This is a genomic window from Nocardia xishanensis NBRC 101358 (assembly GCF_001613365.1).
In the GTDB taxonomy this organism is placed as follows: Bacteria; Actinomycetota; Actinomycetes; order Mycobacteriales; family Mycobacteriaceae; genus Nocardia; species Nocardia xishanensis.
The window spans coordinates 1-55,147 of record NZ_BDCF01000035.1; the positions used below are offsets into that span (position 1 = coordinate 1).

The following is a 55,147-nucleotide window of genomic DNA, read 5'->3' on the forward strand; positions in this document are numbered from 1 at the left end:
CCGCGGGCGTCGGCTCCTGCGTCTGCGCCCGCGCCGGAACGGGTTCGGCCGGGGCATGCGGGATCGGGACGGGAACCGCCGGGTCGAGGCGGAGCGGAATGCCCGGCGTCGGCGGGGTCATCGGCACCAGCAGGAGGCAGGTGAGCAGAGCGCCGCTGCCGAACGCGCTGCCCCCGGCGCTGCCGAGCGCCGAACCGCTGGAACCGGGGCCGACGAGGCCGCTGCCGGTCGAGCTGCCGCTGGAGCCGAAGCCGACGGGACCCGGACCCACGAGGCCGCTGCCGCCACCGCTGCCGAGTGCCGAGCCGAGAGCGAGCGCGGCGCTACCCGCCGCGGCGCTTCCGGTGCAGGCGGTGCGGACGCTGCCGACGTCGAGACCGAGGGCTTCGGCCGCTGTGCTGGGGGCGAGGGTGAGTTCGGTGTCGGCTGGAGCGACCGGGATGATCTCTGGCTCGTACACCGGGGTGTAGCTACCGGTCGAGGCCGGGAGAATCGGTGCGTAACGCGGCGTGAGATCCAAAGGGATTGCGGCGGAGGCGCTTCCGGTGTCGATCGGTTGTGCGCCCGCGCTTCCGCTGACGAGGCTCGGCGGGAGCAGCGGCGGAGCCGGTTGGGCGGCGGCGAGTGACGAACAGGCCAGCGAGGCTGCCATTAGCGGAAGTGCGGCGAAACCTGCTGTCGCACAGAGGCTTCTCCTGCGTCGTGCGCCCGACCTGTCCCCGCCCCGGCGCGGTCTACCGGTGCGGAACATCGCCGACGCCGATCGCGGTGGCGGATGCGGAATTCGGCGTGTGTTCGCCGATCTGCTCGAACCGTGACTGCGCGTACTCGTAGGCGTCCCTCGGGACGCGGTTCCCGCCGGAGAACGGTCGGTCGAGATTGTGGATGGCGAGCACGGCCGCGCCCACCACCACGCCGAGCAGCACGGTCATCGCGACGCTGCGTTCGGTCACCCGCAGGCCGGAGAGCACGGGGCTGAGCAGCAGCAGGATGGTGCCGAAACATAATGCGAGATAAAGAAATCCGGGTACGCCGCCACCGGCGTCCATGGCCCGATCGTGCCTGGCTTTGGCGACCCGGTCGAGTCCGGTCAGCGTTTCGGCGGCCGCGTCGTTCGACGGCATGGCGGCGACGTCGGCGCGCAGCGTGTCGAAGGTGTCCTGGGTCGACGGGCTGAGCTTGTGGTCGGTGTCCATCACCGACCACTCCCCGGTGACGACCTGCTGGGTGTAGGCGCGCACCGAACTCTGGACGAGCTGCCGATCGGAGGCGGGCAACTCCTGCGCGGCGGCGTAAGTGTCCACCAGCGCTTTCGATTCCGCGATGGTGTGATTGTGTGCGTTCTGGTACTGCTGCCAGCAGATCACCACTACGAAGGCGACGACCGCGATGAAGAACGTTTTGATGAGGTCGAGGACCAGGGTGCCCGACGCCTCGTCGCTCGTCTGCCGCCACGACTGCGGGCGTAGGCGGTCACCCACCACGAAGACAGTCAGCGCCGAGACCACCGCGGCGACCGGAACAAGGAACTCCAAGGCCATATCGGCACCGCCTTCCACCCGACTGAGCCGCCGAGGTGACACCCCCGGCGCGACACGTGATCGCGGACAGCCGCGATCGTCAGGTATTCGAGGCGGCCTCGGCAGTGGATGAGATCCCTTGGCGTGTCGTGTATTCGGTGAGTCGCGCTGATGCAGCGGTCTTCTCGGTCGCCCCCGCATCGAGCGATCGGTAGTGTGGCCGCATGAGATTCGGGGGAGTCGATTGGAGGCGTGGGGCGCCGCGATGGTGGATCGTCTGGGCACTCGGGACCGTGAGCGTTACGGGCCTCTGTTGCCTCGGGTTGATCTTTCAGAACACCGTCGACGGCGACTCGAGCCGCACACTGGACTTGCTACTGGTGCTGTCCGTGGCGGGCTTGTCGTGGCTGGTCTGCGGTTCGGTCGGCTTGATCTCCTGTGACAACGGCAGATTGAGCTTGGTGGCACCGCTGCTGGTGGTCGGCACGGTGGCGCTGGTATGGACGGGTCTGCCCGAGAACATCGGTTGGCGATTGTCGAAGGACAGCCTCGAACGGGCCGCGGGCGATTGCGTAGTGACCGATGTCGATGCTCGCTACGGCGTGTACACCGTTACCAGCGTCGAGCAGTACCGAGGCGGTTGTCTGTTCGAGACGCGAGGTCTGCTGGGCCTCGGTGGCTACGCGCACATGCCCTATGGCGCGCCGGAATCGCAGGGCGAGTACGAGTACAAATTCCGTCACTACGACGGCGTCTGGTTCCGCTACTGGATCTAGCCTGCCGCGCCGATGTACTGCGGCGCGCGGCCGTCGTGCGTGTCTCAGCGGTACTCCGCCGCCAGCTCCGGGTAGTCGGCCCAGCGCGGGAGGGGGCGGAATTCCAGGTAGGCGGTGAGGCGGTCGAGCAGATACTGCCAGCGCGGGCCGACGGCGCTCGCGTCGGTGTGGCAGAGGTGGCGGCGGACGAGTTCGAGGTTGGTGACGACGCCGACCTGGGTCAGGCGCAGTTCGAGGATGCAGCCGTCGATGTGGACGACGAGTTCGTGCGGCGCGACGCAGTGGTCGACGCGGACCGCGACGGGGCCGGGTACCGGGCCGTCCATCGGCTCGATCGTGAAGTTGCCGCTGCCGCCCGACACGGCGCCCAACCAGCGTTCCAGCTGACTGCGGGACGTGCACGCCGACCAGACGTCCAGCACCGGCTGACGGTAGGACCGCAGGTAGTGCAGCTGCACGCGCTCGTCGCCGGGCTTCGCGTCGTGCTCGGGTCGCACCTCGCCCAGGATGGACATCGTGGTCATCGTCCTGCCCTTTCGCCGCTGGTCACCATTGCTTTGTCCAGGGTATTTCCCGTGACCGCCCGTCCAACCGCGAACACGCGGATCACACGCTAATCGGTGAGCAGTTCCGCGGCGGCCTTCTCGATGCCGGTCTCGTCCAGCAGCACCGTCTCCGCGGCGGGTCCGAGCGGAACGAAACTGTCCGCGCTGGTCACCCGCGCCACCCGGCCCGGGAAACCGGCGTCGATCAGCGCCGCGCACACCGATTCGGAAACGCCGCCGCTTTGCCGGGTTTCGTCGGCGATCAGCACCCGCCCGGTGGCGCGGGCATGCGTCAGCAGATCGCCGACCGGCAGCGGGTTCAGCCAGCGCAGGTCAAGTACGCGGGTGCGGACACCGCGCGCCGCGAGCCGCTCCGCCACTCGCAGGCTCATCGGGACGCCATTGGCGAAGCTGACGATCGTGAGGTCATCGCCGTCGCCGTAGAGGCGGGCGCGGCCGATCTCCACGTGCTCCCCGGCGGTACCCGGCGCGAGCCACGCGCCGTCGCCCTCGTGCAGGTCCTTGGTGTGATACAGCGCGATCGGTTCGAGGAAGACGCAGACCCGTCCGTCCACCCGCGCCGCCGAGACGCACGTGCGCAACAGCGCGGCCGCGTCGTCGGCGCGGGCCGGGACCGCGATCACCAGCCCGGGGATATCACGCAGCGCCGCAACGGAATTGTCGTTGTGGAAGTGCCCGCCGAACCCCTTCTGATAGGCCAGGCCCGCGATCCGCACCACCATCGGATTGCGATAGCGGCCGTGTGAGAAGAACTGGAGGGTCGCGGCCTCGCCGCGCACCTGGTCGGCGGCGTTGTGCAGGTAGGCGAGGTATTGAATTTCCGGGATCGGCACGAAACCGGCGAGCCCGGCGCCGAGCGCGGTGCCGAGCACGCTCTGTTCGTCGAGCAGCGTGTCGAAGACGCGGCGCGCGCCGAAGCGCTTCTGCAACCCCTTGGTGACGCCGTACACGCCGCCCTTGCGTCCCACGTCCTCGCCGAACACCAGCACGTCGGGATCGCGTTCGAGCAGCGCGGCCAAGGTGTGGTTGATCGCCTGCGCGACGGTCATCCCGGTCTCGCCCGCGAGCGCGCCGGTCCGCGGCCGCCGATGGTCCGAGCCGGTGAGCCGCACGCCAGGCCGGGACGGCGCGGCGGTGGCGGGCGTCGTATCCCGCAGCACGTCCGCGCGCACGGCATCGGGACGCGCGGGCGCCAGCGGCGCCGTGACGGCCGCGGCGGACGTCAATTTCGGTTCCCGCCAGACCAATTCGGCCATCGCCCAAACGCGGTGCCCGATCTCGTCGTAGAGCCCGACGACCTCGTCGGGACTGGCCAGCCCCCGCTCGACGAGCAGCCGGGCCGTCGCGACGACCGGATCGTGCTCCAAATCGGCCGCGAGATCGGCGGGCCTGCGATACGCGGTTTCCATGTCGGAACCCGCGTGCCCCAGCAGTCGCACCGTGCGCAATCGCAGAAACGCGGGCGTGCGGTGCTCGCGCACCCAGCGCACGGCGCGTTCGGAAACGGTCAGCGCGTCGATCGGATCGCAGCCGTCGGCGGCGAAATAGGCCAGCCCGGGCCGGGTTCCGTAGGCGTGCTCGATCCAGTCCGGCGGCGTCGGCACGCTGATGCCGATGCCGTTGTCTTCGCAGACGAACAGGACCGGAACGGGAATCCCTTGGTGCGCGGTGTGCACGGCGGCGTTGACGGCGCCCGCTGCTGTCGAGTGGTTGGCCGAGGCGTCGCCGAAAGTGCACAGCACCACCGAATCGCGCGGCCACTCCGACGCGATACCGAGCCGGGCGGCGCGTTCGATCGCGAACGCCAGGCCCACCGCTCGCGGCAGGTGCGAGGCGATGGTGGAGGTCTGCGGGATGACGTGCGCCGGTTTGCTGCCGAAGACCTTGTGCCTGCCGCCGGAGATCGGGTCGACCGCCGCGGCGACCACGCCGAGCAGCACGTCGCGGATCGGGTCGAGCCCGGGCACCCGCCGCGCCCGGTGCACGAAGAACGCCCCCGAACGATAGTGCAGCAGTGCGGGATCGGTGGCCCGCGTCGCGACCGAGAGCGCCGCGTTCCCTTCGTGACCGGACGAGCCGATGCTGTAGTACCCGTGCTTGGCCACGCCGAGTTTGCGCGCTGCCAGATCGAGCTGCCTGCTGGTGGCCTGCGCGTCGAAGACCTCGAACAGGGTGGCGCGGGAGATGCCGGGTCCGAGGTCCTCGTCACTGGCCTGCCGCGCCGCCAGCGTGCCGATCTCGGCGCGAAACCGCTCGTCGAGCGCCTGCGCCGGATTCGCGCCGGATTCCGGCGACGACATCCCGCTCATCGCCGTTCCGCGCGACAGGAACCCGGCAGACCGGCACTGGGCCGCCGGTGGCCCGACGAGCCACCGGCGACACTATCGACGACCAGGTGCGGCATGCGACCTCCGTGTCGAGAACGCTCGGCGCTGTGCGCTAGGGAGTGCCCGGCGTTGTGCGTTCGAAGCTGCTCAGCGCAAAGCGCCCGCGGCTTCGCGATCCAGCAACCAGGTGGTCGACGCTGACCCCGCCGCGCCGGCCGCGGGGATGTCGACCGGCTCGGCGCCGCCGATGGCCGCGGCGACGGCCTCCGCCTTGCCCGCTCCGGCGACGATCAGCATCACGTGGCGCGCGCGACGCACCGCGGGCAGCGTCAGCGTGACGCGGACCGGCGGCGGTTTGGGGGAATTCGTCACGGCGACAACGAGTTCGTGCTCCTCGCGCACCGCGTCGGTGTCCGGGAACAGCGAGTTGATGTGCGCGTCGGGGCCCATGCCGAGCAGGTGCACGTCGAACGCGCCGTGCTCGGCGAGGTGGGCGTGCACCGCCGCCGAATACTCGGCCGCGGCCTCGACCGGGTCGGGGTATTCGCCGTCGGAGGTGGCGACCGGGTGCACCCTGGCGTGGTCGACCGGCACGTGGTCGAGCAGCGCCTCCCTGGCCTGCAGCTCGTTGCGCTCGGGATCGCCCGCCGGGACGAAACGTTCGTCGCCCCAGAAGATGTCGAGTCGCGACCAGTCGATGTCGCCGGGCGCCTTGCGCACCTCCTCGAGCATCGAGATGCCGGTGCCGCCGCCGGTCAGCACCACCGACGCGGAGCCGCGCTCGGTCTGGGCGGCCACCACCAGCTGCACGAAGCGGGCGGCCGCCGCCGCGACGAGCACGCCCGCGTCGGCGTGCACCTCGACGGTGTCGGCGGGGAGATCGCTGTCGGTGCGCTCCCGACCGGCGTACTGCTGAGCGGAGGTCTCACTCATAGGTCACCTTTTCGATTCCGGCGAGGGCTTCGTGATAGATCTCGTCGGCGTCGAGCCGACGCAGTTCTTCGGCGAGGCAGTCGCGAGTTTCGCGCCGCGCCAAGGCGATTCGCTGGTCCGGATCGCCGGTCCTGGTGAGCGTCGCGGTGCGCCCGGTCTGCGGGCGTTCGATCGCCATCGTCGCCGACGGCCGGTGCACCGCAACCCGCAGCGGGCCCGAGCGCCTGCGCACCGGGCAGCCGAGCCGGGCGGCCAGCCACCCGGCGAGCATGTCCAGCGCGGGCTCGTCGCGCAGGCCGGACACGGTCACCGACTCGACCGGTTCGAAGGGCGGTTCGTCCAGCGAGGCCGCGAGCAGCGCCCGCCAGTAGGTGATCCGGCTCCATGCCAGATCGGTGTCGCCGGACGCGTAGGAGGCGCGGCGCCTCTTGATCGTCGCCTGCGGGTCCGCCGCGAAGGTGGCGTCGGTGATGCGCCGGGTCGCCAGCCTTCCCACCGAATCCTTGGACGGGAACTCCGGCGCGCCGCGCGGCCACCACGCCACCACCGGGGTGTCGGGCAGCAGGAACGGAATGACCACGCTGCTCTCGTGGCTCACCAGCTCGCCCTGCAGGCGCAACACGATCACCTCGGCCGCGCCCGCGTCGCCGCCGACCCGGATCTGGGCGTCGAGCTTGGTCTCGGCCTCCCGGTCGCCGCGCGCGAGAACGACGACGCGACAAGGATGTTCGCGGCTGGCGTCGTTGGCGGCGTCGATGGCGTCCTCGGCCTCCGAGCTGTCCAGCGTGCACACCACCAGGGTGAGCACCCGGCCCATGGTGATGACACCGTTGCTCTCGCGCAGCTGGACCAGACGCTTGGTGACCGCGCCGGTCGTGGTGTCGGGCATGTCGATGATCATGGGCGCCGCCATTCCCGTCCGGTGCGCTCCAGCATCTCGTCGGCCGAGGCCGGGCCCCACGTGCCCGCGGGATACGGGTCGGGTCTGCCGTCCTCCGCCCAGTGTTCGAGCACGGGATCCAGGATGCGCCAGGACAATTCGACCTCCGCGTTCACCGGGAACAGCGACGGCACCCCGAGCAGCACGTCGAGGATCAGGCGTTCGTAGGCCTCGGGTGAGGACTCGGTGAACGCCTCGCCGTAACTGAAATCCATATTGACGTCGCGCACTTCCATGCCGGACCCCGGAACCTTCGAGCCGAAGCGCATGGTGATGCCCTCGTCCGGCTGCACCCGGATCACCAGCGCGTTCTGACCGAGCTCCTCGGTCATGGTCTGGTCGAAGGGCAGGTGCGGCGCCCGCTTGAAGACCACCGCGATCTCGGTCACCCTGCGGCCCAAGCGTTTTCCGGTGCGCAGGTAGAACGGCACGCCCGCCCAGCGCCTGGTGTCCACCTCGAGGGTGATCGCCGCGTAGGTCTCGGTCTTCGACTGCGGGTCGAAGCCCTCCTCGTCGAGCAGGCCGACGACGTGCTCGCCGCCCTGCCAGCCCTCCGCGTACTGCCCGCGCGCGGTGGTCTGGTCCAGCGGTTCCACCAGCTTGGTGGCGGAGAGCACCTTGATCTTCTCGGCCTGCAATTGCTTGGGCTCGAAGCTGATCGGCTCCTCCATCGCGGTGAGCGCGAGCAGCTGGAGCAGGTGGTTCTGGATGACGTCGCGGGCCGCGCCGATGCCGTCGTAGTAGCCGGCGCGCCCGCCGAGGCCGATGTCCTCGGCCATGGTGATCTGCACGTGGTCGACGTAGTTGGCGTTCCAGATCGGATCGAACAGCTGGTTGGCGAAGCGCAGCGCCAGGACGTTCTGCACCGTCTCCTTGCCGAGATAGTGATCGATGCGGAACACCGTCTCCTCCGGGAACACCCGGTTGACCAGCGCGTTGAGCTCGACAGCGCTGTCCAGGTCGTGCCCGAACGGCTTCTCGATCACCACCCGCCGCCACGGCTTGCGCCCGGCGATGTCGGTGCCGGACGGCTGGGCCAGCTTGTGCTCGGAGAGCTGGTCGAGCACCACGGGGAACATGTTCGGCGGAATCGACAGGTAGAAGGCGTGATTGCCGCCTGTGCCGCGCTCCTTGTCCAGCCTGCCGAGCGTGTCGGCGAGCCTGGCGAACGCGGTGTCGTCGTCGAAGGTGCCCTGCACGAACCGGATTCCCTCGGCCAGGTGGTCCCAGACCTCCTGGCGGAAAGGAGTGCGGGCGTGCGCCTTCACCGCGTCGAGCACGACCTCGGCGAAGTCCTCGTCCGCGTAGTCGCGCCGCGCGAAACCGACCAGCGCGAAACCCGGGGGTAGCAGCCCCCGGTTCGCCAGGTCGTAGATGGCGGGCATCAGTTTCTTGCGAGACAGATCTCCGGTGACGCCGAAGATCACCATGCTGCAGGGTCCCGCGATCCGCGGCACCCGCTTGTCCCGCTCGTCGCGGAGTGGGTTCTTCCAGACTGCCGACGTTTTCGAAGCCGAGCCTGCCATGGAATCAGTTGCTTCCGGCCGACGCTGCGCCCAACTCCTCGGCGGTGGCGGAAAGCAGCTCCGCCCAAGACTTCTCGAACTTGTCGACGCCTTCGCGCTCCAGCACGTCGAACACGTCGTCGAGATCGATGCCGACCGCGGCGAGCTTGTCGAAGACCTCCTTGGCCTCCGCCGCGGTGCCGCGGACGGTGTCGCCGCGGATCTCGCCGTGGTCGGCGACCGCCTCGAGCGTCTTCTCTGGCAGCGTGTTCACGGTGTTCGGGGCGACCAGCTCGGTGACGTAGAGGGTGTCGGAGTAGTCCGGGTTCTTCACGCCGGTCGACGCCCACAGCGGCCGCTGCCGGTTCGCGCCGACCGAGGACAGGTGCGCGTAGGTGGAGGTGTGCTTGCCGCCGTCGAACACGTCCTGGTACTCCGCGTAGGCCAGCCGGGCGTTGGCCACACCGGCCTTGCCGCGCAGCGCGAGCGCTTCCTCGGAGCCGATCGCCTCGAGCCGCTTGTCGATCTCGGTGTCCACCCTGGACACGAAGAACGAGGCGACGGAATGGATCTTTGCCAGGTCGTAGCCCGCGCTCCTCGCCTTGCGCAGGCCGTCCAGGTAGGCGCCCATCACCGAGCGGTAGCGCGCCACCGAGAAGATCAGGGTGACGTTCACGCTGATGCCCTCGGCGATCACCGCGGTGATGGCGGGCAGGCCCGCCTCGGTCGCGGGGATCTTGATGAACAGGTTGGGGCGGTCCACCGTCTTCCACAGGTCGATGGCCTGCGCGACGGTCTTCTCGGCGTCGAAGGCGAAGCGGGGGTCGACCTCGATGGAGACCCGGCCGTCCACGCCGCCCGAGGACTCGTACACCCCGGCCAGCACGTCGCAGGCCGCGCGCACGTCGTCGGTGGTGATGGTGCGGATCGCCGCATCGGCGTCGGCGCCTTGCGCGGCAAGCGCTTTCACCTGCGCGTCGTAGGCGTGGCCCTTGCTGAGCGCGCCCTGGAAGATGGTCGGGTTGGTGGTGACGCCGACGACGCTGCGGGTGGCGACCAGCTCGGCCAGGTTGCCGGACTGGATCCGGTCCCGCGACAGATCGTCGAGCCACACCGAGACGCCCGCCGCGGAGAGCGCGGCGAGGTTTTCGTTCTGTGCCATGAGGTGTTATCCCTTCACGTTGTCCAGCGTGCGCTGCGCGGCGGCAACGACCGCGTCTTCGGTGATGCCGAACTCGCGGAACAGGGTCTTGTAATCGGCCGAGGCGCCGAAGTGCTCGATGGACACGATCTCGCCCGCGTCACCGACGAACCGGTGCCACGGCATCGCGATACCGGCCTCGACGACGACACGCGCGCGGACCGCGGGCGGAAGCACCTCGTCCCGGTACGCCTTGTCCTGCGCGTCGAACCACTCCACACACGGCATCGAGACCACGCGGGTACCGATGCCCTGCGCCTCCAGCGTAGTGCGCGCGGCCACCGCGAGCTGCAGCTCCGAACCCGTGGCGATCAGGATCACCTGCGGGGTGCCGGTGGACGCCTCCGCCAGGATGTAGCCGCCCTTGGCGACGCCCTCGTAGCTGGTGCCCTCCTGAATCGGCAGGTCCTGACGGGTCAGGGCCAGCGCGGAAGGGCCGTCCTGGTGCGGCATCTCGGACACCGAGAAGTGCGAGGCGTTCTCGGCCGATTCACGCTCCAGGATGGTGCGCCAGGCGTAGGTGGTCTCGTTGGCGTCACCAGGACGGACCACGTTCAGGCCCGGGATCGCGCGCAGCGCGGCCAGGTGCTCGATCGGCTGGTGGGTCGGGCCGTCCTCGCCGAGGCCGATGGAGTCGTGCGTCCACACGTAGATCGCGGGAACCCGCATCAGCGCGGCCAAGCGGACCGCGGGTCGCATGTAGTCGCTGAACACCAGGAAGGTGCCGCCGTACGGGCGGGTCGGGCCGTGCAGCGCGATGCCGTTGAGGATCGAGCCCATGGCGTGCTCGCGCACACCGAAGTGCAGGGTGCGGCCGAACGGGTTGGCCTTCCACATGCCGGTCGAGATCGACTCGGGGCCGAAGCTGGGCTGGCCGGGCATCGTGGTGTTGTTGGACTCGGCGAGGTCGGCCGAACCGCCCCACAGCTCGGGCAGCACGTCGGCCAGCGCGGCGAGCACCTTGCCGGACGCCTTGCGGGTGGCCATGCCCTTGGGGTCGGGCTCGTGCACCGGAAGGGAATCGGTCCAGCCCTCGGGCAACCTGCGCTCGGCGAGCCGGTCGAACAGCGCCTTGTTCTCCGGGTTGGCCGCGGCCCACGCGTCGAACTGCTGCTGCCAGGCCGCGTGCGCAGCCTGGCCGCGCTCGACGACCTTGCGGGTGTGCGCGATGACGGCGTCGTCGACCTGGAAGCTCTGCTCGGGATCGAAGCCGAGGATCTTCTTGGTCGCGGCCACCTCGTCGGCGCCGAGCGCGGCGCCGTGCGAGGCGCCGGTGTTCATCTTGTTCGGGGCCGGGTAGCCGATCACGGTGCGCAGCACGATGATCGAAGGCTTGCCGGTCTCGGCCTTGGCGGCCTCGACGGCGGCCTCGATCGCGACGACGTCCTCGCCGCCCTGCACGGTCTGCACGTGCCAGCCGTAGGCCGCGTAGCGCGCGGCGACGTCCTCGGTGAAGGCGATGGTGGTGTCGTCCTCGATCGAGATCCGGTTGTCGTCGTAGAAGACGATCAGGTTGCCCAGCTGCTGGGTGCCCGCGAGCGAGGACGCCTCGGAGGTGACGCCTTCCTCGAGGTCACCGTCGGAGGCCACCACGTAGATGAAATGGTCGAAGGGGCTGGCGCCGGGCGCGGCGGCCGGATCGAACAGGCCGCGCTCGCGGCGCGCCGCCATCGCCATGCCGACCGCGGAGGCCAGGCCCTGGCCGAGCGGGCCGGTGGTGATCTCGACGCCGTCGGTGTGCCGGAACTCCGGGTGGCCGGGGGTGAGCGAACCCCACTTGCGCAGGTTCTTCAGGTCGTCCAGTTCCAGACCGAACCCGGCGAGGTAGAGCTGGATGTACTGGGTGAGGCTGGAGTGGCCGCACGACAGCACGAAACGGTCCCGGCCGACCCAGCTGGGATCGCTCGGGTCGTGGCGCAGCACACGCTGGTAGAGGGTGTAAGCGAGCGGCGCGAGGCTCATGGCGGTACCCGGGTGACCGTTGCCCGCGTTCTGCACCGCGTCGGCGGCTAGCACGCGGACGGTGTCGACGGCCTTGGTGTCCAGATCCGTCCAGTCGTCCGGGTGGTTCGGCTGAGTTAGGGCGCGGATGTCGTCTGTGACTGACACGACCGAGGTTCTCCTGACATTGGTCTCGTCGACGGCGGTGTTACTGACGGTGGTGTGAACGCACGACAGCTACGGCATGCATACCGGGTGTGTACCCAACCACCCTAGATGTGCCCGCTGAGCGGCATGCCGGGAACCCGCCCAATGCGCGCGGTGAGAGCGAGTTCCGGGCGTGGCGCGGGCCTGCGGCAGGCGCTCGGCGGGCCGGCGCTGGGCGGGGCTCGCGGCGGGCCGATGTCGGCGGGGGTCTACCATCCTCTGTAGTAGTAGCCGCGCCGCATCCGGTCGCAGGGGCGCCGAGGCGGACGGACATCCGGCTGCTCGTTCCATTGCCGGATGCGATGCACAGCGTGCGAGGAGAGACAGTGCGGATTGGGCAACAGCCGGGTGGCGATGGCGCACACGGCTCCTCCGCGACGGTGCTTGCCGACCGTTTCACTGGTCCTGGCCTGCCGTCCCGGCTGATGCGGCGCGTGCTCGCCTACATCGCGCTGACCAAGCCGCGCGTCATCGAGCTGCTGCTCGTCGCCACCATTCCGACCATGCTGCTCGCCGATCGCGGCAGCGACGTGAACATGCCGCTGATCCTGGCCACCCTGTTCGGCGGCTGGATGGGCGCCGCGAGCGCCAACACGCTCAACTGCGTGGCCGACGCGGATATCGACAAGGTCATGAAGCGCACCGCGAAGCGCCCGCTGGCGCGTGAGGCGGTGCCGACACGCAACGCGTTCGTGTTCGGCGTGGCGCTCGGCATCGGTTCCTTCGCGTGGTTGTGGTGGCAGGCGAACCTGCTCAGTGGCGTGCTCGTCGTCGCGACGATCCTGTTCTACGTCTTCGTCTACACCCTGGGCCTGAAGCGGCGCACCTCGCAGAACGTGGTGTGGGGCGGCGCGGCGGGCTGCATGCCCGCGCTGGTCGGCTGGTCCGCGGTGACCGGCGGCATCGGCTGGCCCGCGATCGCGCTGTTCGGCGTCATCTTCTTCTGGACGCCGCCGCACACCTGGGCGCTCGCCATGCGCTACAAGGAGGACTACCGCGCGGCCGGCGTACCGATGCTGCCGGTCGTCGCCACCGAGCGCACGGTGACCAAGCAGATCGTCGTCTACACCTGGCTCACCGTGCTCACCACGCTGGCGCTGGTGCCCGCCACCGGCGTGCTCTACGCCGCGGTGGCGCTGGTGGCGGGCGCCTGGTTCCTGCTGATGGCCCACCAGCTGTACGCGGGCGTGCGCCGCGGCGAATCGGTGAAACCGCTGCGGCTGTTCCTCCAGTCGAACAACTACCTGGCCGTGGTGTTCTGCGGTCTGGCGGTGGACTCGGTCCTCGGCTGGGACACCATCGGTAGCTTCTTCGGCTGATCCCACGGATCGACGAAGGCCGACGCACCCGCGGTGCGTCGGCCTTCGTCGCGATCTGGCGGAGATCAGGAGCGGCGGCCGAGGTATCCGTCCGGTCGGACGAGGACGTGCTCGCCCTCGGCGGCGGCGTACGCGGTGAAGGCGTGCCCGTCGACGTCGATCACGTGCGGTTCGGTGGTAGTCGAGCCGGGCCGGAGAACGGCGTAGCTTCGCGCGCCTGGTTCGGTGGGCAGCGGGCCGGTCGCACCGAAGCAGAGCAGCGTCGCTTGAGGTCCGCGGAACAGGTCGAACAGCCGGACCGGCCGGCCGTCGGCGTCCTTCACCGGCGCGTCGGGCGCGCGGTCGCCGACCGCAAGCGCTCCGTGATCGCCGGGCGCGCGGTAGCTGATGTCGAGCTGGCGAGTGTCCTCGCCGCGCGCCATGGCGTCCTCGTCGCCCTCGACCAGCTTGTCCAGCAGTTCGGTGCTGAGGCCGAGGACGCGGGCCGCCACCGCCCGACGCTCGGATTCGTAGCTGTCGAGCTGGGATTCGTCGCCGTTCAGCGCCAACGCCAGCTTCCAGCCGAGGTTGTAGGCGTCCTGGATGCCGGTGTTCATGCCCTGACCGCCGGTGGGCGGGTGCGCGTGCGCGGCGTCGCCCGCGAGGAACACCCGCCCGGCGCGGAAGCGGCGGGCCAGCCGGATGTTCGGCCGCCAGACGGTGACCCAGGTCAGGTCGGTCAGGACGACGTCGGTGCGGCCGCTGTGCCGATCGACGTAGTCCTGCAAGACGTCGAGACCCGCCTCCGCGTCCTCGGTCAGCGGCGCGGCGACCTGAAAGTGCTTGCCGCCGGGCAGCGGTGAGAGGGCGATGCCCTCCATCGGCCGGTCGGCCGCGGCGGCGAACCAGTACCCGTACGTGTGGTCGAGCGCGTCGGCGCGGACGTCGCCGAGCAGCATGCGCAGCGACTCGTCGGTGCTGCCCTCGAACGGGATGCCCAGCGTCTTGCGCACCGTGCTGCGCCCGCCGTCGGCGCCGACCAGGTACGCCGCACGCACGGTCTCTCGCACGCCATCGCGACCGAGGACCGCGGTGACGCCGGAGTCGTCCTGCTCGAACGACACCAGTGCGGTGCCGGTCTCCACGCGGACGCCGAATTCGGCCAATCGGTCGCGCAGGATCGCCTCGGTCCGCGACTGTCCCAGCGTCCACAGATTGGGGTAGGGGACCGCGGGCGTCGGCGCGACCGGCTCGGCCATCCGGCGCTCGCCGACGAACTCGCCGCCCAGATAGGCGCGCATCACCGGCGTCGGCGCACCTGCCGCGAGCACCTTGTCGAGCACGCCGAGATCGTCGAACACCTCGAGCGTGCGCGGCTGGATTCCGTCGCCGCGTGACCCGGCGAAGAATTCGGGGGCTTGGTCGACGAGGCGCACCGGCACGCCACGGCGGGCCAGGTCGATGGCGAGGGTGAGGCCGGTGGGTCCGGCGCCTGCGATGAGTACCTGCACGATGTCTCCGTACTGAATCAAGATTCACTGAATGCAAATTCAGTATCCGGCTTGATACGTTGTGCTGTCAAGGAGGTGGCGCGGGTGGCGACGAACCGCAAGGAGAGGTCGGTCGAGACGGAGCAGGCGCTGAAGGAGGCCGCGCTGCGCGTTTTCGCCGAACGCGGCTACCTGAACACCAAGATCACCGACATCACCGCGGCGGCCGGACGCGCGGCGGGCTCCTTCTACAACCACTTCGCGAGCAAAGAGGACCTGCTCACGGCGCTGCTGGGCGATTTGGCCGACGCGGGTGACGTGCGCGCCGAAGGGGAAGGTCACGAACCGGATTTCAGCGATCCCGACGCGGTCAGATATCACATCGAGGGCTATTGGCATTTCGCGCGCGAGCACGCCGCGGTGCTGCGAGCGGTCGACCAAGCGGCCCTGGTCAACGCCGAATTCGCCAGTCGCATGGGGCAATTCGCGCGCGAGCAGCGCGCCGACATCGCCGACCACGTAGACGGTTTCGCCGCGGCGGGACTACGGCTGCCGAGCACGCCCGACGCCAGCCTCGCGATGATGTTCCTGCTCACTCAGGCGCTGCTCGCCGCCGTCGAGGACGGCACCGTCGACCTGGACGACGAACAGGCCGTTGACGGGCTGACCCGGTTCATCTACCGGGGGCTCACCGGCCGCGACTACTGACGGCCCGACCGCGCAGGTGTGGGCTGAAAGCTTCTCGGACACAACGTGAACCGTCGCGGCGGTCGCGGCACGGCAGCGTCGGTCGCAGGCTCGCTCGACCACGCGGCCGCCGGTGCGAATCAGGAAGTTCCGAGCGGTCGGACGTGCCAGGGAACCCGTGAGCCGGAAGCGGGGTGAACGACACGGCCGACACCCCACCCCGGACCGGCTCAGGGCAGCAGGACGATCGAACCTGTGGTCTTGCGCCCCTCCAGATCGCGGTGCGCGCGTTCGGCTTCCGCGAGGGGATAGCTGGCACCGACGCGGATGCGCAGCGTCCCGTTCGCGAGCGCGGCGAGGATATCGCCTGCGCGCCAAAGCAATTCGGCACGATCACGGGTGTAGTGGACCAGCGAAGGGCGGGTCAGGAACAGTGAACCGCCCGCGTTGAGGCGCTGTGGGTCGAAGGGCGGGACCGGGCCGCTCGCCGCCCCGAACAGGGCCAGCGTGCCGCGGATCCGCAATGAGGCGAGGCTCGCGTCGAAGGTGGATTTGCCGACGCCGTCGTAGACCGCCGCCACGCCGACGCCGTCGGTCAGCTTGCGAACCTGGTCGGCGAGGTCGTCGCCGTAGCGAAGCACCTCGGCCGCGCCCGCCTCCCGAGAGAGCGCCTCCTTCTCGTCGGAGGACACCGTCGTGATGACGCGCGCGCCGCGCGCCGTGGCCAGCTGGGTCAGGATCAGGCCGACACCGCCCGCGCCCGCGTGCACGAGCACCGTCTCGCCGGATTCCGGCCGGTAGATCGATTCGAGCAGGTAGTGCGCGGTCATGCCCTGGAGCAGCGCCGACGCGGCGACCGGCGGGTCGACACCGTCGGGCACCGGGATCGCGACCGCCGCGGGGACCGCGACCTGCTCGGCGTAGCTGCCGGGCGCGGACGCCCACGCGACCCGGTCGCCCACGGCGAACTCGGTGACGCCGGACCCGACCGCGCTGACCACGCCGGTGCCCTCCGAGCCGGGCACGTACGGCACCGGCTGCGGGTACGTTCCGGTGCGGATATAGGTATCGATGTAGTTGACGCCGATCGCCTCGGTGGTCACCAGCAGCTGATCCGGCCCGATGCTCGGCTCCTCGACCTCCGTGTACCGCAGTACCTCGGGACCACCGTGTTCGGAAACCTGAATGGCGCGCATGACATTCAGTTCTACACCCGCCGGGTCTGGACGACGTCCTACCGGTCGGTAAACTCGCCGTCATGAGTGAGCGCAGCGAACGAATCATGGGCACAGCGCCCTCGGGCATGCCGGAGCCGAGCGTCAGCGAGGTGCAGGCATGAGCGTTGAGACCGCCGCCCCGGCACCCGTGAAGCTGTCGAGCTCCCTCGTGGACTCGGTGAAGGGATTTCTCGCCGATCACGGCGGTTCGGCCACGGCCGTCCTGCAGCCGATCGGCCGCATCGGCGTGCGCGTCACCCTGGTCGGCGCCGACGGCGTCCTCGGTGACCGCGTGGTCGCCGACCTGCCCACCGCCAAGCGCCTCGTCGAGGTGATCGACGGCCTGACCGAGGCGGACGAGTGGGACCGCGAACTCACCTCCGTCGTCACTCCGCGCAAGGGTCATTGGGCGCAGATGGCGGGCTGGGTGGCCAAGCAGACCCGCTTCCCCAAGGCGCGCAACGAGAAGTGACGCGCGGGCCCGCCCGGTCTCAGGACCCGGCGCGGGCCACCAGCACCGGGCACGGCGCGTGGTGCAGCAGGTTCTGACTCGTCGAACCGAGCAATAGGCCGGTGAGCCGGTTGCGGCCCTGGCTCCCGGTGACGATCACCTGGGCGTTCGCACCCTGATCGAGTAGCGCGCGCGTCGCCGGGCTCTGCAGCACCAGTTTCTCGACTCGAAGATCCGGGTATTGGCTCGACCATCCGGCGAGCCGCTCGCTCAGCAACTGATGCTCCTGCTGGGCCAGGGTTTCCCACGCGTCGGGCACCGGCGTCCACTGCAGCAGATCGGGATCGTTCCAGGCGTGCAGGGCGATGACGCTCACGTCGAGCAGCGTGGCCAACTCGAAGGCCCGGCCGACCGCGGCGTCACTGCCAGGGCTGCCGTCCACGCCGACCAGGACCGGCCGTTCGTCGGGCAGCGGGTTGTCGACGTCGCCGCGCCAGACCACCACCGGGCAGCGGGATTTGTTCGCGACTCGCAGCGCCGTCGAACCTATCAGCAGGGTGGTGATCCGGTCGTCGGCGGTAGCGGCCACCACCAGCAGGTGCGCGGTCTCGCCCGCCTCGAGGAGCTCGGTGCCCGGCACGCCCTCCAGGATCTGCTCGGTGATCTCGAGATCGGGCTGGTCGGCGCGCACGGCGTCGACCGCGGCCCCCGCGTGCTTCTTCGCCACGAACCGCAGCGTCGGCAGGATGTCCGCGTCGGCGACGATGGCGGCGGAGATCCGGTAGTCGATGGTCGGCACGACGCTGAGGACGACCAGCCGCGCGCCGCGCCGCGCGGCGATCGCGCCCGCCCAGCGCGCCGCGGCCAGCGCGGCGCGGCTGCCGTCGACGCCGACGACGATCGAGTGATGGTTGACGAACCTGGTCATCGCGGTGCCCTCCGGTGTCTCGACGCTGGGTCTTTCCTCGGACGCGGTGTCTTTCCTCAATGGTCGTTGCTCGGCTCCGTCTGTCTCCACTCTGCCCTTCCATCGTGGCAGCCGAATCGCCCATCGAGGCGCGCGGCGCGGGTTTTGCCTGTCGTTTCCCGCCACCTGGTCCGATGCAGTGCCGGCCAACAGCATCGAGGTCGAGGGCTACGCGGCGGCTTCCCGGATGTCGTCGTCCGGTCCGCTGACGGAGATTCGGATGGTCGACATCAAGGCGCTGACCGTCGCCGAGACCGCGTTCTCCGTCTCCGGCGCCAGCGGCGTCACCGACGCGCGCGCCGAGATCGTGAATCGGCTCGTCGCCCAAGGTGATCCGCTCTGGTCGAGCCTGACGCGGCCGTCGGTGGTCTGACCCGCGCCCGCACCCGCGCGGCTCAGGCGGACTGCTGGACCGCCGGATCGGGCGCGACGGCGGGCACCGGTTCGCGGGTACGCAACCCGGCCCACAGGGCGGCGGTCGCCGCGGTGCACGCGGCGGCGCCGCCCACGTGTGTGGCGACCAGCGCGCCAGGCACGTCGGTGAAGTACTGGACGACGCCGACCAGCGCCTGCGCGCACACGACGCCGAGCAGCACGAACAGCCGGGTGCGCACCGCGCGGGAGATGCCGACGGCGTAGAGCCCGAAGCCGAGGCCGATCAGTAGGGCAAGGTAGCCCACCAGCAGCTGCGAATGCAGGTGCACCAACGTGACGATCTCGATCTGCAACCGCGCGACGGGTCGTTCGATGCTCTTGTCGCCCGCGTGCGGTCCGGCGGCGGTGACCAGCGTGCCCGCGACCAGGACGCCGGCCAGCGCGACGCCGCTCAACGCCGTCAGCCAGCGCAGCGGAGCGGGCGCCTGGACGGTCTCGACGCCGTCGTCCGGCTCGCAGATCTTGGCGTAGAGCACCGTGGCCAGCCACACCATCAGCATCGAGGCAAGCAGGTGCACCGCGACGGTCCACCAGAGCAGTCCGGTGCGGACGGTGATGCCGCCGATGACCGCCTGCAGCACGGTGCCGCCCGGCATCAGCCAGGCGTAGAGCAGCACGTCGCTCCTGCGGCGCGCCCGCGTCACCGCGAGCACGATCAGTCCGGCGAACAGGGAGACCACGAAGGTCAACATCCGGTTGCCGAACTCGACGGCCTGGTGCAGCACCGCCACCTCGGACACCCCGATCGGGGTGAAGCTGCCGGGGAAGCACTGCGGCCAGGTCGGGCAGCCGAGACCGGAGGCGGTGACCCGGACGATGGAGCCGGTCACCGCGATGCCCGCCTGGGTGAGCACGACCGCGAGCGCGATCAGTCGCTGCACCCGCAGCGAGGGAAGCGGGAGCTTGTCGACGAGTCGCAGGAATGCGCGATACACGCAACGATGGTAGCGACCGGCGATCGGGCCGCCGCACCCGGTCTACTACATACCGTCGTTTGTACCGATGCTCACTCGAAACGGAACCAGCGCGCCGCCAGGCACCCCGACACCACGCCCCACACCGCGAGCACCGCGAGACCGAACCAGTCGACGCTGCTGCGCAGCGCGTGCTCCAGGGTGACCGCGAGCGCGCCGGAGGGGACCAGCCGCGCGAGCACGTTCACCGCGACGTGCAGGTCGTCGGCGGCGAACACGACGCTCGCGATGCCGAGCATGACGAACCACAGGATGTTGGCCAGCGCCAGCACGATCTCCGCCTTCAGCGTGCCGCCGAGCAGCAGGCCCATCGCGGCGAACGTCGCGGTGCCGAGCGCGATCACCACCGCGCCGAGCAGTAGCCCGGGGGCGTCCGGGCGCCAGCCGAGCGCGAAACCGATGGCGCCCAACAGAATCGCCTGTAGCACAACCACGATCAGCACCGCCGCGCTCTTGCCCGCGATGATGCCCCAGCGCGGCAGTGGGGTGGCGCCGAGGCGTTTCAGCGCGCCGTAGCGCCGGTCGAAACCGACGGCGATGGCCTGCCCGGTGAACGCGGTGGACATCACCGCGACCATCATCACCCCCGGCACGATCTTGTCCACCCGGTCCTCGCCGAGACCGCCGAACGGCAGCAACGTCAACCCGACCAGCAGCGTGATCGGGATGAACATGGTGAGCAGCAGCTGTTCGCCGTTGCGCAGCAACAGGATCAGCTCGAGCCGGGTCTGCGCGGCCAGCATGGCCGCGCGGGTGGTCGGACGCGGATCGGGCGTGAAAGTGCCCGGCGAGAAACGGTTGGCGGTCAGGTCGGGCTGGTTCATCCGCGTAGATCCCGTCCGGTCAGTTCCAGGAAGACGTCCTCGAGGCGGCGCTGGTCGATCCGGATGTCGGTGGCGAGCACGTTCATCCGCGCGCACCACGCGGTCACGGTGGCCAGCACCTGCGGGTCGATCTCGCCCGCCACCAGGTACGAGCCCGGCGACGTCTCGCGCGGCGAGAAACCCTCGGGGAGGGCGGCTTTCAGCAGCGTCAGGTCGAGCTTGGGTGGCGCGGTGAAGCGCAGCTGCCCGGCGGCGCCGTGCGCGGTGACCTCGGCGGGCGTGCCGGAGGCGACGATGCGTCCGTGATCGATGATGACGAGCTGATCGGCCAGCTGTTCGGCCTCGTCCATCATGTGCGTGGTGAGCAGGACGGTGACGCCGTCGCGCCGCAGCGCGTCGATGAGCTCCCAGACGATCAGCCGCGCCTGCGCGTCCAGGCCCGCGGTGGGTTCGTCGAGGAAGACGATCTCCGGCCGTCCGACCAGCGCGCAGGCCAGCGCCAAGCGCTGCTGCTGGCCGCCCGAGAGTCGCCGGTACGGGGTGCGGCGGTTGTCCTGCAACCCGAGCGTCCGCAGCAGCCACTGCGGGTCGAGCGGATCGGCCGAGTACGCCGCGACCAGATCGAGCATTTCGCCCGCTCGCGCGCCGGGGTAGGAGCCGCCGCCTTGCAGCATGACGCCGATGCGCGGCCGCAGCCGGTCGGAATCGGCGATCGGATCGAGTCCGAGCACGCGCACCGCCCCCGCGTCCGGGCGCACGAAGCCCTCGCACATCTCGACGGTCGTCGTCTTCCCCGCGCCATTGGGCCCGAGCAGTGCGAGCACCTGCGCCCGTTCGACATCGAAGGACAGGCCGTCGACCGCGACGGTCTCGCCATAACGCTTGACGACGCCGTCGACGCTAACGGCGGGTCCGGAGGCAGCGGTCACGAAGAGACACCGTAGGACGTAGGTTGCTGTGACGGAGCCGACACCCCCGCCTGAGCGCGCCACGGCAGGGCGTTGCGGGTGATCACGATGAACAGGACGCCGACGATGACGGTGGCCAGTGCGGCGCCGACGATCTGGAACACCTCGAGGTCGGCGCCGCGTGGCATCTGCAACACGCTCACCACCGCGGAGAACGCCACCGCGGGCACGCGGAACACGGGCCTGGTCGCCCACGCCGCCAGCGGCACGATCGCCCACAGCAGGTACCACGGCTGTACCACCGGGAACAGCAGCACGATGGCGCCGAGCGCGACGCCGAGCGCGCCGACCGGATGCAGGCGGCCGGTGCCGGTGGCGACGAGCATGCGCACCGTGACGAACGCGGCCGCCGCGGCGGCGATCGGCCGGGTGATGCTGAGCAGGGCCGTGGTGTGGTCGCCCAGTCCGAGCAGCACGCCGCCGAAGCCGGTGATGATGCCGAGCGCGGTGGGCAACGACATCCAGCTGCGCACCGCGCTGGCGGTGTTGAGCGTGTGGATCCACCCGAAGCCGAGCCCGCTGGCCGAGCTGATCATCAGGGTCGTGCCGAGCGCTATCGCGCCGAGCATCGCGGCAGCGGTCACCACGGCCCGCCAGCCGCCGCCCCAGCGCCGCGCGAGCGCCATCCACACGAAACCCATCGCGATGATCGAAGTGATCTTGATCGTCGAGGACAGCGCGATGACGAACGCACCGGCGATCAACAGGGCATAGGCCCGTCCGTCGAACGGGTGGGTGTCCTCGATCGCCCGCAGCGCGAACTCGAGGCCGGCCAGCATCAACCCGATCATCAGCGCGTCGTTGTGCACACCGCCGACCAGATGGAACAGCACCAGCGGATTCGCCGCGCCGAGCCACAGCGCGCTCACTCCCGCGACGCCGCAGCGGACGGAGAGGCGCGGCAGCGCCCAGACGATAAGGGCCACGCCCGCCAGCGCCAGCACCCGGTGCACCCAGACGCCGAGAATGATGTTGTCCCCGGTCAATTCGGCGATGCCGCGGCCTACCCACAGGAACAGCGGGCCGTACGGCGCCGGTGTGTCACGCCAGATGGTCGGGACATTGTTGGTGAGGACATTGTCGATGCCCAGGCCCGCGACCGGGCCCTCCTGGTACGGGTCGATGCCGCGCGCGGCGATCTCGCTCTGCGCCAGATAGGAGTACACGTCGTTGCTGAACAGCGGCGGCGCGACGCTGAGCGGGATGATCCACAGCAGCAGGGTGCGGTCGAGCTGCGAGCGGGTCAGCCGGTGGACGGGGGAGCCGCCGATGCCGCCGACCGCGAAGCGGCCGAGCAGCAGCCACGCGAGCACCACCACCACGGCGCCGATCATGCACATGGCCAGCGATCCGGTATGCGCCCTGGCGAAGATGCCGAGCACGCGCATGCCGGACGTCGGGTTCTGCTGCACCGGCTGCGCGCCGATGCCGAGGGCGCTGATCGCCATCAGCACCGTGCCGGTCGCGCCCATGAGCCGGATCCGGTCGAGCTGGACCAGTTCCTTGCGGTCGAGTTCGGGCACCTCGGACTCGTCCCGGTGCAACACCGCGATGGTGTGATCGGCCGCGGGCACGTCGAGTCCGAGTGCCCGGCGCCCGAATGCCACTGCCTTGCGCCGCGCGCCCTCCAGTACCGCCACGAGACGCAGCCTAATGGGCCGCTGCCGGACGCAGTCCGCCAACAGCTCGCGCATGGTCGCAGCGAAGGCGGGAGGTATGCCTGGTGGGCGCTGCCGGACAGAGTCCGTCGACAGCCCGCGCACGACCGGGCGTCGGTCTCGTACCGCACCGAGCGGCCGACGGGATCGAGCATCGCGCGACTCGTCGGTACGTATTTACGAAAGGCCTTTGTGCGTATTTCCCGAGCCTCCCGATCGGGTGTGGCCAATGTCGCAGCGAGTCCGGGTCTCGCATCGAAGGGGTGTGCCAGTGGCGCGGGAACGTGATCGCTCCGCGACGGGACTCACTCGGGCGGACGCAGGTCTCAGCGGAAAGCGCCAGGTCGGGGCCGCGGGAGCGTCGTCAGGGCGGAGGGGCGGTGTGCGGTTTGCTGAATCGCGCCCTCATTGCTCGAAGGAACGAGTGCCGCCCACCTCCCCGGCCACGCAGGTCGGGCCCCGTTCTACTCAGGGCACCCTTATTAGATTTCGGGAACGAATTCCGCCACACTGATGTTGTGAAAACCGTGGGTTTGCGGAAGAACGGCGAGAGGACCGGTCGCAAGGCCGGGGCCGCGTCGTCCGCTGCCGTCGTCACGGCCGGCGCCGAAGGCCATCACACCCGCGCCGCGATCGTCCAGCTGCTCCTCGAGGAGGGGCCGATCACCGCGACGGCGATCGGCAACAAGCTGGGGCTCGCTCCGGCGGGCGTGCGCCGCCACTTGGACGCGCTCATCGATTCCGGGCAGGCGAGAGCCAGCCGATCAGCGCCGTGGCAGCAGAAGGGGCGTGGCCGTCCCGCCAAGCAATATCAGCTGACCGCGACCGGCCGCGGCAAGCTCGGGCACGCGTACGACGACCTCGCGGGCGCGGCGATCCGCCAGCTCGGCGAGATCGGCGGCGACCAGGCGATCACCGACTTCGCGCGCAAACGGGCGCGCACTATCGTGGCCGGGATCGAACCCGTCGGGGAGCACACCCCGGAGACCACCGAGGCCAAGGCCGAGGAGATCGCCGAGGCGTTCACCGACGCGGGATTCGCCGCGACCACCCGCAAGGTCGGCACGGGCGTCCAGATCTGCCAGCACCACTGCCCGGTCGCGCACGTCGCCGAGGAATTCCCCCAGCTGTGCGCGGCCGAACTCGAGGCGTTCCGCGATCTGCTGGGCACCCACGTCCAGCGGCTCGCGACGATCGCCAACGGCGATTGCGCGTGCACCACGCACGTGCCGCTGCTCGTACTCCCGATCACCACTTCGAAAGCCGCACCCCAAACCGCCGCACAGCCCGCGACGGTACGAACGAACGACTCCGGAAGGAGTGCCGAATGACGACGACCACCGACCAGGTGCAACCGCTCACCCAGGAAGAGACCATCGCCTCGCTGGGCAAATACGGTTACGGCTGGGCAGATTCGGATGAGGCCGGCGCCAGCGCGCAACGAGGTCTTTCCGAGGCAGTCGTCCGCGACATCTCGGCGAAGAAGAACGAGCAGCCGTGGATGCTGGAGCAGCGGCTGAAGGCGTTGCGCATCTTCGACCGCAAGCCCATGCCGAACTGGGGCTCCAAGCTCGACGGCATCGACTTCGACAACATCAAGTACTTCGTGCGCTCCACCGAGAAGCAGGCCGAGAGCTGGGAAGACCTGCCCGAGGACATCAAGAACACCTACGACAAGCTGGGCATCCCCGAGGCGGAGAAGCAGCGGCTGGTCGCGGGCGTCGCCGCGCAGTACGAGTCCGAGGTCGTCTACCACCAGATCCGCGAGGACCTGGAAGCCCAGGGCGTGATCTTCCTGGACACCGACACCGGCCTGCGCGAGCACCCGGAGATCTTCCAGGAGTACTTCGGCTCGGTGATCCCCGCGGGCGATAACAAGTTCTCCGCGCTGAACACCGCGGTGTGGTCGGGCGGCTCGTTCATCTACGTCCCGCCGGGCGTGCACGTCGACATCCCGCTGCAGGCCTACTTCCGGATCAACACCGAGAACATGGGCCAGTTCGAGCGGACGCTGATCATCGTCGACGAGGGCGCCTACGTGCACTACGTCGAAGGCTGCACCGCGCCGATCTACAAGTCCGACTCGCTGCACTCCGCGGTCGTCGAGATCATCGTGAAGAAGGGCGGCCGCTGCCGCTACACCACCATCCAGAACTGGTCGAACAACGTCTACAACCTGGTCACCAAGCGGGCCAAGGCCGAGGCGGGCGCGACCATGGAGTGGATCGACGGCAACATCGGTTCCAAGGTCACCATGAAGTACCCGGCGGTCTGGATGACCGGCGAGTACGCCAAGGGCGAGGTCCTCTCGGTCGCGTTCGCCGGCGAGGGCCAGCACCAGGACACCGGCGCGAAGATGCTGCACCTGGCGCCGCACACCTCGTCGACCATCGTGTCGAAGTCGGTGGCGCGCGGCGGCGGTCGCGCGTCCTACCGCGGCCTCGTTCAGGTCAACAAGGGCGCGCACGGCTCGAAGTCGACGGTGAAGTGTGACGCGCTGCTTGTCGACACGATCAGCCGCTCGGACACCTACCCGTACGTCGACATCCGCGAGGACGACGTCACCATGGGCCACGAGGCGACCGTCTCCAAGGTCTCCGAGGACCAGTTGTTCTACCTGATGAGCCGCGGCCTCACCGAGGACGAGGCGATGGCGATGGTGGTGCGCGGCTTCGTCGAGCCGATCGCCAAGGAACTCCCGATGGAGTACGCGCTGGAACTCAACCGCTTGATCGAACTGCAGATGGAAGGAGCCGTCGGCTGATGGCCGTCGAGAACGTTGCCGTAGCCGCTGAGGCTCGTACGCCCGCGATCAACAAGGGAGAGGTCTTCACGTCCTTCGACGTGAACGCCTTCGAAGTGCCCCACGCGAAGGACGAGGCCTGGCGGTTCACCCCGCTGCGCCGCCTGCGTGGCCTGCACGACGGCACCGCCACTCCCGATGGCAGGGCGCAGGTCGAGGTCGCGCCGGTCGATGGCGTCACCGTGGAAACCGTCGAGCGCGCCGACGCGCGTCTCGGCGAGGCGGGCATTCCCGCGGATCGCGTCGCGGCGCAGGCGTACTCCGGTTTCGAGAAGGCCACCGTCGTCTCGGTCGGCGCGGAAACCGAAGTGGCCGAGCCGATCACCGTCACCATCACCGGTCCCGGTGAAGGCGAGACCGCCTACGGTCACCTGCAGGTCCGGCTCGGGAACTTCGCCGTCGCCACCGTCGTCATCGACCAGCGCGGCAGCGGAACCTACGCGGAGAACGTGGAATTCGTGCTCGGCGACAGCGCCAAGCTGGTCGTCGTCGCGATCCAGGACTGGGCCGACGACGCCGTGCACGCCACCGCGCACCACGCGAAGCTGGGTCGCGACGCCACCCTGCGGCACACCTCGGTCACCCTCGGCGGCGACCTGGTGCGGCTCACCGGCACCGTGAAGTACGACGGCCCAGGCGGCGACGCCGAACTGCTCGGCCTCTACTTCGCCGACGCGGGTCAGCATTTCGAGCAGCGTCTGCTCGTCGATCACGCTGTCCCGCATTGCAAGTCGAACGTGCTGTACAAAGGCGCGCTGCAGGGTGATCCGCACTCGCCGAAGGGCGATGCCCGCACGGTCTGGGTCGGCGACGTGCTGATTCGCGCGGCCGCCGAGGGCACCGACACCTTCGAGGTGAACCGCAACCTGGTGCTCACCGACGGCGCCCGCGCCGACTCGGTGCCGAACCTCGAGATCGAGACCGGCGAGATCCTCGGTGCCGGGCACGCCTCGGCCACCGGCCGTTTCGACGACGAGCAGCTGTTCTACCTGCGCGCCCGTGGCATCCCGGAGGACGCCGCCCGCCGCCTGGTGGTGCGCGGCTTCTTCCACGAGATCATCCAGAAGATCGCGGTCCCCGAGGTCCGGGAGCGGCTCGAGACGGCCATCGAGGCCGAGCTCGCCGCGATCGGCGCCTGATCACCGAAACTCTTACCCCGCAAAGGAACTCCATGACCACCCTGGAAATCAAGGACCTGCACGTCGAGGTCGCCAACCCCGACGAGACCGGCGAGCCCATCAAGATCCTCAAGGGCGTGAACCTGACCGTGAAGTCGGGCGAGACGCACGCGATCATGGGCCCCAACGGCTCCGGCAAGTCGACCCTGTCCTACGCGATCGCGGGCCATCCGAAGTACACGGTGACCTCCGGCTCGATCACCCTCGACGGCGAGGACGTGCTCGAGATGTCGGTCGACGAGCGCGCGCGTGCGGGCCTGTTCCTGGCCATGCAGTACCCGGTAGAGGTGCCCGGCGTCTCGATGTCGAACTTCCTGCGCACCGCCGCCACCGCGGTCCGCGGCGAGGCCCCCAAGCTGCGCACCTGGGTCAAGGAGGTGAAGGAGTCGATGAACGAGCTCGAGATCGACGCCGCCTTCGCCGAGCGCAGCGTGAACGAGGGCTTCTCCGGCGGTGAGAAGAAGCGCCACGAGATCCTGCAACTGGGCCTGCTCAAGCCGAAGATCGCCATCCTGGACGAGACCGACTCCGGTCTGGACGTCGACGCGCTGCGCATCGTCTCCGAGGGCGTCAACCGCTACAGGGAGCGCGAGGACGGCGGCGTGCTGCTGATCACCCACTACACCCGCATCCTGCGCTACATCCAGCCGCAGTTCGTGCACGTCTTCGTCGGCGGCCGCATCGTCGCCGAGGGCGGGCCCGAACTCGCCGAGGAACTCGACGCCAACGGCTACGTCCGCTTCACTCAGACCGCTACCGCTGGAGCCTGACATGACCGCTACGGTCCGCACCCTCGACGTCGCCCGTATCCGGGCCGACTTCCCGATCCTGAGCCGCACGGTCCGGGACGGGAAACCGTTGGTGTACCTGGACTCCGGCGCGACCTCCCAGCGGCCGCTCGCGGTGCTGGACGCGGAACGGCGGTTCCTGACCGAGAGCAATTCCGCGGTGCATCGCGGCGCGCACCAGCTGGCGGAGGAGGCGACCGACGCCTACGAGGGCGCCAGGGCCGACATCGGCCGGTTCGTCGGTGTCGACGCCGACGAGATCGTCTTCACCAAGAACGCGACCGAGTCGCTGAACCTGGTGACCTACTCGTTCGCCGACGACCGGTTCCCGTACCACGTCGGACCCGGTGACGAGATCGTCGTCACCGAACTGGAGCACCACGCGAATCTCGTTCCCTGGCAGGAACTCGCGCGGCGCACCGGCGCGACACTCAAGTGGTACGGCATCACCGACGACGGCCGGATCGACCTCGATTCGCTCGAATTGTCGCCCGCCACCAAGGTCGTCGCGTTCACGCACCAGTCGAACGTCACCGGCGCGGTCGCCGACGTGACCGAAATGGTGCGCCGCGCAAAGGAAGTCGGCGCGCTGGTGGTCCTCGACGCCTGCCAGTCGGTGCCGCACATGCCGGTGAACTTCCGTGAGCTCGGCGTCGATTTCGCCGCGTTCTCCGGGCACAAGATGCTCGGGCCGTCCGGTGTCGGCGTGCTCTACGGCCGTCGCGCGCTGCTCGAGGAGACCCCGCCGTTCATCACCGGCGGCTCGATGATCGAGACGGTCACCATGGAGGCCAGCACCTACGCCCCGCCGCCGCAGCGGTTCGAGGCGGGCGTCCCGATGACCTCGCAGGTGGTCGGATTGGGCGCCGCGGTGCGGTATCTCGACGAGATCGGCATGGAAGCCGTCGCGGCCCATGAACACATGCTTGTCGGCGCCACCCTGGAGGGTCTCGGCGCGATCGAGGGCGTGCGCATCGTCGGTCCCACCGAGAACGTGAACCGCGGCGGCGCGGTGTCGTTCGTGGTCGACGGCATCCACGCCCACGACGTGGGCCAGATCCTCGACGATCAGGGCGTCGCGATCCGGGTCGGGCACCACTGCGCGTGGCCGCTGATGCGACGGTTGGGCGTTCCCGCCACCGCGCGGGCCTCGTTCGCGGTCTACAACACCCTCGACGAGGTGGACGCGCTGATCGCCGCGGTGCGGAAGGCTCAGAGCTTCTTCGGAGTTGCATAGATCATGCGCATGGAGCAGATGTACCAGGAAGTGATCCTGGACCACTACAAGCACCCGCATCACCGCGGGCTGCGGGAGCCGTACGGTGCCGAGGTGCACCACGTCAACCCGACCTGCGGTGACGAGGTGACCTTGCGCGTCCAGCTGGACGACAATGGCGACGTCGCCGACGTCTCCTACGACGGTCAGGGCTGTTCGATCAGCCAGGCCGCCACGTCGATCCTCACCGACCAGGTGATCGGGCTGCCCGTGCAGCAGGCGCTGAAGGTCGTCGACGCCTACAACGAGATGATCTCCAGCCGCGGCACCGTCGAGGGCGACGAGGACATGATCGGCGACGGCATCGCGCTGGCGGGCGTGTCGAAGTACCCGGCGCGGGTCAAGTGCGCGCTGCTGGGCTGGATGGCGTTCAAGGACGCCGTGGTCCGGATAACCTCCGCGGAAGAGACCAAGCGCGCGATGGGCAGCGCCCTGCCGAAGAATGGGGAACGTCATGAGTGAGACGACACCGGCGACGGAATCGGCCGAGCAGGTCGAGCTCTCGGCCGAGGAGATCAAACACCTCGAGGACATCGAGGAGGCGATGCGCGACGTCGTCGACCCGGAGCTCGGCATCAACGTCGTAGACCTCGGCTTGGTCTACGGCATCAAGGTCGAGAACGAGATCGCCAAACTGGACATGACGCTCACCTCGGCGGCCTGCCCGCTCACCGACGTCATCGAGGACCAGTCCCGCAACGCGCTGGTCCGCAGCGGCCTGGTGGACGATCTCGAGATCAACTGGGTGTGGATGCCGCCGTGGGGTCCGGACAAGATCACCGAGGACGGTCGCGAGCAGCTGCGCGCCCTTGGTTTCACGGTCTAGAAATACCGCGCCTTTCGCTGCGCCGCCGTTCGATATCGGGCCCGGATCTTCGCGATCCGGGCCCGATCCGTATGCCCGCCCGCCATTGTGCGACTTGCGCTTTGGACGAATTGGACGACATCGGCGATGATTGTGCGACTCCGATAACGGAGCCGTTTCAAGAGAAAGATCTTCGATGAAATTTATGGGTAGGGTCGGCTTCGCCGTCGCGTTGACCGGCCTTGCGGTGGGGTCGGTTCTGGGTGCGGGGTCTGCGAACGCGGCGGGTCTGCACGCGGCGATCGCGGTGAGCGGTGGCTCCTGGGTGTACGGGGTGAGCGCGAACGCGGCCAGCTTCGACGACGCCATCGCCCAGGCGGTCGCCAACTGCGGCGCCGCCGACTGCGAGGTGCTCGCCTCGTGGGCGAACGGTTGCGGCGCGCTGGCGGAGAGCAACGAAGGCGTTGCCGCGGCGTCGGGCCCGAACCGGGCCGAGGCCGAGCGTGCCGCCTACCAGCGGCTCGCTGAGATCACCCCGACGGCGCAGCTCGCCAACGTCGGTTCCGCCAACCTGAGCGGTGCGCGGATCGTCGAGGTCGTCTGCACGTCGAACGCACGCTGATTCGACCGTGAGATTCCGGGCCCGGATCCCCGCGCGGGATCCGGGCCCGCTCGCGTATTCCGACCCGTGTGCGTTCGCAGATCGGGGATTTCGATTCGCGAATATCGTGCGCGGAGTCGACGTATTTCTGTACTGCGCGGCCCGTCCGGCCGAAATCCGCGGAATATATGGACAATTCGGGAAGGCTCGGCAAAGATCTCCCCGTCAACGCTTCTGAACGGAGAGATCCTGTTGTCCGTGCTACGCAAATCGGCCCTGGCCGTCGCCGTGTCCTCCACCGCCGCCCTGGGGGTCGTCGCCGCCGGTGCGGCCGACGCGGCGCCCAAGTTGTACGGCACTCTCGCGCTCTCGCCGAGCACCGGCAAAGTGGTGGCCGCGATGGACCACACCAGCCGCGTCCAGGCCGACGCGGCCGCCATCCGCGAATGCGGCGTCTATGACTGCGATCTGGTGCTGAACATCGTCGACGGCTGCGGCGCCATCGCCCGCGGCGCCGACGGACGCTTCGGCTGGGCCGCCGCCGGCTCCCGCGAGGACGCCGAACAGATCGCGATCGCCTCCCTCGGCGAGAGCGCCCCGCCCTTCCCTGACCTCGGCAGCGCGTCACCGCGCGCGGCGCAGGTCGCGGTGTCGGCGTGCACGAAGAACATCGCCTGAGGAAACCTTCGGTTCGCGCAGCGGGTTTGGACATTTCCGATGCCGTGGACGATGATCTGACGTCGATAGGCTTTTGAACGGGGAGGATTCCAATGTCGTTGTCGCGCAGTCTTTTCGTGGGCGCGATCGCCGCGGGCGCGGTAGTGGCCGGTGCTGGGCCCGCGCTTGCCGAGCAGGCCGAGCCGTGGGAGACCCGGCTCGGGGATCTCTACGGCGCCATGGCCATTTCGCGCAGCACCGGCGCGGTGTCCTACGCGGTGAACTACGAAAGCCTCGTGGCGGCCGACGCCGGAGCGATCGATGAGTGCGGCGCGCGCGACTGCCAGGTGGTCGTCCACTTCCGCAATGCCTGCGGCGCGGTGGCGCAGGGCGCCGACGGACGCTACGGCTGGGCCTGGGACGCCACCAAGGGTGGCGCGGAGCGCGCCGCGATCCGGGTGCTCGGCCTCAGCGCCCCGCCGTTCCCCGACCTCGGCAGCGCCTCGCCGCGCCCGGCGAGCACCGTGCTCTCGGCCTGTACCTCGAACGCCGGCTGAGTCCGGCCACGCACCCGGTTCGTCGTGGGAATCTTCGGGATGTCGGTTGCCGACTCGTGATCTTGTTGACAATAGTGGAGGCGTGCAGCTTTCCGACGGTGTGATCTCGCTGCGGCCGATCGAGACGTCCGATGCGGAGGCGCATCTGGCCGGGGCGGACGCCGAGCTGATGCGCAGGCTCGGCGGAGGACGCGGCTCACTGGACGGCGTGATCGCGTACTTCGAGGACTGCGTGGCGAGCTGGGCGGCGCAGGGACCGCTGCGCACGTTCGCGATCACGGCCTGTGGCGACGCGACCCTCGTCGGAACACTGGATATTCGGATCGGCCGGTCCTATCTGGCCGCGGGACAGGCCGACTTGACCTACGGCATCTATCCGGCCTGGCGCGGCCATGGCTATGCGACCAAGGCGGTCATACTCGGGTGCCGTTACCTGGCCCGCACGGGACTGGCCGAGGAAGTGGTGCTGCGGATCGATCCCGCGAACGCCGCTTCGGTCGGCGTGGCCCGCCGGGCCAGGTTCCACTACCTGCGCAGCAGCGACGAACCCGGCGAAGGCCCGCTCGACTGGTACATCCAGGCCCTCTGAGCGGCGGCTATCGGCGCAGCACCTTGTGCGCCAGCCAGTTGCCGAGGAACTGGATGCCCTGCACCCCGGCGATGATGATCAGTGTGGCGACCAGGGTGACCTGCCAGTCGAAGCGCTGGTACCCGTACACGAGGGCGAAATCGCCGAGCCCGCCGCCGCCGACGATGCCCGCCATCGCGGACATGTCGACGATGGCGATCACCACGAAGGTGTAGCCGAGGACCAGCGGGCCGAGCGCCTCGGGGATGAGCAGCGTCAGAATGATCCGCAGCGGTCCCGCGCCCACCGCCCGCGCCGCTTCGATCACGCCGGGATCGACGGTCACCAGATTCTGTTCCACGATGCGGGCGATGCCGAACGAGGCCGCCACGATCATCACGAAGGCGGCCGCCTCGGTGCCGATCGTGGTGCCGACCACCTCCAGCGTCACCGGTCCGAGCGCCGCGAGCAGGATGATGAACGGGATCGGCCGCACGACATTCACCAGCACGTTGAGCAGCACGTTGACCGGCGCGTTGGCGAGCAGACCGCCCTTGCGCGTGGTGTGGAGGGCGGTGCCGAGGAACAGTCCGATCAGCCCGCCCACCACGAAGGTGATCAGGACGAGATAGACGGTGGTGCCGATCGCCTCGGACAGCACCGGACGCAGTTTCTCCCAATCCGTGTGCATCGCTACCGCCGCTCCAGTTCGTCGATCACCTTGGCCACCGCGTCGTCCGGCCCGTGCAGGGCCAGCGTGACGCTGCCGAAGGTCTTGTCCTGCAAGGTGCCCACCCCGCCGTACACCACCTCGAACCGAACGCCGGCGTGCGCGGCGAGCGCGAGGGCGTCGCCGAGCCCTCGGCCGTCGTCGACGTCGACGGTCACCAGGGTGCCGCCGTGGCGTTCCCGCAGCTCGGCCAGTTCGCCGGGGTCGGGCCGGTTGTGCAGCACGGTGCCGACGAACGACTTGGTCGGCGCGGCCTGCGGTGTCGCGAAGACGTCGAAGGTCTCGGCCAGCTCGACGATCCGGCCGTCCGCAAGCACGGCGACCCGGTCGGCCACCGCGCGAACGACGTCCATCTCGTGCGTGATCACCACGATGGTGACGCCGAGTTCCCGGTTGATCTTCCGCAGCAGCCGCAGCACCTCGCCGGTGGTTTCCGGGTCCAGCGCCGAGGTGGCCTCGTCGGCGAGCAGTAGCGCGGGCGAGGTGGCCAGCGCCCGCGCGATGCCGACCCGCTGTTTCTGGCCGCCGGAGAGCTGATCGGGGTAGCTGCGCGCCTTCTCCGAGAGGCCGACGAATTCGAGCAGTTCGGCCACCCGCGCCTTGCGCTCGGCGCGCGGCCTGCCCGCGACCTTCAACGGGTACTCCACATTGCCCGCGACGGTCCGCGACCGGAACAGGTTGAACTGCTGGAACACCATCCCGATATCGCGCCGGATGCGCCGAACCCGCGACTCCGGCACTCCGGTGATCGGCTCGCCGGACACCAGGATGGTGCCGCTGGTCGGCTTCTCCAGCGCGTTGATCAGGCGAACAAGCGTGCTCTTGCCCGCGCCGGAGTAGCCGATCACCCCGAAGATCTCACCGCGCTCGATGCGCAGATCGATGTCATCCAGCGCGACCTGGCGATCGGCGCCCTTGCCGAAAACCTTGGTGACCCCGTGGAATTCGACCGCGCTCACTTGCCGTCGCGGATGGTCTGCTGCACCCGCTGCAGGATCTGCTCCAGCTCCGGCGCGCTACGCGTCACCGCGACGGCGGTGTTCTTGGTCGACTCCGCGTGCGCCGCTTGCACTTCCGGGTCCTTCCAGACGTCGACGATCTGCTTGTAGAGCGGGTTGTCCTTGTTCTCGGCCCTGGTGACGATCACGTTGATGTACGGCTCGGCCGCGGGATTCTTCGGATCGTCCTTGTACAGCGCCGAATTCGGGTCGATGCCGGAGCGCTCCAGGAAGGTGTTGTTGATGATCGAGCCGTCCGTCGAGGCCAGCGACAGCGCCGTCTGCGCCGCGTCGACCGGCGTCACGGTGACTTTCGAGGCGCCCTTGTCGATGTCGGCGGGGGATGGCCGGCGGCTGTCGCCGGAGAGCTTCAGCAGTCCGGCGGCCTGGAGCACGAACAGCGCCCGCGCCTGATTGGTCGGGTCGTTCGGAATGGCGATCTGGCCGCCCTGCGGGATGTCGGCCAGTGACTTGTGCTTCTTCGAGTACAAGCCGAGCGGCACGATGTAGGTGGATCCGATCGGGGTCAGCGTGTCGTTGTTGGACACGTTGTACTGGCCGAGGAACTGCAGGTGCTGGAACAGGTTGACATCGATCTGTCGTTGCGCGAGCGCGAGATTCGGCTGCTGGTAATCGGAGAAGTTGGTGATCCGCAGGGTGATGCCCTGATCCTTCGCCTTGCGCTCGAAGACGTCCCAGACGTGGTCGCGGTCGGTGGTGCCGATGCGCACCACCTTGCCGGACGACGCGTCGTCGGTGCCGCACGCCGTCAGGGTGAGGGCCGCGGTTGCTACCAGGACCGGGATCGCCAGTACCCGATGGAATTTCACTCGTGCTCCCGAATGCTCGTCGCGAGGGGACGGGACCGCGCGTTCGCGCCGTCCCGCCTTTTCTGAACCCGGCAATCCAAGCGGTGCGCCCGGCGCGGCGACAAGGATTTCGATAGTGGTGAGCGGAAACCTCGCGAAGAATTGGACGATCGTCTAGTTTGTCTGCAATTGCGAATGCCGCTGCCGGCGCCCGCGGCGATTGCGGTCTCGTGCGGTGCGGACCACCGTGAGGGGGTGGTCCGCACCGGCGCGGCGGGCGGTGTTTGCCTATCGGGTCGCCGGGTAGGCGGTCGGGGAAGCGCACAGGGGAGTTCCCAGCACGCGGGCGGCTGCCCGCCGACCGAGGAGGCGACATGCGCGCACTCTGCTGGAACGGTGTCGACGATCTGACGGTCGAAACAGTCGACGAGCCCACGCTGATCACTCCGCGCGATGCCATCGTGCGGGTCCGGCTGACCACGACCTGCGGTTCTGACCTGCGCGTCATCGACGGAAGCCTGCCTGGCATGCGCGAAGGCGACGTGCTCGGTCACGAGTTCATGGGTGAGGTGGTGGAGATCGGCAGGGAGGTCGGCGCGCACGCGGTCGGCGAGCGCGTCGTCGTGCCGTCCTTCATCGGCTGTGGCGGGTGCTGGTATTGCGCGAACGACCTGCACTCGCTGTGCGACACGACGAACCCGTGCCCCGAACTGCAACAGCCGGTTCTCGGCTTCCCGACGGCGGGCAGGTACGGGTCCAGCCACCCGCTCAGTGGATATCAGGGCTCGCACGCGCAGTACGTCCGGGTGCCGTTCGCGGACGTGAACTGCTTCGCAGTCCCGGAGGAAGTGAGCGACGAGCAGGCGCTGTTCTTGTCGGACGCGGTGCCGACGGGATTCATGGGCGCCGACTTCTGCGACATCTCCCCCGGCGACACCGTCGCGGTGTGGGGGAGCGGCGGCGTGGGTCTGATGGCCGGTCACAGCGCGCGCCTGCTCGGCGCGGAACGGGTGGTGATCATCGATCGGCTGCCCGAACGGCTAGCCATGGCGCGCAAGGAGTTCGACGCGGAGACGATCGACTGCACCGCCGTGGAGAGCGTGCCGGAGGCGCTGCGCGAAGCGACCGGCGGGCGAGGACCCGACGCATGCATAGACGCCGTCGGGATGGGTGGGCACGGTACAGGTCTGCACCGGATCTACGACCGCGCCAAACAGCTGCTGCACGGGGAGACCGATCGCGCGACGGCGCTGCGCGAGGCGATTCTGGCCGTTCGCAAGGGCGGTGTCGTCGCGGTGCTCGGCGTCTACGACCTGCTGGACAAGTTCCCGATGGGTGCGGTGACCACCAAGAACGTGACCATCCGCACCGCGCAGCAGTACGGCCAGCGGTACGTGCCGCTGTTGTTCGACTACGTCCGCCGCGGGGAGCTCGACCCGGCATATCTGATCACCCACGACATGCCGCTCGAGGACTCGGTCAGCGGCTACGACCTGTTCGAGAACAGGCGTGAAGGGTGCGTCAGGGTCGTCTTCCGCCCGTGAGGGGTCGGCAGGCATCCACTCGAGGTCCGGACGAAGCGTGAAAATTGGACTACTGGCACGAACGGTCCCCCCGAATTCCGCACTTCGAGGCGCTGACCACGTGCAATTTGCCGAAAGATAGCGCATTCTGTGTTATGGGTCGGGGTGCTCGTTGTGATGACGGTACTTCGGATCGGGAACACGCATCATGGCCACGCCATATGGACAACAGGCGCTGTGGAACGGATCGTACTCAGCAGTACATGAGCGTGCGCGACCACAGCCGGACGGTGGTGCCACTCTGGGCCATCGGGACCGGCACGGCGGCTGGCGCGAGATTCCACTCGATCACGGCGCCACCCGGATGACGATCGGGCGGTCGGAGGCCGCCGATATCACCGTGACGGCCGATGCGACCGTTTCACGTCTGCACGCCATCATCGAACGCGTCGGCGGCCGCTGGGTCGTCATCGACAACGGTTTGTCGATGAACGGGACCTTCGTCAACGGCGAACGGATCGGCGGATTCCGGAAACTCGAGTCCGGCGATTCGATTCGCCTCGGAAAATCGGTGTTCGTCTTCACCGACGGTCGACCGTCCGAGGACGAGAAAACGGTGGTCCAGGTCAGGCTGCCGACCCGGAATGCGCTGACCGACGCCCAATATCTGATTCTGGAAGCGCTGTGCCGCCCGTACGACTCGCAGACCACGTTCACCTACCCCGCGTCGAACTGGCAGATTGCCCATGATCTGTGCCTGAGCGTCGCGACGGTCAAAACCCACATGCGAGCGTTGTTCAAGATTTTCGACGTCGAAGCCCTGCCGCCGAATCAGAAACGAGTGTTCCTGGTCGAACGTGCCATGGAGAGCGGCGTGATCGACTACCACGATCGGGTAGGGCCCCGGCCGGTAGTTCGGTGATGTCCGGTTCGCGGCCTCGGCGCCGCGGCCGCGAAGGCGGCGACTCCTTTCCGTCTGTGCGGTGGCGCGCTAGATCGGGTGGAAGCCCGCGCCGACGCCGCCGCGTGCGTCGATGTCATCGATGATGGCGGCCATGTTCCCGCCCAATTGCGGTCCGAGGCACGGCACGTACAGGTAGCCGTTGACCATGCCGACCAACGTCGTCCCGACCACGACCGGCGCGCCGGAGTCGCCGGGGAGGACGCAGATCTGGGTCCATGCCCAGTTGTTGGTCTGGAACACATCGCCGTAGGCCAGTCCACAGGTCTGGCCCGTGGTGTAGCCCTGCTTGCAGGCGATATCCGGGAACTGCGCCGGACCGCCCAAATCGGTGATCGTCGTGTTGCCCACCCGGTTCACGGGGACGACGCGCTCCGCATCGAACTCGATGACGGCGTAATCCATGTCCGCGTTCGTGTAGGCGAAGGTGCCCACGACGCCGGCGTCGCGGTTGGCGTCGGCGGTGATCGAGTCACCCGCCGCACTACAGTGACCCGCGGTGAGGCCGACCAGCCGGCCAGCGGCATCGTGCCCGATCGTGGTGAGCGTGCAGATGCCCTGGTCGGCGACGATGATGCCAGAGCCGCCGCCGAGCACCGCCGGGTCCGCGGCATGCGCGATGCCTACTTGCGCCCCGGCCGGCATTACGCCTGCCGCGAGTGCGATGGCGGCCACTGCGAGTTTCCTGAACATGTCCATCCCATCGCTGGGGCCGCGATGCTCCCGTGCGGCGCGAATGACGTCGGCACATTTTCTTTTCGCACAAGACCTATCGGCGCGACGGCCTCAGGCCTTGTCGTTGTGTTTTCTCTGGCATCGAATCCGGTCGAAGTGCTTGTCCTTGTTCAAGCACTATTACTACAAGTCACCACACCTGGTGGTGAGTGACGCGCGGCGTACTCGGCATTGTCGCGACGTTGCGAGTTATACCAAGCAGATGCCCGTACCGAGGGGGAAGATCGGGAAGACGAAGCATACCCACCACAAGAACGGGTTCCACCACAACAAGGCCGGTTGGACTTGATCGGGTGCGGGAACCGGGTCCGAGACGGGCGCGATCTGAACGGGCGCGGGGGGTTCGACTGCCGGGGCTGAGGTAGCAACGCCTGAGCCGAGGGCGATCATAGGTGCCACCGCTACCGCTGCGACGGCTGCGCGGAATTTGGTTGATTTCATGATCTTTCCTTCAACTGAGCGCTTTCGGGACACCCGGAAAGGCATCCCGGAATGACACCTTCAACTCTTCTCGCAGCGTGCGCGAAAGATCTTCCTCCCGCGGGTTGGAAATGCTCAGACCTCGGGTTGGATCGCCGAGTGGCATGCCCGCCGCGCGACACGCGGCCACAACCTGCCCGGCCCCGTCGAGCGCATCGTCTCCGCATTCATCGAACAGTTCGCGAGCCGTGCGCCGCCCTGCCCGCGGACCGAGCAGGGCGGCCGGGCCCCGCTACTCCGGAATGCGTTCGGCGTATTCCGCCTCGAGCCGGGCGTGCTTGGGCCAGAACGGTTCCGGCGTGCCCCCCGACAGCCGGGCGACGAGCAGGTCGAGGTGGGTGTGCCAGCCGCCGGAGGCGCTGAGCAGGGTGCCGCGATCGGGGAGCCGGCGGTGGTTCAGTTCCAGCCTGACCTGTTCGCCGACCTGTTCCAGGGTGAACGTCACCTCCGAGCCGTCGCCCCAGGTGAACGACAGCAGCCGCGGCGGCTCCCACGCCAGCACCTCGCCCCGCATGCGGTGCTCGTTCGCGTACTGCGGCGGCGCCGGATCGTCGGCGTCGGTGAGTTCGGAATTGCGGAAGACCAATTCGACCGATCCGCCCGCCGCCTGCGCCATCTCGCCGCCCGCCAGCCAGGTGCGCCGCAGCTCCGCGTCGGTCAGGTACCGCCACACCCGCTCGATGGGGCCGGGCAGCAGCCGTTCCATGCGCACCGCGCCGGGTTCGGTCACGGTGCCGTAGTCGGAAATCTGTTGTGCTGTCATGTTTCGTCCTCGGTTCGGAGTAGTTCTTCGAGCCTGTCGAGTCGTTCGGTCCAGAAGCGCTCGTAGAAGCGCATCCACTCGGCGCCGTCCCGGATCGGCCGCGCGTCGAGGCGGCAGACGTGAACCCGACCGTGCACCGTGCGCCGCACCAACCCCGCGCGCTCGAGCACCTGAATGTGCTTGGACGCCCCGGCCAATGTCATCGCGTACGGCTCGGCCAGCTCGCCGACGCTGTGCTCGCCATCGGCCAGCCTGCGCAACATGGCCCGCCGCGTGGGGTGCGACAGCGCGTGAAACAGCGCGTCCAGCTGATCGGATTCATGTTCAACCACATGGTTGAGTATGCGCGCCTCGGACGGTGATCGTCAACCACTTGGTTGAATATATTGCCGAGCTTCCCATGGTCGTGCAGGCGCGGTAGGAGTCGCGGGATGTTTGCGGTCGGCGAGACATATTTCGAACCATTCGATGCGGCGCGCCATCACTCGGCGCGCCCCGGCTCGTTCGTCACCCGCGCGCGTGGTATCCGCGCCGAATCCCGTCGTCCATCAACAGACAGAACCCCGCCATTCAGAACCCACGGGCAGCCAACCAGGAGCCGAGGTCATCCCGGAACCGCGCGGCCGTCGGCTCCATGGTCAGGCCATGGGTCGCACCGTCCAGGACGACGGTGGTGACGTCCGCGCTGCCGGTGTAGAGATTGCCTTGGAAGCGAGCCCGATCCACGTCGAACACCCGGTCCCGGGTGCCGGTCAGAACCAGGACCGGCACGGTGATCGCGCCCAAGCGGAGCGGGTCGATCAGGGTCGCCTCGGTAAGGGAGGCCATGTCACCGCACGGGTTCAGCGCACGCAGCGGGGTTGCGGCGGCCCGCACGTCCGGTGGCGACTGAGCCAGGAAATCCTGTTGAAAGGCTTCGACACTCGGCGTCAGGTAGCTGTAGCCCGCGGCGCCTGCCGAGGATCGCTGTCCACCGGTGAGGCAGGTGGATCCCCACGACAGGGTGCCGGCCAGCTGCTCGAGGGTCAGGGCCAGATCCGAATACGAAAAGACACCGATGGCGTCCACATCACCGAAGGAATATGCCTCGACCTGCGTGACCGCGCCGCCGAGCGAATGGCCCAGCAGCGCGACGCGCTGGAAGGCCACCGCACCGCCGTCCGCCGAATAGTCGCCGGATCGCAAGTCCTGCACTATTTGATGGGCGATGGTCGCCTGACCGCCCACACAACTGAGCGTTCCCTGCGGCTGACCGCTGGCGCCGTATCCGAGCCGGTCGACGGTGACCGACACGTGCCCGCGCTCGGCCATCTCCCGCGCGTGGTCGTAGCCGGGCACATCGCCGAACCGCCAGAACCACTCGCCCAGCTCGAGACCGTGCAGATACAGCGACGCGCCGGCGGCGGTGCCCCCGGCCAACGCGTCCGCCGGACCGGTGAGGTGGCCGTGCACCGTATAGGTTCCGCCGTCGGTTCCGCACGGCACGCCCGATTCGTTCACGTTGCGGACCGAGAACGTGACCTCTCGGTCGACGATGCCGCCGGCGGGCGCCGCCGCCGCTGGCGGAGCGGCCGGAAACACGACAGGCAGGACTGCAACCACCGCGGCTACGACAGAGTGGGAAAAACGCATGATTCGAACCTCTCCGACAAGGTGAAGGGGTGACGCAGCCGATCCGGTCGGCCGGAGCGACGCTGGGTTGCGCAGTATTCCTGATCGACGGTGCGGGAGTTGAATATACGACGGGCACGCGCCGGTCCAAGGGAGGCCGCTCGTCACCGCCGCGCGAGGAATGCCGAAACTATTCGGATTGCGGTGTGCCGGTGGCTTCTCGAACAAGCGAGGCAGCGACCGACCGCGGCGAGCCAGGGTCCGCGATCGCTGTCGTCCAACTGGGCGCCCGAGGACATCTCGGCGACGTTCGCCGGTCGGTCGAAGTCGTCCGCGTCGGCGAAGGGAATGCCGAGCCGTGGCCAGCAGGCGAGCGATCGTAGTTTTCCGGTCCCGGAAACACCCATGACGACGATGCACGGTGGCGGTGGATGGCCGGGCGTGTCCGAGGCGTTCATCGGATGTCGCCGACACCGCTCGGTACGAGCGAGCCCGCAGGGTAGTGGTCGAGCGGCACGAGGTCGCGCGACCAAGCGGAAATGATCGGAGTGACGACCCGCCATGCCTGTTCCGCTTCGTCGCCGCGGATGGACAGCGCCGGGTTTCCGGTCAGGACATCCAGCAGGAGCCGTCCGTAAGCGGGAAGTTCCGGCGGGTGGATCGGCGCGGTCATCGTGAGCGGGACCAGGGTGCCCACGGTGGATCCGACGACCGTGAGAGCGAGGGTGAGGCCCTCGGGGTCGAGCGTGAACCGCAGGACGTTCGGTGATGTCGACCCCTCGTCGCCGAAGGGCATGTGGGGTACGGGACGAAAGTGGATCGCGACTTCTTTGCGGTCCGCGCCGAGGGCCTTACCGGTGCGCAGCACGAACGCCGTTCCCGACCACCGCCAATTGTCGAGTGCCAGTTCTATTTCGGCGAAGGTCTCGGTGCGCCGTTGCGGGTCGACGCCGCGCTCGTCGGCGTAGGAGGGGACCTGTCGATCGCCGATCGTGCCCGCGCTGTAGCGGGCTCGGCGTGTGCGGCGTGGCATGTCGTCGTCGGTGAGGGTGCGTATCGAGCGCAGCACGTCGACTTTGCGGTCGCGCAGATCGCGTTCGGACAGCGTGATCGGAGGTTCCATGGCCACTAGGCACAGCAATTGCAGGAGATGGTTCTGCACCATGTCCTCGAGCGCCCCGACGTTGTCGTAGTACCCGGCCCGGTCCTCCACGGTGAGCGTCTCGTCCCAGATGATCTCGACTTTCGCGATGTGCGCGCTGTTCCAGAGGGATTCGAGGACGCGATTGGCCAGCCTGCTGCCGAGCAGGTTCTGCACGGTCGTCATGGCGAGGAAGTGGTCCACCCGGAAGACGGCCTGTTCCGGGACCAGGTCCGCCAGTAGATGGTTGAGAGTCTCGGCGCTGGTGAGGTCCTCGCCGAACGGTTTCTCGAGCACGAGCCTGCTGCCCTCGGGCAGGTGCGCGCTGTGCAGCGTCTGGATCGCCGCGGGGAACAATGCGGGAGCCAGCGCCAGGTAGAGGGCCACCGGACCGTCACCGGCGATCGCTTCGGCCACCTCCAGCGGGTTCTGAATATCGGCTCGCCGGTATCGTGCGGCGGCTGTGATCGCTCGCCTGCTAGCGGCCGCGGTGTTGGCGGCATGCTGATCGAGGTGGGCGTCAGCCCATGCCTGGAATTGTTCGTCGTCCCAGTCTTTCAGATCGGCGCACACCATCCGGAAGCTCGGATCGAGCTTTCCGGACTCGTACAGTGCGGCCAGCCCCGGCAGGAGATAGCGTCCGGTGAGATCGCCTGTGCCGCCGAAGATGACAAGTCGCTGGATCATCGCCGGTCCGCCTTTGCGCGTGCGAGGTTCACGCCACTGGCGATGACGCCGATGTGGCTGAACGCCTGCGGGAAGTTGCCCATGAACGCGCCGGTGGAGGGGTCGATCTGCTCGGAGAACAGGCCCACCGTGCTGGCGCGGTCGCACAATGAGTCGTAGAGCTGCTCGGCTTCCTCGATGCGGCCTTGCAGGGTCAGGTTGTCGACCAACCAGAAGCTGCACAGGACGAAGGCGCCTTCGTCGCCGGGCAGGCCGTCGGGTGATTCGTCGTGCAGGTAGCGGTACAGCAAACCGTCTCCGGCGCCGAGGCGATCGGCGACGGCCGCGGTCGTCGCCACCATGCGCGGGTGATCGGCGGGGACGACATGCCGCAGCGGCAGCGCGAGCAAACTCGCATCGAGGGCTCCGCCGCCGTCGAGATGCGCGCTGAGCGTCTGCGCGCGATCGTCCCACGAGCGTTTCAGTATGGATTCGCGGATGTGAGCGGCGGTGGCGCGCCACGTGCCGACGGGCCCCGGCAGGCGGAAGCGTTCGCCGATCGCGGCGGCTCGGTCCAGCGCGACCTGGCACAGTGCTGCGCTGTAGGTGAACGCGCGGCCTGAGCTGCGCACTTCCCAGATGCCTTGATCCGGTTCCTCCCACGACCGACCGGCCGCATCGGCCAAGCGGGCCAGGCTCGACCACAGCACCGGCTGTATCTCTCCGCCGGAGCGCAGCCACTGGTCGGCGCAATCGAGAATCTCGCCGTAGACGTCGTGCTGGCGTTGGTCGGCGGCGCCGTTACCCCAGCGGACCGGAGCCGAGCGCCGATAGCCTTCCAGATCGGTGGCCTCGGTCTCGTCGGGTACGGGGTCGCCGTCGATGTCGTACATGATGCGGGGCCCGTCGCTGCGTTCGAACGCGTCGAGAACCCATCCGAGGAACGCATCGGCCTCGCCCTGAAAGCCGATGCGGCGTAAGGCGTATACGGCGTAGGCCGCGTCGCGAATCCAGACATAGCGGTAGTCCCAGTTGCGGATGCCGCCGATCGGCGCCGGGATCGAGGAGGTCGGTGCGGCGACAACGGAGCCGTTGACCCAGTGGTCGCAGAGCTTGAGGGTGATCGCCGCCCGCCGGACCAGGGGTTTGCGCGGGCCGTCGTAATTGCAGCCCGCCAACCAGGAGCGCCACGCGTGCGCGGTGTCGTACAGCATCGACGGGGCGTCGAACCGGTGGTGGCGATGGAATCGTCCCCAGGACAACACCAGGTCGAGCCGTTCTCCCTGTTCCAGGTCGTAGGTGCTGTGCAGGCCGGTCATCGGCCGGTTGCCGCGCAGATGCAGCCGCAGGCGCGGTTGCGACTTCGCGCGGATCTCGAGACCGCTGAACACCTGCCGCACCTCGCCGCCGCCGTGCGGCGAGATATCGACGTGCAAACGGACGTGTCCGTCGAGGACGACCGCCGAGCGAACGAGTTCGGCGCGGTTGGCCGGAGCGTCGTCGCCGAGGTCGGCGCCGGAGCGCAGAGCCATCGCATCGGTCAACCGGACGACTCCGGTTTCACAGCGCAGCTCGGTTTCCAGTACGCCGGTGTCAGGTTGATACCGCTGGCGGCCTTCGAGCAAGTTCGCGGGCGCGACGGTGAAAGACCCGCCGCGCTCGTGATCGAGCAGTCCGCAGAACAGTGGTTCGGCGTCGAAGCGTGGAATGCACAGCCAGGGGATCGTGCCGTCCACACCCACGAGTGCGGCGGTCGCGCCGTCTCCGATCAGCCCGTAGTCCTCGAGCGGGAGGTATCCGTCTCGGCGGCGAATCGGCCTCAACGGTGGATCGGGATCGTGCATCTCACCTCTTCCCCGGCAGCGGGCAAGCGAAGTGGCGGCGGTCGTCAGCCGAAACGGATCAGCACTTTCACGACATCCTCGAGTTTCTTGTCCGAGATCTCGAACGCCTGCTCCATGTCCTCGAAAGCGAATTCGTGTGTCGTCATGGGCGTCGGATCGACCTGACCGGACTCCAGGACGCGCAGCAGACGCTCCATGCGGAGCCTGCCGCCCGGACACAGTCCGCTCGCGATCGTCTTGTCGGCCATGCCGACTCCCCATTCCACCCGGGGGATCCGGACGAATTCTCCGTCGCCGAAGTACCCGAGGTTGGATATCGTTCCGCCCGGCTTGGTGATCTTCACCGCCGTCTGGAAGGTGGCATCGGCGCCGAGCGCCTCGATCGCGGTGTCGACGCCCTCGCCGCCGGTCAGTTCGAGGACACGCTCGACGACATCCTCGCTCGTGTAATCGATGATCTCGCCCGCGCCGTATGCGCGGGCCAACAACTGACGCTCCGGCACCGACTCCACACCGATGATCAGACCCGCACCGCGCAATCTCGCTCCCGCCGTCGCCATCAAGCCCACCGGCCCCTGCGCCAAGACGGCCACGGTGCCGCCTATCGGGATGTTGCCTTTCTCCGCGCCCATGAATCCGGTCGACAGCATGTCGGCGCAATACACCGCCCACTCATCCGGGACACCGTCCGGAATGACCGCGAGATTCGCATCGGCATCGTTGACGTGGAAATACTCGGCGAAAACACCATCTTTGGAGTTGGCGAACTTGAAACCGCCGAGTGGTCCACCCGACTGGGAAGGAAACCCGTTCTGCGAGGCCGCATCACCCCAATCCGGGGTGATCGCGCCGCAGAGGACACGGTCGTTCGGACGGATGTGCTCCACCTCGCTACCGACCGCGTGCACCACCCCGACGGCCTCGTGACCCAAGGTCAGGTTTTCCCGCGGCCCGATACCACCGCGGACGGTGTGCGAGTCGGATGTGCAGATCAGGGCTGTGGTGGTCCGTACGACGGCATCGAACGGGCCGGGCTCGGGGACGGGTTTCTCGGTGAACCCCACCGACCCGATCGCCTTCATGACGAACGCCTTCATCGTCCTGCCTCCCTGACGCTCATACGGTCGTAGAAACGGCATGTCGACGGCGAATCCCCGCAAATCTAGCAGCTCCGCACCCGGCCACGAACGATTGTTACCACCACGCGACCTCAGCTACCGCAGGGGCTCGATACCGGTCGAAACCACGAACGGCGTTCTCGCGCAGAGCAGACCGGCCCGCTTCACCGGTGACCGACGGAGGAGTCCGGATATACGCGCCAGCCCCACTTCAGGGCGTCCAGGAGGTTGCGTTTGATGGTGCGTACGTTCTGGTTGTCTCCGGTGCGCGGGCGGAGGGCGTCGCTGATCATCTGGACGAATCGCCAGCGGGTGACGCCGAAGGTGACGAGAAGTTCACCCGCGCCTGCGCCGCCGAACGGGGCCCATCGGATAGCGAACCTGACCAAGGACCTCTCGTCGGCGTCGAGCGATCTCGTCGCCGCCAGGAAATCGCATTGGTGTAGTGACGACCGAACCCAGGTCGAGTCGTAGGTGTTCTCGTTGGTCGTCGGAGCCTTCACTGTCCTACCTTTCGGATTGATCGCGTGTCTGCATTCGGATCTGCCGGTTCCGGCTCGAGGCAGATCGACGGGCAGGTTGGTGGTGAACACCGGGAACCGGTCGGAGGTGGGCTGGGGCTCGAACCGCACACGCACCGGCTCGTCCGAGGGCGGGGGGATCTCGCCCTCGAGCGTGGTGTAGAGCCAGGGGCCGTCATCGAGCTCGACGATGGCGATCGTCGAGGTCTCCCACTCGCCCGAACTGCTGTCCGCTGGGCGATGCAGCACTTTCCACGACACGACCGACCCCTCGCCGGACGAGGAGACCCACTCCAGCGCCGGCGACTGACACGACGAACACGTCCTGGTCAGCGGCGCGAGCAGTGTCGCGCAGCTGGTGCACCGCCGGATCATCAACGTCGTCCGATCGCGCCGCTGGTTGGTTTCGCCCGCGCACCGTCCTGTGTCTGTCTTGTAATGCTCCATGAGACGTCCTGGCCTGATCGTGACCGCTGTGTCGAAGTACAGCGTCGTGCTCGGCGCGGGGACGCGCGACGGTAGAGCTACCGGGGACATACCTATTTTCGGCGTGTGCGCAATCACCGGACGCGGGGCGATACCGCCAGATCCGCCCTGCCGTCCGCTGTGGTCGGCGGGATCGCCCCAGGTGATCAGTCCTGCTCAGACCGCGCCTGGCCGCTCGCTCAGGGCGGCGCGACCTCGACAGGAGTACGGTCGTTGCGTCGAATCGTTGGTGCTGTCGTGATCAAGCCGGCTGCGAGCCCAGCACGGCGAGCATCGCGAGGGTGTCTTGATACTCACGCCAGTGCACGATCTGCCCGTTGCCCGCGGTGAGCACGCTGATGAACCGTGCCGAGGCGGGCTGCCCTGTCGCGGTGAGGGTGCCTGCCAGCTCGTATTCGCCGATGACGACGTCCGGGTCGACGCTGCGATGGACGACGACGTCGCGGACCTCTTCCAAGCGCACCGGGAGTGCACGGCGTCCCTCTTCGGCGAGCGCGAGGAATCGGTCGCGTCCCTCGATCCGTCGCATCCCGCCGGGAGCGAACGGGACTTCGATGACCACGTCGGTCGCCCACAGGTTCGTATCGATGGATTCAGCGGGATCGCTGAGCACATGGCGGAGGAATCGGTGAAACAGCCGCTCGGCCGACGTCTGCTCGGTCGTGGTCGTCATGAGTTGGTTCCTTCCCCCGTCGACTGGCGCAGCCACAAGATGAGTGGCGACTCCGCTTTCGTTCTGAGAATATGAGTCAGCACTCCGTTTGTCCAGAGTCCGCGGAAGGATGGGAATCGTTGGCGTCCAACGAATCCGGCAATGCCGCACCGCGCCGGGCGGACGCGCGGCGCAACCGTGCCCGCGTCCTCGCCGCGGCCGAGCAGGTCTTCGGTGACCAAGGCGTCGCGGGGTCGACCGAGGAAATCGCCCGGCGCGCAGGGGTATCGGTCGGCACGGTCTTCCGTCATTTCCCCACCAAGCAGGAGCTGCTGGCCGCGATCGTCAAAGACCTGCTGCGACGGCTCGGGGAGGAAGCGGACCGGCTCCTTCGCGACGGTGATCCCGCCACCGCGCTGTTCACGTTCTTCGCGCATCTCGTTGCCGAGGCGGCGGAGAGGAAGACGATCGTCGAACTGCTCGCCGGTGTGGGGACCGCCGTACCCATCGACGGCGCGATCGGCGGATTTGCCGACACGCTGGCGAGATTGCTGGTCAAGGCCCAGGCCGCTGGGACTGTGGATCGGGGCGTCACCGCCGACGATGTCCTCGCGCTGCTGATCAGCACTACGCAGGGTGCGGTGCGAGGCGGGTGGGATTCCGATCGGCGACAGCGGGTGCTGTCGATCGTCTTCGCCGGGCTGGCCGCGCCGCCGCGCTGACCGATTCCTCAGCCGAAAGACATCAAGGGTCGTCGGGCGGCCGCGTCGGGCCTCTATTCGCCGTTGGAGTCGGCGGCCGCAACTGCTTCCTGGTAGGCGGCGGTCAGTTCCGCGAGCACTCCGTCGGCCGGCGTCGGAGCTCCGGAGAGATGGGTGGCGCGGAGTTCGGCCATGAATCGTTCCCAGAGCGGGGGACCGCCCGCGGCGAGCAGTTCGGCGCGGACGGTCAGTTCGGGCGTCGTGGCCAACCAGCGTGCGCCCCACGCTCCCAGTTGGGCCATGACCGGGACGAGCTGGATCGCCGCCTCGGTCAGGTGGTACTCGACCTTCTGGCGGTGGCTCGGGTCGTCGTGGCGGGTGAGCAGGCCCGCGTCGACGAGTTTCGCGAGACGGTTGGCCAGGATGTTGGTCCGCGTTCAGAACTTCGACGTGTCCAGTGGCGGATACGGTTCGGGGGAGGGGCAGAGCTTCGAGCGCCCGTTCGGCCACGCCGACCCGAGTGCTCTCTTCTCCTGGGCGGGCGCCACCGCGCACTGGCCCACCCGGACCGAACCCGGCGGCACCTACGGCCTCGACGACTACTGCGCCCGCGACTTCCGCAACAACATCGGCGCGGAGATCATGGGGCGCAACAAATTCGGTCCGCAGCGTGGCCCGTGGGAGAACTACGACTGGCAGGGTTGGTGGGGCGACGAACCGCCGTTCCGCACACCGGTGTTCGTCCTCACCCACCACGTGCGGCCCTCGTTCACCTTGGGCGAGACCACGTTCCACTTCCTCGACGCATCGCCGAAGGAGGCGCTGGCGCAAGCATTCGACGCCGCCGAAGGCAAGGACGTGCGCATCGGCGGCGGCGTCGCCACGGTCCGTGAATTCCTCGACGCCGACCTGATCGACACGATGCACGTCGCCGTCGCATCGGTCGAACTCGGTCGCGGTGAAAGGTTGTGGACGAGCCCCGGCGAACTCACCGACCGCTTCCACCTGGAGCGGATTCCGAGTCCGAGCGGGGTGACGCACCACTTCTTCTGGCGAAAGTGATCGGATTCGAGCTTCGCGCGGCTCCCCCGCGGTCCGTCCGTCCCGTCACGGCCGTATACCGACGAGCTTGGTGAGGAAGCGCTCGACCTGTTCCTCGAGCGGCGGCCACGGCTGATCCGGTTGATGCAGACGCATCGACACCGCACCGTGCACCGCGGCTCGCAGGTCCAGCGCGATCGTCGCGGCGTCCCCGGCCGGAACGAGCCCGGCGTCCATGCACCGCCGCACCGCGGCGACGGTGCCGTCGGCCAGCTCCTTCCGGAAAGCCATATCCGTGCGCTGGTTCAGGGCACTCTCGTGCAGTACCGCGTACAGCCCCGGGTGCTGATCCGCCCATTCGCCGAGAACCATTGTGCGAGCGCGTAATTGGTCTGCCGGGTCGGCATGGCTCGACTCGGCCTCCGCCATGGCTCGCATCAGATCGTCGTGACACCGGTTCAACACCGCGAGCACCAAGGCGTCCCGATCGTCGAAGTGGAGGTAGATCGACGTGGCGGCGATGCCGATCGCCCGTGTCACCGTGCGCATGGACAGTGCTTGGTCGTCGCCGAGTTCGTCGAGTATCCGCATCGCGGCGACCAAGATCTCCTCGCGCAAGCGCTCGCCTTGGCCGCGCGGATTGCGTCCGCGCGATCGCCGGTTGTCTGCCTGATCCTCCGCCATGGGCGTCATTGTATTCGAACCGCTGTAGCGCTACGGTTGTAGCGCTACAGCCGTTCAGTCATGGAGCCGATGTGATGACCACTGGCAACACCCTCGAGTCGAACAAAGAGATCGTGGCGGCCTTCTACGAAGCTGCCTTCAACAGAAAGGATTTCGGCGCCGCGCGCCGATACCTGTCCGACGATTACATCCAGCACAACCCACTCATCGCGGACGGCGTCGAAGGGCTTCGAGCGCGTCTGGCGTTTCTCGGGCAGACGTTCCCCGCACTGTCCGTGAAGGTCGAACGCCTGGTGGCCGAGGGCGATTACGTCGTCGCGCACGTCCACGCGGTCCGTGTCCCCGGTCGGCGCGGAGTGGCGATCATGGACATCTTCCGCCTCGACAACGGCAGGTTGGCCGAGCACTGGGACGTCATGCAGGACATCCCCGAGGACGCGTTGAATCAGAACGGCATGTTCTAACCCTTCGCCGGTCGGTCGGGTCGAGCGCATCGTCCCGGCCGATCCGCGCGTATATCGAACGACGCCGCCCGCTGAGGTTCGACGGGGGAGTGGATGTCCGATTTGTCCGAAACTCTTGTACTACGGCCAGTAGTAAGAGAGAATGATGGTGTGACCGAATGTAGTTCTTCTACTGCGGATCATCACATCATTTGCTATGGGAGGGATCATGTCGGTCGGTGCGGACCGTCGTCCGATCATCGTCTCCGTCGGAGTGGGAACCGTGGTTATGGCGGTGGCCGGGATGCTGGATCGGTTGGCGTTGGGGCTATTCGTTTGCGCGGGAATGGGATTGGGACATCTGAACGCGTGGCTCACCCGGCTCGCCGTCGCCCGGATTTCGGCAGGTGACATCGCGTCGGGCAAGCAGTGGTTGGCGGCGACGAGCGGGTTGCGGTTGTTCGGTGTCACGGGATTCGCGTTGATCGTCGGGGTGCTCGCGCGGCCGGATGGATTCGGCATCCTCCTCGGGCTGGTGGCTTTCCAGTTGGCCGTTCTGCTCGCCGTCTCGGCGCCGGTAGTGCGAGGTGCGCGATGACGAAAGTCGAAGTGGACACCATGAAATGGCATACGCCTTCGATATGGCGTTCCACGTGGACACCATTCTCGCCACCGTTGTCGCGGCCGCTGTCGTACTGGGACTCGCGTTCTGGCTGCGCGTCAGGCTGACGTCCGGCGTCCCGAACGGGGTGCAGTTGTTCTTCGAAACCGTGACGGTGCAGCTGCGCGGCCAGGTGGAAAGCGCAGTCGGCCTTCGGGTCGCGCCCTTCGTGCTGCCGTTGGCGGTGACGCTGTTCGTCTTCGTACTGCTGTCGAACTGGTTGTCCATGCTACCAGTGCAATACGGTGACGGTGAGCTCATCGAACCACCGGCCGCCGACGTCAACTTCACCTACGCGCTCGCCCTGTTCGTGTTCGTCTGCTACCAGGCCGCGGGCGTGGCGCGGCGCGGCCCGATCGGCCATGTGAAGCAGGTGCTGAAGGGGCACACGGGCTGGGGCCCAATGGTTTTCATCAACGTCATCGAGGAATTGGCGAAACCGCTCTCCTTGGCGCTGCGGTTGTTCGGCAATATGTTCGCCGGCGGGGTGATGATCTCGGTGATCGCGCTGCTCCCGGCCTGGCTCAGCTGGGCACCGAACGCCGCATGGAAGCTGTTCGACCTGTTCGTGGGGATCGTTCAGGCTTTCATCTTCGCGCTGCTCACCATCCTCTACTTCGGTCAGGCCACCGTGCGCGAGCACGAGAACCACTGAACCGCGCCGGGCGCCTTCGTATTCCGGCCACGCATTCCTAGATCAACGGGGAAAGGGAGAATGAAATGGCAGACGTGACCCATGAGACGATCGTCCAGGCGGCGGCCCTGCTCGCGGGCGGGCTGATGATGGTCGGCGGTGCGATCGGCGCGGGATACGGCAACGGTATGGCGGGTTCGGCGCTGATCAACGGCGTTTCCCGGCAGCCGGAGGCCGAGGGCAGGCTGCGCGGCAACTATCTGATGGCGGTCAGCCTGGTGGACGCCGTCTACTTCATCAACCTGACGTTCATGGCGCTGTTCGCCTTCGCCGCGCCGGGGAAGTAATGACATGAGCACGCAAACCCTTGCGGGACAGAACTTTCTGATTCCCAATGGCACCTTCTTCGTCGAACTGTCGATCTTCCTGCTCGTGCTCGCGGTCGTCTGGTTGTTCGTGGTGCCACCGATCCGCGATGTGCTCGCCGAGCGGCAAGCCCGCGTCGCCGAGACCGCCCTCGACGGGCAGCGAGCGCGGGAGCTCTTCGAGGCGGCCGAGGGCCGGGTGCGGTCCTCGGTGGCGCAGGCGCGCGGCGAGGCCGCGCGGGTGCGCGAACAGGCCAGACACGAAGGTCGCGCGGTCCTGCACGCGGCGCGCGAGCGGGCGCGGGTAGAGTCCGACGAGATGGTCGCCGGAGCCGTGACGCGGCTGCGGGCCGACGCGGACGCGGCGGCCGCGCGGCTGCGCGGACACATCGATCCGCTGGCTCGTGAGCTGGCCGACCGCGTGATCGGAGGTGGCGCCGGTGAGCGAGCGTGACGGTATCTATGACATCACCTGGAACTGGCCGGTATTCCTGAGTCAGCTGCTCGGTTTCGCTGTCATCGTCGGTGCGCTCGTCGAATGGGTTGTGCCGCAAGTGAAAGCGGCGATGCTGCGGTCCCAGCAGACGATTCGCGGACAACTGGAGGAGAGTTCGCAGGCAACGACCCGATTGGCCGCGGCCGAGCGGGCTTTCGCCGAAGCGGCCGCGACGGCGCGCACCGAGGTGGCTCAGATCCGCGAGGAGGCCCGCGCCGACGCGGAACGCATCATCGCGGAGCTGCGCAAGACCGCGGCCGCCGAGGTCGCCTGGGTGCGCGGCTACGGAGAGGACCGCGTGGCGCAGGTGAATCGGCAGTTGCGCGCGGAGCTCGGGCAGGACCTGACCGCGGCGGTGCTCGACCGCACCGAGTCCGTGGTGGCCGAACGTCTCGACTCGCCCGAAGCCGTGTCGGACAGCATCGACCGGTTCCTCGACGAACTGGCCGTGCACGCGGGACACGCCGAGGAAATCCGGAACTCGCCGTAAGCCCTTGCCGCTAGTTCCCTTTCAGCGCCCGGATCGGTTCGTGATCCGGGCGCCATGGGCAATTCGCAGGACGCTGGGACATTCGCAGGAAGCGGGGATATTCACAGGGCGCTAGGTCATTCGAATGGCGCTAGGGCATTCGAAGTGCGCTGGGACATCCGCAGGCTCTGGCCAATTTTGGGCCGCCCGGACATGACCTGATCGGCGGCCCCGCTGAACGCAGGGCGAGTGCGTCGGCGACGCGAATTCCCCTCTGTCCCTTAGGACTCCGGAGGGACTATCGGAGAGCTGAACACTTCTTCCAGCGGCGTCGGTCCGGTGTACCGGCGGCAGTTGCAGCGGACCCATTCCCGCAGACCGTGCGTGCCCTTGCGGGAGGTCTCGGCGTGACAGGTGCCCGTGGCGCGGTCGTGCAGCGCGAGGTCGTGACCGCAACCGCAGCGGGCGAGCGCTTTCGCGCCCGATCGGGTTCGCCGGTGCCCGACCCGGCCGAAAACCCAGCCGACGCCCACCAGGCCGGCGCCGACTGCGAGGCTGAGGGGATCCACCATGATTGGAGTATACGTATACGCATAGCCGAGGTGATTCGAATGGCGGCCTCGGGCGGACCGGGCTCGCTGCCATCGCTCACTCGGGAAAACGCCTGCGGCAGGCGATCATTGAGGTCCGTGCAGCTCCGAACGTGGCCCCGAGTGGTCCCGGCGGGCGTATCGGCTGAGGGTGGCCGAGCTGTGCAGTCCGACGGTGGACGCGATCTGCGCCAGCGGTAGGTCGGACTCGGTCAGCAGGGTCATGGCTCGCTCGCGGCGGGCTTCGTCGAGGACGGTCGCGAACGTCTTGCCCTCCGCCGCGAGGTGGCGCTGCGAGCTGCGGGGCGATACCGCCAACTGTTCGACGACCGTCCGCACGCCACGCAGACCCGTCGAACGCACCCATGCCGCGGGTCCAGTGTCCGGCCCGGTGTCGTGATCAGTGAATTTGTTGGCGTGTTCGGTCAACTCCTCGCCCGGACTGCTTCCTAGGGTCATGGCCATGGACTTTTCTCCGTCACCGCGGGCCGTCGAGCTCACCGAGGCGGTCCGCGCCTTCGTCGACGAGCACGTCACCCCGATCGAGCACGACTACCACCGACAGATCGCCCGAACGCGCGCCGAGGGTGGTGACCCGTGGCAACCACTGCCCCTGCTGGCCGAATTGCGGGAACGGGCCCGCGCCGAGGGACTGTGGAATCTCTTTCTCCCGGCGGGTCACGAGAGGCCCTACGCCGAGCGGTACGGCACCCGCGGCGGCGCGGGTCTGAGCAATACCGATTACGCGCCGGTGGCGGAGGCGATGAGTCGCTCCTTCATGGCTCCGTACGTGTTCAACTGCAATGCGCCCGATACCGGCAATGCCGAAGTCCTGCTGAAATACGGCTCGCCGCAGCAGCAGCGGGACTGGCTCGACCCGCTGCTGGCGGGCGAGATCCGCAGCGCGTTCTGCATGACCGAACCCGGTGTGGCGTCCTCGGATGCTACGAACATGGAACTCACCGCGGTCCTCGACGGCGACGAGGTGGTACTCGACGGCCGCAAGTGGTGGTCGACGGGGATCGGCCACCCCGACTGCCGAATCCTGATCGTCATGGGCGTGACCGATCCGGACGCCGAGCGCCACCGACGGCATTCGATGGTGCTGGTGCCGCGGGATACCCCCGGTGTCCGGGTGGAACGGATGCTCGACACGATGGGCTTCCAAGACGAGCCGTACGGGCACGGCGAGGTGTCCTTCACCGATGTCCGCGTGCCCGCCGGCAACATCATCGCCGGTCCGGGACGCGCTTTCGAGATCGCGCAGGGCAGGCTGGGGCCCGGTCGAGTGCACCACTGCATGCGGCTCATCGGACTGGCCGAGTACGCGCTCGAACTCGCCTGCCGCCGCGGCCTGGAACGCGTCGCGTTCGGCAAGCCGCTGGCCAACCTGGGCGGCAATCGGGAACGCATCGCGGACGCCCGCATCGCGATCGACTCCATGCGCCTGCTCGTGCTGCACGCCGCGTGGAAGCTCGACCAGGGCGGCCCGCTGCACGCCCTGTCGGAGGTCTCCCAGATCAAGGTGGCGGTGCCGAACATGGCGCAGCAGGTCATCGACTTCGCCATGCAGATCCACGGCGGCGCCGGTTTGAGCAACGACTTCCCGCTGGCGGCCGCCTGGACCGCGGCCCGCGCGATCCGGCTCGCCGACGGCCCCGACGAGGTGCACCGCGGCATGGTCGCTCGACTCGAGCTCGGCAAGTACGGAGCCGCCCGGTGACCGTCTCGAACAGATCGTCCCAGCGGCGCGGGACCATCGTGATCACCGGCGCCAGTTCCGGACTCGGCGCGGAGATGGCCCGCCAGTTCACCGCCCTCGGCTACGACGTGGGCCTGGCGGCCCGGCGGCTGGACCGCCTCGAGGACGTGCGCGCCGAGATCCACGCCCGGCACCCGGACCGCAT

At 68.4% G+C, this 55,147-nt stretch carries 59 protein-coding genes and 1 pseudogene (1 of these 60 cut by a window edge); 28 read left to right on the forward strand and 32 right to left on the reverse strand.

The genetic code is table 11. The features are described 5' to 3' along the window. Positions 1 to 652, reverse strand: a pseudogene (locus NX1_RS24130) (hypothetical protein); the annotation flags it as partial. 82 nt (positions 653 to 734) lie between these two features. Next, positions 735 to 1,541: a bestrophin-like domain gene (locus tag NX1_RS24135; protein WP_068063648.1), complete on the reverse strand. Its 807-nt coding sequence runs from the start codon at positions 1,539 to 1,541 to the stop codon at positions 735 to 737. A 272-nt stretch (positions 1,542 to 1,813) separates the two neighbouring features. Here NX1_RS24135 and NX1_RS24140 point away from each other — a divergent pair, with 272 nt between their 5' ends. After that, positions 1,814 to 2,296, forward strand: a complete 483-nt coding sequence (locus NX1_RS24140; protein ID WP_157120010.1) for a hypothetical protein — start codon at positions 1,814 to 1,816, stop codon at positions 2,294 to 2,296. Positions 2,297 to 2,340: 44 nt separating this feature from the next. Here the strand turns inward: NX1_RS24140 and NX1_RS24145 are convergent, their stop codons facing one another. The 7 genes from NX1_RS24145 to tkt form a co-directional block, all read right to left on the reverse strand. Further along, entirely contained in the window at positions 2,341 to 2,820 is a 480-nt protein-coding gene (locus NX1_RS24145; RefSeq protein ID WP_068063653.1) for an SRPBCC family protein, read from the reverse strand. An 89-nt stretch (positions 2,821 to 2,909) separates the two neighbouring features. Further along, positions 2,910 to 5,171, reverse strand: coding sequence for a thiamine pyrophosphate-dependent enzyme (locus NX1_RS24150; protein ID WP_373864907.1), 2,262 nt, complete (start codon positions 5,169 to 5,171; stop codon positions 2,910 to 2,912). 165 nt (positions 5,172 to 5,336) lie between these two features. Beyond that, positions 5,337 to 6,122, reverse strand: coding sequence for a 6-phosphogluconolactonase (pgl, locus tag NX1_RS24155; RefSeq protein ID WP_084501714.1), 786 nt, complete (start codon positions 6,120 to 6,122; stop codon positions 5,337 to 5,339). Further along, a complete protein-coding gene (gene opcA / locus NX1_RS24160; RefSeq protein WP_068063813.1) occupies positions 6,115 to 7,023 on the reverse strand; it encodes a glucose-6-phosphate dehydrogenase assembly protein OpcA in 909 nt (302 codons plus the stop codon). Before opcA ends, pgl begins: the two co-directional genes overlap by 8 nt. After that, positions 7,020 to 8,588 carry a glucose-6-phosphate dehydrogenase gene (zwf, locus tag NX1_RS24165; protein WP_068063655.1) on the reverse strand — a complete coding sequence of 523 codons (1,569 nt, stop codon included), beginning with the start codon at positions 8,586 to 8,588 and terminating at the stop codon, positions 7,020 to 7,022. Before zwf ends, opcA begins: the two co-directional genes overlap by 4 nt. A gap of 4 nt (positions 8,589 to 8,592) precedes the next feature. Next, positions 8,593 to 9,729 carry a transaldolase gene (tal, locus tag NX1_RS24170; protein ID WP_068063657.1) on the reverse strand — a complete coding sequence of 379 codons (1,137 nt, stop codon included), beginning with the start codon at positions 9,727 to 9,729 and terminating at the stop codon, positions 8,593 to 8,595. Positions 9,730 to 9,735: 6 nt separating this feature from the next. Beyond that, positions 9,736 to 11,877 (reverse strand): transketolase, encoded by a 2,142-nt coding sequence (gene tkt, locus NX1_RS24175; protein ID WP_068063659.1) that lies wholly within the window; start codon positions 11,875 to 11,877, stop codon positions 9,736 to 9,738. 365 nt (positions 11,878 to 12,242) lie between these two features. Here tkt and NX1_RS24180 point away from each other — a divergent pair, with 365 nt between their 5' ends. Continuing rightward, positions 12,243 to 13,235: a heme o synthase gene (locus NX1_RS24180; RefSeq protein ID WP_084501715.1), complete on the forward strand. Its 993-nt coding sequence runs from the start codon at positions 12,243 to 12,245 to the stop codon at positions 13,233 to 13,235. A 65-nt stretch (positions 13,236 to 13,300) separates the two neighbouring features. Here NX1_RS24180 and NX1_RS24185 read toward each other — a convergent pair whose 3' ends face one another. Then, positions 13,301 to 14,725 (reverse strand): FAD-dependent monooxygenase, encoded by a 1,425-nt coding sequence (locus tag NX1_RS24185; protein WP_218024177.1) that lies wholly within the window; start codon positions 14,723 to 14,725, stop codon positions 13,301 to 13,303. A gap of 84 nt (positions 14,726 to 14,809) precedes the next feature. Between NX1_RS24185 and NX1_RS24190 the strand changes: the two genes are divergently transcribed. Further along, a complete protein-coding gene (locus NX1_RS24190; protein ID WP_068063817.1) occupies positions 14,810 to 15,412 on the forward strand; it encodes a TetR/AcrR family transcriptional regulator in 603 nt (200 codons plus the stop codon). A gap of 209 nt (positions 15,413 to 15,621) precedes the next feature. Here the strand turns inward: NX1_RS24190 and NX1_RS24195 are convergent, their stop codons facing one another. After that, positions 15,622 to 16,587 carry a quinone oxidoreductase family protein gene (locus tag NX1_RS24195; RefSeq protein WP_068063664.1) on the reverse strand — a complete coding sequence of 322 codons (966 nt, stop codon included), beginning with the start codon at positions 16,585 to 16,587 and terminating at the stop codon, positions 15,622 to 15,624. A 139-nt stretch (positions 16,588 to 16,726) separates the two neighbouring features. Between NX1_RS24195 and NX1_RS24200 the strand changes: the two genes are divergently transcribed. Next, positions 16,727 to 17,080 carry a hypothetical protein gene (locus tag NX1_RS24200; RefSeq protein ID WP_068063666.1) on the forward strand — a complete coding sequence of 118 codons (354 nt, stop codon included), beginning with the start codon at positions 16,727 to 16,729 and terminating at the stop codon, positions 17,078 to 17,080. Positions 17,081 to 17,099: 19 nt separating this feature from the next. Here NX1_RS24200 and NX1_RS24205 read toward each other — a convergent pair whose 3' ends face one another. Further along, a complete protein-coding gene (locus tag NX1_RS24205) occupies positions 17,100 to 18,047 on the reverse strand; it encodes a universal stress protein (RefSeq protein WP_169812276.1) in 948 nt (315 codons plus the stop codon). A 118-nt stretch (positions 18,048 to 18,165) separates the two neighbouring features. On the opposite strand from NX1_RS24205, the gene NX1_RS24210 reads away from it, so the two are divergent. Then, complete coding sequence (locus NX1_RS24210) at positions 18,166 to 18,399, forward strand: hypothetical protein (RefSeq protein WP_068063670.1); 234 nt, start codon at positions 18,166 to 18,168, stop codon at positions 18,397 to 18,399. A gap of 22 nt (positions 18,400 to 18,421) precedes the next feature. On the opposite strand, the gene NX1_RS24215 is transcribed toward NX1_RS24210, so the two are convergent. From NX1_RS24215 to mptB, 4 genes are all read right to left on the reverse strand, one after another. Continuing rightward, positions 18,422 to 19,396: a COX15/CtaA family protein gene (locus NX1_RS24215; protein WP_068063672.1), complete on the reverse strand. Its 975-nt coding sequence runs from the start codon at positions 19,394 to 19,396 to the stop codon at positions 18,422 to 18,424. Between the two features lie 71 nt (positions 19,397 to 19,467). Further along, on the reverse strand, positions 19,468 to 20,259 hold the full coding sequence (locus NX1_RS24220) for an ABC transporter permease (protein WP_068063674.1): 792 nt from the start codon (positions 20,257 to 20,259) through the stop codon (positions 19,468 to 19,470). Continuing rightward, positions 20,256 to 21,188: an ABC transporter ATP-binding protein gene (locus NX1_RS24225; RefSeq protein ID WP_068063676.1), complete on the reverse strand. Its 933-nt coding sequence runs from the start codon at positions 21,186 to 21,188 to the stop codon at positions 20,256 to 20,258. The genes NX1_RS24220 and NX1_RS24225 overlap by 4 nt, the downstream gene beginning before the upstream one ends. After that, entirely contained in the window at positions 21,185 to 22,921 is a 1,737-nt protein-coding gene (mptB, locus tag NX1_RS24230) for a polyprenol phosphomannose-dependent alpha 1,6 mannosyltransferase MptB (protein ID WP_373864908.1), read from the reverse strand. Before mptB ends, NX1_RS24225 begins: the two co-directional genes overlap by 4 nt. A gap of 482 nt (positions 22,922 to 23,403) precedes the next feature. Here mptB and NX1_RS24235 point away from each other — a divergent pair, with 482 nt between their 5' ends. The 11 genes from NX1_RS24235 to NX1_RS24285 all read left to right on the forward strand — a co-directional run bounded on the left by NX1_RS24235 (position 23,404) and on the right by NX1_RS24285 (position 32,139). After that, positions 23,404 to 24,216 carry a helix-turn-helix transcriptional regulator gene (locus NX1_RS24235; protein ID WP_068063678.1) on the forward strand — a complete coding sequence of 271 codons (813 nt, stop codon included), beginning with the start codon at positions 23,404 to 23,406 and terminating at the stop codon, positions 24,214 to 24,216. Next, entirely contained in the window at positions 24,213 to 25,649 is a 1,437-nt protein-coding gene (sufB, locus tag NX1_RS24240; protein WP_068063680.1) for a Fe-S cluster assembly protein SufB, read from the forward strand. The genes NX1_RS24235 and sufB overlap by 4 nt, the downstream gene beginning before the upstream one ends. After that, positions 25,649 to 26,827, forward strand: coding sequence for a Fe-S cluster assembly protein SufD (gene sufD, locus NX1_RS24245; protein ID WP_068063682.1), 1,179 nt, complete (start codon positions 25,649 to 25,651; stop codon positions 26,825 to 26,827). The genes sufB and sufD overlap by 1 nt, the downstream gene beginning before the upstream one ends. Before the next feature lie 32 nt (positions 26,828 to 26,859). Continuing rightward, a complete protein-coding gene (sufC, locus tag NX1_RS24250; protein WP_068063684.1) occupies positions 26,860 to 27,636 on the forward strand; it encodes a Fe-S cluster assembly ATPase SufC in 777 nt (258 codons plus the stop codon). Between the two features lies 1 nt (position 27,637). Beyond that, positions 27,638 to 28,891: a cysteine desulfurase gene (locus tag NX1_RS24255; protein ID WP_068063687.1), complete on the forward strand. Its 1,254-nt coding sequence runs from the start codon at positions 27,638 to 27,640 to the stop codon at positions 28,889 to 28,891. Between the two features lie 3 nt (positions 28,892 to 28,894). Further along, a complete protein-coding gene (gene sufU, locus NX1_RS24260) occupies positions 28,895 to 29,392 on the forward strand; it encodes a Fe-S cluster assembly sulfur transfer protein SufU (RefSeq protein WP_068063689.1) in 498 nt (165 codons plus the stop codon). Continuing rightward, complete coding sequence (locus tag NX1_RS24265; protein ID WP_068063691.1) at positions 29,385 to 29,756, forward strand: metal-sulfur cluster assembly factor; 372 nt, start codon at positions 29,385 to 29,387, stop codon at positions 29,754 to 29,756. Before sufU ends, NX1_RS24265 begins: the two co-directional genes overlap by 8 nt. 175 nt (positions 29,757 to 29,931) lie before the next feature. Continuing rightward, the gene (locus NX1_RS24270; RefSeq protein ID WP_068063693.1) at positions 29,932 to 30,357 is read left to right on the forward strand and encodes a DUF4189 domain-containing protein; all 426 of its coding nucleotides are present in this window, start codon (positions 29,932 to 29,934) and stop codon (positions 30,355 to 30,357) included. A gap of 237 nt (positions 30,358 to 30,594) precedes the next feature. Then, entirely contained in the window at positions 30,595 to 31,014 is a 420-nt protein-coding gene (locus tag NX1_RS24275) for a DUF4189 domain-containing protein (RefSeq protein WP_245668656.1), read from the forward strand. A 92-nt stretch (positions 31,015 to 31,106) separates the two neighbouring features. Further along, positions 31,107 to 31,550 (forward strand): DUF4189 domain-containing protein, encoded by a 444-nt coding sequence (locus NX1_RS24280; RefSeq protein ID WP_068063697.1) that lies wholly within the window; start codon positions 31,107 to 31,109, stop codon positions 31,548 to 31,550. Positions 31,551 to 31,632: 82 nt separating this feature from the next. Further along, the gene (locus tag NX1_RS24285; protein WP_068063699.1) at positions 31,633 to 32,139 is read left to right on the forward strand and encodes a GNAT family N-acetyltransferase; all 507 of its coding nucleotides are present in this window, start codon (positions 31,633 to 31,635) and stop codon (positions 32,137 to 32,139) included. A 7-nt stretch (positions 32,140 to 32,146) separates the two neighbouring features. Here NX1_RS24285 and NX1_RS24290 read toward each other — a convergent pair whose 3' ends face one another. Genes NX1_RS24290 through NX1_RS24300 form a run of 3 tightly spaced genes read right to left on the reverse strand, consistent with a single transcriptional unit; the run spans position 32,147 to position 34,676 of the window. After that, positions 32,147 to 32,809, reverse strand: a complete 663-nt coding sequence (locus NX1_RS24290; RefSeq protein ID WP_068063702.1) for a methionine ABC transporter permease — start codon at positions 32,807 to 32,809, stop codon at positions 32,147 to 32,149. A gap of 2 nt (positions 32,810 to 32,811) precedes the next feature. Continuing rightward, positions 32,812 to 33,807, reverse strand: coding sequence for a methionine ABC transporter ATP-binding protein (locus NX1_RS24295; RefSeq protein WP_068063704.1), 996 nt, complete (start codon positions 33,805 to 33,807; stop codon positions 32,812 to 32,814). Beyond that, entirely contained in the window at positions 33,804 to 34,676 is an 873-nt protein-coding gene (locus tag NX1_RS24300) for a MetQ/NlpA family ABC transporter substrate-binding protein (protein WP_068063706.1), read from the reverse strand. The genes NX1_RS24295 and NX1_RS24300 overlap by 4 nt, the downstream gene beginning before the upstream one ends. A gap of 353 nt (positions 34,677 to 35,029) precedes the next feature. Here NX1_RS24300 and NX1_RS24305 point away from each other — a divergent pair, with 353 nt between their 5' ends. Beyond that, the gene (locus NX1_RS24305) at positions 35,030 to 36,199 is read left to right on the forward strand and encodes a zinc-dependent alcohol dehydrogenase (RefSeq protein ID WP_068063709.1); all 1,170 of its coding nucleotides are present in this window, start codon (positions 35,030 to 35,032) and stop codon (positions 36,197 to 36,199) included. Positions 36,200 to 36,542: 343 nt separating this feature from the next. Continuing rightward, positions 36,543 to 37,100: an FHA domain-containing protein gene (locus NX1_RS24310; RefSeq protein ID WP_245668657.1), complete on the forward strand. Its 558-nt coding sequence runs from the start codon at positions 36,543 to 36,545 to the stop codon at positions 37,098 to 37,100. A gap of 69 nt (positions 37,101 to 37,169) precedes the next feature. Here NX1_RS24310 and NX1_RS24315 read toward each other — a convergent pair whose 3' ends face one another. The 9 genes from NX1_RS24315 to NX1_RS24360 form a co-directional block, all read right to left on the reverse strand. Then, on the reverse strand, positions 37,170 to 37,832 hold the full coding sequence (locus NX1_RS24315) for a chymotrypsin family serine protease (protein ID WP_068063824.1): 663 nt from the start codon (positions 37,830 to 37,832) through the stop codon (positions 37,170 to 37,172). Positions 37,833 to 38,586: 754 nt separating this feature from the next. Then, positions 38,587 to 39,117: an SRPBCC family protein gene (locus NX1_RS24320; RefSeq protein WP_068063711.1), complete on the reverse strand. Its 531-nt coding sequence runs from the start codon at positions 39,115 to 39,117 to the stop codon at positions 38,587 to 38,589. Then, a complete protein-coding gene (locus NX1_RS24325) occupies positions 39,114 to 39,449 on the reverse strand; it encodes an ArsR/SmtB family transcription factor (protein ID WP_068063712.1) in 336 nt (111 codons plus the stop codon). Before NX1_RS24325 ends, NX1_RS24320 begins: the two co-directional genes overlap by 4 nt. Positions 39,450 to 39,687: 238 nt before the next feature. Next, positions 39,688 to 40,749, reverse strand: a complete 1,062-nt coding sequence (locus tag NX1_RS24330; protein ID WP_157120014.1) for an alpha/beta hydrolase — start codon at positions 40,747 to 40,749, stop codon at positions 39,688 to 39,690. Between the two features lie 433 nt (positions 40,750 to 41,182). Continuing rightward, entirely contained in the window at positions 41,183 to 42,556 is a 1,374-nt protein-coding gene (locus NX1_RS24340) for a glucose-6-phosphate dehydrogenase (RefSeq protein WP_068063719.1), read from the reverse strand. Continuing rightward, positions 42,553 to 44,379 (reverse strand): glycoside hydrolase family 15 protein, encoded by a 1,827-nt coding sequence (locus tag NX1_RS24345; protein WP_068063721.1) that lies wholly within the window; start codon positions 44,377 to 44,379, stop codon positions 42,553 to 42,555. The genes NX1_RS24340 and NX1_RS24345 overlap by 4 nt, the downstream gene beginning before the upstream one ends. 44 nt (positions 44,380 to 44,423) lie before the next feature. Further along, positions 44,424 to 45,476 carry an NAD(P)-dependent alcohol dehydrogenase gene (locus NX1_RS24350; protein WP_068063723.1) on the reverse strand — a complete coding sequence of 351 codons (1,053 nt, stop codon included), beginning with the start codon at positions 45,474 to 45,476 and terminating at the stop codon, positions 44,424 to 44,426. 185 nt (positions 45,477 to 45,661) lie between these two features. Then, complete coding sequence (locus tag NX1_RS38115) at positions 45,662 to 46,465, reverse strand: Zn-ribbon domain-containing OB-fold protein (protein ID WP_068063726.1); 804 nt, start codon at positions 46,463 to 46,465, stop codon at positions 45,662 to 45,664. A gap of 280 nt (positions 46,466 to 46,745) precedes the next feature. After that, a complete protein-coding gene (locus tag NX1_RS24360; RefSeq protein ID WP_068063728.1) occupies positions 46,746 to 47,177 on the reverse strand; it encodes a nuclear transport factor 2 family protein in 432 nt (143 codons plus the stop codon). 119 nt (positions 47,178 to 47,296) lie between these two features. On the opposite strand from NX1_RS24360, the gene NX1_RS24365 reads away from it, so the two are divergent. Next, entirely contained in the window at positions 47,297 to 47,878 is a 582-nt protein-coding gene (locus tag NX1_RS24365; RefSeq protein ID WP_068063731.1) for a TetR/AcrR family transcriptional regulator, read from the forward strand. A gap of 53 nt (positions 47,879 to 47,931) precedes the next feature. Here the strand turns inward: NX1_RS24365 and NX1_RS38870 are convergent, their stop codons facing one another. Further along, positions 47,932 to 48,282, reverse strand: coding sequence for a winged helix-turn-helix transcriptional regulator (locus NX1_RS38870; RefSeq protein ID WP_084501720.1), 351 nt, complete (start codon positions 48,280 to 48,282; stop codon positions 47,932 to 47,934). On the opposite strand from NX1_RS38870, the gene NX1_RS24375 reads away from it, so the two are divergent. Then, positions 48,281 to 48,919: a dihydrofolate reductase family protein gene (locus NX1_RS24375; protein WP_068063733.1), complete on the forward strand. Its 639-nt coding sequence runs from the start codon at positions 48,281 to 48,283 to the stop codon at positions 48,917 to 48,919. The genes NX1_RS38870 and NX1_RS24375 overlap by 2 nt on opposite strands. A gap of 45 nt (positions 48,920 to 48,964) precedes the next feature. Here NX1_RS24375 and NX1_RS24380 read toward each other — a convergent pair whose 3' ends face one another. After that, positions 48,965 to 49,582 carry a TetR/AcrR family transcriptional regulator gene (locus tag NX1_RS24380; protein WP_157120016.1) on the reverse strand — a complete coding sequence of 206 codons (618 nt, stop codon included), beginning with the start codon at positions 49,580 to 49,582 and terminating at the stop codon, positions 48,965 to 48,967. 74 nt (positions 49,583 to 49,656) lie between these two features. Here NX1_RS24380 and NX1_RS24385 point away from each other — a divergent pair, with 74 nt between their 5' ends. From NX1_RS24385 to NX1_RS24410, 6 genes are all read left to right on the forward strand, one after another. Continuing rightward, complete coding sequence (locus NX1_RS24385) at positions 49,657 to 50,046, forward strand: nuclear transport factor 2 family protein (protein ID WP_068063737.1); 390 nt, start codon at positions 49,657 to 49,659, stop codon at positions 50,044 to 50,046. A 208-nt stretch (positions 50,047 to 50,254) separates the two neighbouring features. Continuing rightward, positions 50,255 to 50,623 (forward strand): hypothetical protein, encoded by a 369-nt coding sequence (locus NX1_RS24390; protein WP_157120018.1) that lies wholly within the window; start codon positions 50,255 to 50,257, stop codon positions 50,621 to 50,623. 25 nt (positions 50,624 to 50,648) lie between these two features. Continuing rightward, complete coding sequence (gene atpB, locus NX1_RS24395) at positions 50,649 to 51,341, forward strand: F0F1 ATP synthase subunit A (RefSeq protein ID WP_084501721.1); 693 nt, start codon at positions 50,649 to 50,651, stop codon at positions 51,339 to 51,341. Between the two features lie 65 nt (positions 51,342 to 51,406). Next, complete coding sequence (atpE, locus tag NX1_RS24400) at positions 51,407 to 51,667, forward strand: ATP synthase F0 subunit C (protein ID WP_068063744.1); 261 nt, start codon at positions 51,407 to 51,409, stop codon at positions 51,665 to 51,667. A 4-nt stretch (positions 51,668 to 51,671) separates the two neighbouring features. Then, positions 51,672 to 52,139: a F0F1 ATP synthase subunit B family protein gene (locus NX1_RS24405; protein ID WP_068063746.1), complete on the forward strand. Its 468-nt coding sequence runs from the start codon at positions 51,672 to 51,674 to the stop codon at positions 52,137 to 52,139. Further along, on the forward strand, positions 52,126 to 52,671 hold the full coding sequence (locus NX1_RS24410) for a F0F1 ATP synthase subunit B family protein (protein WP_169812277.1): 546 nt from the start codon (positions 52,126 to 52,128) through the stop codon (positions 52,669 to 52,671). The genes NX1_RS24405 and NX1_RS24410 overlap by 14 nt, the downstream gene beginning before the upstream one ends. Before the next feature lie 260 nt (positions 52,672 to 52,931). On the opposite strand, the gene NX1_RS24415 is transcribed toward NX1_RS24410, so the two are convergent. Both NX1_RS24415 and NX1_RS24420 read right to left on the reverse strand, forming a co-directional pair. After that, the gene (locus NX1_RS24415) at positions 52,932 to 53,222 is read right to left on the reverse strand and encodes a hypothetical protein (RefSeq protein ID WP_068063750.1); all 291 of its coding nucleotides are present in this window, start codon (positions 53,220 to 53,222) and stop codon (positions 52,932 to 52,934) included. Positions 53,223 to 53,327: 105 nt separating this feature from the next. After that, complete coding sequence (locus NX1_RS24420; RefSeq protein ID WP_068063752.1) at positions 53,328 to 53,705, reverse strand: helix-turn-helix domain-containing protein; 378 nt, start codon at positions 53,703 to 53,705, stop codon at positions 53,328 to 53,330. Between NX1_RS24420 and NX1_RS24425 the strand changes: the two genes are divergently transcribed. Both NX1_RS24425 and NX1_RS24430 read left to right on the forward strand, forming a co-directional pair. Further along, positions 53,704 to 54,963, forward strand: coding sequence for an acyl-CoA dehydrogenase family protein (locus NX1_RS24425; protein ID WP_068063826.1), 1,260 nt, complete (start codon positions 53,704 to 53,706; stop codon positions 54,961 to 54,963). The genes NX1_RS24420 and NX1_RS24425 overlap by 2 nt on opposite strands. After that, a protein-coding gene (locus tag NX1_RS24430; RefSeq protein ID WP_245668659.1) for an SDR family NAD(P)-dependent oxidoreductase crosses the window boundary here: on the forward strand, positions 54,960 to 55,147 show its 5' portion. Its footprint extends 163 nt past the window's final position; 188 of the gene's 351 nt are visible here — the first part of the coding sequence; it begins with the start codon at positions 54,960 to 54,962; its stop codon lies beyond the right edge, outside the window. The genes NX1_RS24425 and NX1_RS24430 overlap by 4 nt, the downstream gene beginning before the upstream one ends.

Excerpts from the sequence above, each read along its gene's own strand:
- NX1_RS24280 (WP_068063697.1), top strand. The coding sequence starts at position 31,107 with ATGTCGTTGTCGCGCAGTCTTTTCGTGGGCGCGATCGCCGCGGGCGCG.
- tal (WP_068063657.1), bottom strand. The coding sequence starts at position 9,729 with ATGGCACAGAACGAAAACCTCGCCGCGCTCTCCGCGGCGGGCGTCTCG.
- NX1_RS24405 (WP_068063746.1), top strand. The coding sequence starts at position 51,672 with ATGAGCACGCAAACCCTTGCGGGACAGAACTTTCTGATTCCCAATGGC.
- sufC (WP_068063684.1), top strand. The coding sequence starts at position 26,860 with ATGACCACCCTGGAAATCAAGGACCTGCACGTCGAGGTCGCCAACCCC.
- mptB (WP_373864908.1), bottom strand. The coding sequence starts at position 22,921 with ATGCGCGAGCTGTTGGCGGACTGCGTCCGGCAGCGGCCCATTAGGCTG.
- NX1_RS24265 (WP_068063691.1), top strand. The coding sequence starts at position 29,385 with ATGAGTGAGACGACACCGGCGACGGAATCGGCCGAGCAGGTCGAGCTC.
- NX1_RS24350 (WP_068063723.1), bottom strand. The coding sequence starts at position 45,476 with ATGAAGGCGTTCGTCATGAAGGCGATCGGGTCGGTGGGGTTCACCGAG.
- NX1_RS24315 (WP_068063824.1), bottom strand. The coding sequence starts at position 37,832 with ATGTTCAGGAAACTCGCAGTGGCCGCCATCGCACTCGCGGCAGGCGTA.
- opcA (WP_068063813.1), bottom strand. The coding sequence starts at position 7,023 with ATGATCATCGACATGCCCGACACCACGACCGGCGCGGTCACCAAGCGT.
- NX1_RS24415 (WP_068063750.1), bottom strand. The coding sequence starts at position 53,222 with ATGGTGGATCCCCTCAGCCTCGCAGTCGGCGCCGGCCTGGTGGGCGTC.
- NX1_RS24135 (WP_068063648.1), bottom strand. The coding sequence starts at position 1,541 with ATGGCCTTGGAGTTCCTTGTTCCGGTCGCCGCGGTGGTCTCGGCGCTG.
- NX1_RS24385 (WP_068063737.1), top strand. The coding sequence starts at position 49,657 with ATGACCACTGGCAACACCCTCGAGTCGAACAAAGAGATCGTGGCGGCC.
- NX1_RS24330 (WP_157120014.1), bottom strand. The coding sequence starts at position 40,749 with ATGCGTTTTTCCCACTCTGTCGTAGCCGCGGTGGTTGCAGTCCTGCCT.
- NX1_RS24380 (WP_157120016.1), bottom strand. The coding sequence starts at position 49,582 with ATGGCGGAGGATCAGGCAGACAACCGGCGATCGCGCGGACGCAATCCG.
- NX1_RS24150 (WP_373864907.1), bottom strand. The coding sequence starts at position 5,171 with ATGAGCGGGATGTCGTCGCCGGAATCCGGCGCGAATCCGGCGCAGGCG.
- NX1_RS24320 (WP_068063711.1), bottom strand. The coding sequence starts at position 39,117 with ATGACAGCACAACAGATTTCCGACTACGGCACCGTGACCGAACCCGGC.
- zwf (WP_068063655.1), bottom strand. The coding sequence starts at position 8,588 with ATGGCAGGCTCGGCTTCGAAAACGTCGGCAGTCTGGAAGAACCCACTC.
- NX1_RS24220 (WP_068063674.1), bottom strand. The coding sequence starts at position 20,259 with ATGAACCAGCCCGACCTGACCGCCAACCGTTTCTCGCCGGGCACTTTC.
- atpB (WP_084501721.1), top strand. The coding sequence starts at position 50,649 with ATGGCATACGCCTTCGATATGGCGTTCCACGTGGACACCATTCTCGCC.
- NX1_RS24310 (WP_245668657.1), top strand. The coding sequence starts at position 36,543 with ATGACGATCGGGCGGTCGGAGGCCGCCGATATCACCGTGACGGCCGAT.
- NX1_RS38115 (WP_068063726.1), bottom strand. The coding sequence starts at position 46,465 with ATGGAGCATTACAAGACAGACACAGGACGGTGCGCGGGCGAAACCAAC.
- sufU (WP_068063689.1), top strand. The coding sequence starts at position 28,895 with ATGCGCATGGAGCAGATGTACCAGGAAGTGATCCTGGACCACTACAAG.
- atpE (WP_068063744.1), top strand. The coding sequence starts at position 51,407 with ATGGCAGACGTGACCCATGAGACGATCGTCCAGGCGGCGGCCCTGCTC.
- NX1_RS24305 (WP_068063709.1), top strand. The coding sequence starts at position 35,030 with ATGCGCGCACTCTGCTGGAACGGTGTCGACGATCTGACGGTCGAAACA.
- sufB (WP_068063680.1), top strand. The coding sequence starts at position 24,213 with ATGACGACGACCACCGACCAGGTGCAACCGCTCACCCAGGAAGAGACC.
- NX1_RS24270 (WP_068063693.1), top strand. The coding sequence starts at position 29,932 with ATGAAATTTATGGGTAGGGTCGGCTTCGCCGTCGCGTTGACCGGCCTT.
- NX1_RS24195 (WP_068063664.1), bottom strand. The coding sequence starts at position 16,587 with ATGCGCGCCATTCAGGTTTCCGAACACGGTGGTCCCGAGGTACTGCGG.
- NX1_RS24255 (WP_068063687.1), top strand. The coding sequence starts at position 27,638 with ATGACCGCTACGGTCCGCACCCTCGACGTCGCCCGTATCCGGGCCGAC.
- pgl (WP_084501714.1), bottom strand. The coding sequence starts at position 6,122 with ATGAGTGAGACCTCCGCTCAGCAGTACGCCGGTCGGGAGCGCACCGAC.
- NX1_RS24360 (WP_068063728.1), bottom strand. The coding sequence starts at position 47,177 with ATGACGACCACGACCGAGCAGACGTCGGCCGAGCGGCTGTTTCACCGA.
- NX1_RS24290 (WP_068063702.1), bottom strand. The coding sequence starts at position 32,809 with ATGCACACGGATTGGGAGAAACTGCGTCCGGTGCTGTCCGAGGCGATC.
- NX1_RS24375 (WP_068063733.1), top strand. The coding sequence starts at position 48,281 with ATGTTGGTCCGCGTTCAGAACTTCGACGTGTCCAGTGGCGGATACGGT.
- NX1_RS24340 (WP_068063719.1), bottom strand. The coding sequence starts at position 42,556 with ATGATCCAGCGACTTGTCATCTTCGGCGGCACAGGCGATCTCACCGGA.
- NX1_RS24390 (WP_157120018.1), top strand. The coding sequence starts at position 50,255 with ATGTCGGTCGGTGCGGACCGTCGTCCGATCATCGTCTCCGTCGGAGTG.
- NX1_RS24420 (WP_068063752.1), bottom strand. The coding sequence starts at position 53,705 with ATGGCCATGACCCTAGGAAGCAGTCCGGGCGAGGAGTTGACCGAACAC.
- NX1_RS24145 (WP_068063653.1), bottom strand. The coding sequence starts at position 2,820 with ATGACCACGATGTCCATCCTGGGCGAGGTGCGACCCGAGCACGACGCG.
- NX1_RS24425 (WP_068063826.1), top strand. The coding sequence starts at position 53,704 with ATGGACTTTTCTCCGTCACCGCGGGCCGTCGAGCTCACCGAGGCGGTC.
- NX1_RS24200 (WP_068063666.1), top strand. The coding sequence starts at position 16,727 with ATGAGCGTTGAGACCGCCGCCCCGGCACCCGTGAAGCTGTCGAGCTCC.
- sufD (WP_068063682.1), top strand. The coding sequence starts at position 25,649 with ATGGCCGTCGAGAACGTTGCCGTAGCCGCTGAGGCTCGTACGCCCGCG.
- NX1_RS24345 (WP_068063721.1), bottom strand. The coding sequence starts at position 44,379 with ATGCACGATCCCGATCCACCGTTGAGGCCGATTCGCCGCCGAGACGGA.